The following is a 57,671-nucleotide window of genomic DNA, read 5'->3' on the forward strand; positions in this document are numbered from 1 at the left end:
TGGCTCAGCGACACGGGCCTCGACCGTCCGGTGGCCCGGGCCCTGCCCGGCGACGGCAGCCCCTTCGTGGAGGTGGGCGTGCCCACCGCCGGGGTGGCGATGCGCGTGGTCGACGCCGACGGCCAGGTCTGCCCGGAGGGTGTGGCCGGCCGGATCGAGGTGCGTGGCCACCAGATCATGGACGGCTACTACCGCAACGACAAGGCCAACGCCGAGACCTTCACCGAAGACGGCTGGCTGCGCATGGGCGACTGCGGCTTCATGGTCGACGGCAGCCTCACCGTCACCGGGCGCGAGAAGGACGTCATCATCGTCAACGGCCTGAACTACGCGGCGCGCGCCCTGGAGAACGCGGTGGAGGCCGTGCCAGGGGTCCGCTCCGGCTGCTGCGCGGCGGTGTCGGTGCGCTCCGCCGACGCGGTCACCGACGACCTGGTGCTGTTCTACAGCTCGACGGCCGGTGAGACGGCCGACCCGCAGGCGATCGAGACGGCCCTCGTCGACGAGTTCAACCTGCGCCCCGTGGCCGTGGTGGAACTCGACCCGGAGCAGTGGCCCCGCACCATCATCGGCAAGATCCGTCGTCCCCCACTGGCCCAGGCGTTTCTGGCCGGTGACCTCGCCGACCGCATCCGGCTGCGCAGCGGAACCGGTCTGGGCGAAGCGCTCTCGCTACCGGCCTGGCACTACGTGCCCCGGTGGCGGCCGACCATGGCGGCACCCGCTCCGGCCCGGCGGATCCTGTGGCTGGGCGACGGCGCCGCCGCGCCGGGGGCACTGGTCGCGGTGCCCGGTGCCAGCTTCGCCGGCTTCGACGAGGCCGGTCTCGCCCAGTACCGCCCGGACGACGACGGCGACCTGGCCGCCCTGCTGGCCGCCGCCAGCGAGCGCCACGGTGGCCTCGACCTGGTGATCGACGCACGCCGCCGGACGGCGCCGGAGGGCGCCGCCGACGCCGACACCGCGGTACGGGCGCTGACCACGGCGCACTCCGAGTGGGACGCCCTGTGTCGCGCCGTGGCCGACCTGACCGAGCCGCCGGCGATCATCTTCGCCACCGAGTCGGCGTTCGCTGTCACCGGCGCGGAGCCCAGCATCGCGCACGCCGCGCTGCCCGGCCTGGCGGAGAGCCTGCGGCAGTCGTACCCGCAACTGGCCGTGAAGCTGGTCGACGGGGGACCGGACGACGCCCTGCTCAGCGAGCACACCGCAGGGCCGGGCGACACCCAGGTCGCCTACCGCGACGGCGTACGGCTCACGCCGGTCCTGGAACCGGTCGCCTACGACGCGGTCCCGGCTCAGCCGCGCCGGGTGCTGCGGGAAGGCGGCGTGTACCTGGTGATCGGCGGTCTGGGCGGGGTGGGCGCCCACCTGTGCCAGCACCTGTTGCGCCGCTTCCGGGCCCGACTGCTGGTCGTCGGCCGCAGCAGCGGCGACGGCGGTGGCCCGCGGGCCCAGACCCTCGCCTACCTGTCGGACCAGGCCGCGGCCGAGCCCGGCGCGCAGCTGCGGTACCAGGCGCTGGACGCCGTCGACGCCGACGCGCTGCGCGCCGTGGTGGACGCCGCCGAACGGGACTGGGGCACGCTGGACGGCGTGTTCAACCTCGCCGGCGAGGGCTCGGTGGTGGAACAGGTGGACGCCCTGATGGCTGCCGAGCGGGTGGACGACTCCCACACGCGTCGTCGTGCCGCCGACCGGATCCGGCTGTGTCACGCCCTCGACTCGGTGTTCGCCGGCCGACCCACCTCCGTGGTGACGTTCAGTTCGGTCAACGGCTTCTTCGGTGGCGCCGGGTTCGCCGACTACGCGGGTGCCTGCGCCTACCAGGCCGCCCACGCCGCCTGGACGGCCCACCACACCGGTCGGGACACCGTCTGCCTCGACTGGAGCATGTGGCAGCAGACCGGCATGGCGGCGGGGGCGCCGTCGGCCCTGGTCGAACTCGCCCGACGGCGCGGGTTCGACCGGCTCACCCCGGCCCAGGGCCTGGCGTCGATGCACCTGGCGCTCGACGGCACGGCCGGCCGGATGCTGATCGGTCTGCGGGCCGAGGGCGGTGCCGTGGCGCCCCTGCTGCCGTTCGACACCTTCACGGCGGAGGTACGGGCCGACGGGGTCGAGGACGCGACCGAGGTGGCCGAGCTGCTCGGCCTGCCGCCGGCCCGGGTGACCTGCGCCCGGACGGCCGTCCGCACGCGCTCGGACATCTCGGCGCAGCACACCGAGGCGATGCTGGAGGTCTTCCGCAGCGTGCTCGGGCGGCCCGAGCTGACCGAGGACGACGGCTTCTTCGCCGTGGGAGGCGACTCGATCCGGGCCATCCAGGTGGTCACCCGGGCCGCCGACCGGGGGATCCGGTTCAGCGCCCTCGACCTGTTCGAGCACAAGACCGTGGCCGCGCTGTTGGCGCATCTCGCCGACGGCGACCAGTTGACCGACGTGCCACTGACGGACGCCGGGTCGGAGGGCACGGGTCCGGTGGCGGTGCCGCCCATCTTCGCCTGGTGGCTGGAGAAGGCCGACCAGCCCGAGGTGCGCAACCACCTCACGATGGGCATGCGCTACCAGGTGGACAGCACGATCACGTCGCAACAGCTGGAGGAGGTGCTGCTCGCCCTGGTCGAGCGGCACGACGCGCTGCGGCTCCGCCTGGTCGAACAGGCGGACGGGTGGCGGCTGACCACCGTCGACGAGGCCGCGCCGAACCTGCGTCTGGAGGTCAGGGAGCCGTCGTCCGACGGTCGGCACGTGTCGCCCACGCAGATCGAGAGCGAACTGCACCGCGGCCTCGACCCGCATGACGGGCCGCTGGTACGGGCCGCGCACCTGAGGTCGAGCGGGCCGTCGCCGGCGCAACTGGTGGTCGTGGTCCATCACGCGGCGGTCGACGGCGTCTCCTGGCGGATCATCGAGGACGACCTGCGTGCGCTGCTGGACGCGGTCGAGCGCGGGGGCGAGGCCGCGCTGCCGGCGCCGACCCTCGGCTACCTGGCGTGGGCCCGCCGGGTGCAGCAGCAGGCGGGCCAGGTGGACGGGCAGGCACTCGCGGACGCCTGGCTGGACAGGATGTCGGTGGCGTCCGGGCGGCTGCCCGGCCACGTCGAGCAGCCGCCACTCGAACGCGACACGGAGGTGCTCCACCGGGAGTTCTCCGCCAAGGCGCTCAGCCAGGCGGCGGACGCGAGCATCAACGAGGTGCTGCTGACGGCGGTCGGCTGGAGCCTGACCCGCTGGATGGGGGCCGAGGTGCTGGCGTTGGACGTGGAGGGACACGGGAGACTGCAACGCAGCCTTCCCGTCGACCTGTCACGGTCGGTGGGGTGGTTCACCGCCATCGCTCCGATGGTGCTGGACCTGCGCGGCTGCGCGGCGGCCGAGGCGGCGCTGCCGCGAGTGCGCCGTGCCGTGGCGGATCTCCGGGGCCGGGACCTGGAGTGGGGGATGTTGCGATACCTGGACGCATGTCCGGCGGACCATCCTCTGCGGGAGCTGCCGGAGCGGCAGGTCAGCTACAACTACCTGGGTGTCTTCGACGGTGAGGGCGAGACCGACCCGCTCTTCGACACGGTGCCGGGCTCGTTGACGGCCGAACAGAGCCCGGACTCGGCGCGGCACTACCTCATCGACGTCGCCGCCCAGATAAGTTGCGGAAAGCTCGAACTGGCGGTCAAGTACTCGCCGAAGATCCACTCGACGGACGAGATCGAGGGTTGGCTGGACGACTGCGAGCGGTCGTTGCGCAGCCTGCTGGCCGGGAACACGCACTCGGTCATCGGCGACGTCGACCAGGACGAGCTGCTCCTGGCACTGGGCGAGGTGGACTTCACCAGCGAATGACCAACCGGTACCGCTCGGTTCTCGCGGCCGGGGTCCCGCTTCGGCGGTGCCCCGGCCCGACCGCGAGCACACGTCGCCCGACGTCGCCCAGATCTTTCGGTAGGACCATTCAACCGCTGGAGACAACCCCATGACCACCGCAACGCAACCCGACCGCTCCCGCTGGATCGCCCTGTACGTGCTCTGCCTCGGCGAGCTGATGATCCTGCTCGACGCGACCATCGTCAATGTCGCACTGCCCTCGATCCGGCAGAGTCTGGGCTTCTCCCAGTCCGACCTGGCGTGGGTGGTGAACGGTTACCTGATCGCCTTCGGCGGGCTGTTGCTGCTGGCGGGTCGGCTCGGCGACATGGTCGGCAAACGCGGAGTGTTCCTGACCGGCCTGGCGATCTTCACCTGCGCCTCCATGCTCTGTGCGGTGGCGCAGAGCCAACTGCTGCTGGTCGCCGGCCGGTTCGCCCAGGGGGTTGGCGGTGCGCTCACCTCCGCGGTCATCCTCGGCATGATCGTGAACATGTTCCCCGAGCCGCGGGAGCAGGCCAAGGCGATCGGCGTCTACGGCTTCGTGACCGCCACCGGCGGCTCGGCCGGTCTCATCGCCGGCGGTGCGCTGACCGCCGCGCTCAACTGGCGTTGGGTGTTCATCATCAACCTGCCGATCGGGATCGTGACAGCGCTGCTCTGCCTGCGCCACGTCCGCCCGGGCGGACACATCGGCCTGCGTCAGGGAGCTGACCTTCCCGGAGCCGCAATGCTCACGGTCGGCCTCATGGGCGTCGTCTACGCGATCCTGCAGGTCGCGACCTGGGGGTGGGCGTCGGCGAACACCCTGGTGCCCGGTGTGCTGGGAGTCGTCCTGGTGGCCGCGTTCGTGCTGCGCCAGACGCGCACCGCCGTTCCGCTGATCCCGCTGCGGCTGTTCCGGTCCCGCCACGTCACCGTTGCGAACGTCCTCCAGCTGCTGATGGTGGCCGGGATGTTCGGGGTCTTCTTCTTCGGCGCGCTCTACCTGCAGCAGGTGCTGGGCTTCGGTCCCCTGCAGGTGGGCATGGCCTTCCTGCCGGCCGCGTTCACCATGGGCCTGACCGCACTGCGGTTCTCGGGTCCGTTCCTGCTGCGGTTCGGCGTGAGGGCGACGCTGCTGGTGAGTCTGTCCGTGGTGGCTCTCTGTCTGGTGGTCTTCGCCCGCACGCCCGCGGACGGCAGCTATGCCACCGACGTGCTTCCCGGCATGATCCTGTTCGGCCTGGGCGGCGGGCTGGCATTCCCGGCCCTGATGACCCTGGCCATGTCGGGTGTCGCACCGGACGAGTCGGGCGTCGCCTCCGGGCTGTTGGGCACCACGTACCAGGTGGGCGGCGCCGTGGGCCTGGCCGTACTGACCACTGTGTCGACCAGCCGTACCAACGACATGGCCGCGGCCGGTGAGCGCGAGGCGGTGGCGCTCACCTCCGGATACCACCTGGCGTACCTGGTCGCCGCCGCGCTCGTGGTGGCGGCGCTGCTGGTTGCGGCCATCGCCCTCCCGAGGTCCGACTCACCGGAGGAGCAGCCGGCCGACCCCGCGGAGGCGGGCACGCACTGAGCCGCGTCGCACGGACCGGAACCGTGCCGACATTTCGGCCCCGGGACAGAGCGCTGCTCGTGGCGGAGTGCGCCGTGACTCGTCCCTGCCGATCAGGAGGCCAGGGGTCCGAGTCCCCTCGGCCCCACAAGATCAGGAGGGGTCCGGGCTGCGGAAACGCGGTCCGGGTCCCTCCTGCTGCCCGGCTTGTCGGGTCGCCGTGGGACCGGCGTGGCGTACGGCCCGCACCGGTTGCGGGCGAGACGCCCTCGGGTAGGCGCCGGCTCCACCCGGAGCGGCACGAGCCCGTCCTGAGGGTGCGGAAGGGGCGGCCACCCAGGGACGCGGTACGTCGCGTGGCCTCCGATTCCGCCGCCAGCCGTTGACATCGAGGCTGTTCGCTGACACAGTCCGGGCCGGGTGGATAGTCCCGGGGGAGGCTGCGGTGCCGTTCCGATCCGTACCCGCGGAGCACGCCCTCGCGACAGCCTCCGCCGAGATCGACCGGCTCGGCCTCACGGCGCGGGCGGCGGTCCTCGGCCCGGCCGCGTCGCCGACCATGCGCGTCACGCTGTCGAGGGACGGTGCCCGGGTCGCCGTCGGTGCGGGGAAGGGATCGGGCCCCCAGGGCGCGGCGAGCGCGTACTTCGAGGCCCTGGAGCGATATCTCATGTCGGCCCGGGACAACCGACGGTGGACCGCGGACGCCACCAGGCTACTGTCGGCGAGCGTCGTGGCCGGGCAGCCCGCCCTGGAGTCCGACCTGGTCGTGCGGCGGTGGGCGGCGGAGTTCCCGGACTCCGTCGCGGCGTGTGCCTCCTACGGGGAGGTCCGTTATCCCACCTTCCTCACCGATCCGCGCTACTACCGGTGGCCGGTGGCGGGTGACGACGTCCGGCCGTACCGCAGTCTGCTGCGGTACTCGTCCAGTCTGGGCACCGCGGCGGGCGTCGACATGGCAGAGGCCGTCTATCACGGCCTCTGCGAGCTGATCGAACACGACGGGCTCGGGCAGGCGCTTCTGCGCTGGTACGTCGCCGGAGTCCCGGACGTCGACCTCGTGCCGGTCGGCGATCTGCCGGACGGGTTGCGTGCGCTGCACGCGCAGGCCGTACGGGCGGCCGGCGCACCCGTGCACCTGCTGGACACCACGACCGACCTGGACGTGCCGGTGTACCTGGCGGTCAGCCCGGCGGCCGGCGGCGGGCCGACCCGACTCGGGGCCGGCGCATCGCTCTGGGCCACCGACGCCGCGTCGCGTGCCCTCGGCGAGCTGATCCAGGTCTGTGCGCTCTCCTCGTCCGCCGCCGGTTCGCCCGCGATCCAGCGTCTCGCGACCTGGCCGGCACTGCGACGATGCGCGGTGATGCCACTCGACGAGCTGCTCTCCGGTCCGGTGCGGGCGGTGCCGCTACGCGCGGACGTGGCCGGTGACGGCAGCCCGGGTTGGGGGCTGGAGCACGTAGGGAGGGCGCTGGCCCGTCACGACATCGGCTACCACGTGTGCGAGGTCGCGCCAGTCGGCTCACCGATCGCGGTGGCCACCACGATCGCCCCAGGGCTGGAGCGCTTCAGCCTGGTGCGGCACGGGGTGCCCGTCATCCCGACCGGGCGGGGGTGGCACCTGTGGCCGTCGCCGGACCGGGCGACGGTCACCCGACCGGGTCCAGTTCGAACGAGATGAGGAAAAAGATGTCTGCTGACGACTGCTGCTTCCACCCCGGCGACGAGGCGACGGCCCGTGACGTCATGCCCGGCGGTGGCGGCGGTACCTGCTGCTTCCACCCCGGCGACGAGGCGACGGCCCGTGACGTCATGCCCGGCGGTGGTGGCGGCCAGATGTGCTTCCACCCGAGTGACGAGGAAGGTGCGTCGATGACCCGCCTCGCCGACGATCTGGCGGCGGACCTGCACCTCGCACTGACCAGCATCGACGATCGGCAACTCGCCGTGCTGGCCTGAAGCAGGCCGTGACGCAACGCAGGGAGGCAGCCGGCGTCGAAGGACGCCGGCTGTTCCATCGTGACTTCTCCCTCTGGTACCTCGCCCGATCGATCTCGGTCGCCGGGACCGCCGCCAGCGCCGTCGCCCTGCCGCTGCTGGTCTACCGTACGAGCGACTCTCCGGCGCTGACCGCGGCGGTGGTGGGCCTCGAAGCCCTGCCGTACCTGTTGTTCGGGCTCTTCGCCGGCGCCGCCGCGGACCGCCTCCAGCGCAAGCGCATGATGATCACCGCTGACGTGTGCTGCGCTCTCCTGCTCGCCACCGTGCCGGCCGCCGCGCTCTTCGACGCGCTGGCCTCCTGGTACCTGCTCATCGTGGCGTTCGGCGTGGGCTGCGGTTTCTGCTGGTTCGACGCCGCGGCCTGGGGCGCCTTCGTACGCATCGTCGGCAAGCCAGGGGTCACCCGGGCGAACAGCCTCGTCTGGTCCACCGAGATCGTGCTGGAGATCGCCGCGCCCGCCGCCGCCGGGCTGCTGGCCGCGATCGCCGACCCCACCCTGGTGCTGGCCGTCGACGCCGCCACCTATCTGGTGTCCGCCGCGCTGCTCGCCCGGATCCGGACCGGGTTGGACGCGGGGCCCACGGTGGCCCGCCGCCTGTGGGCCGAGATCGCCGAAGGGGTGCGCCACCTCTGGCGAACGCCGGTCCTGCGTACGCTGACCGCCGCGGGCTTCGGCCTCAACGTCGCCGCCGGCGGCGTGCTGGGTCTGCTCGTCGTCCACGCGGACCAGGTTCTCGGCCTCAGCCCCGAGGACCGGCGCCTGGGTCTGCTCTACGCCGCCGCGGCGGTCGGCTCGCTGGTCGCCGCCGTCATCCTGCCCCGGGCCAGCCGTCGGGTCGGCCAGGGAACGGTGTCCGTCACCGGGCTCGTCATCTTCGTCGCGGCCCTCGTCGGCCTGGCCGGCGCGTCGGCGTTCGCCCTGGCACTGGCCGGGTGGGCGATCTGGGCGGTGGCGCGCCTGATGGTCAACGCGAACGGCATCACCGTGCGCCAGCTGCTCACACCCGACGCGCTGCAGGGCCGCGTCAACACCACCGGGCGCATGCTGGCCTGGGGCGGCACTCCGTTCGGCGCCCTGATCGGCGGGTTGGCCGCGGACAGCTACGGGGTCCGGGTCGCGTACCTGATGCTGGCGGTGCCCGTCGTGCTCAGCCTCGCCCTGGTCGTCGCCTCACCGGTGCGTGGCCTGCGCATCGCGGTCGACTAGCCGCACAGGGCGGGCGTGCCGCCGGCAGCCTTCCGCTGAGGACGACTCCGCGCTCACCTGTTGCCGTTGAGACGGACGATGGCGCCGTTGAGCGCGGTGGCGAAGACGGTCCACGCGGCGTACGGGGCCAGAGCGACGGCCGCGACGCGATCGGCACGCGAGGCGCGGCGCAGCAGCACGAGGTTGGAGGCGTTGAGCGCGGCGATCTCGGCCAGCGCGGCGGTGGGCCTGCGGGCCTTGAAGAACAGGGCGCTCCACCCGAAGTTGAGGACCAGGTTGAGCGCGTAGGCGCGGGCGAACGCCGCGCGGTCGGCCTCGCTGGAGCGATCCAGCACGCGGGCGCCGGCCACCGCGATCAGCGCGTACAGCGGCGTCCACGCCAGGGGGAACGCCACGGGCGGGGGTTGCCAGGCCGGCTTGCGTAGCCGTCGGTACCAGCGCGAGGAAGCGTCGGTGACCGTCGCCCCGGCGGCGGCTGTCGCGGTGACCGCCGCCGCGGTCTTGACCAGGGTTGGTAGTCGCATGCTGTTCAGCTACCCCGCCTGCGACGGATCAACCGCGCCCGGTCGCCGGCCGAACGGCCGACCGGGAGCGACACACCGTGTCGGAGGGTCCGGTTAGCCTCTGCGCCATGCCGCTGGTCACAGTCGTCGATGAAGTAACCGGAGGGCCCCGCGGGCCTGAATGGACCATGGAGATCTTCGAGGAGACGGTGCGTCTCGACGAGTTGATCCGCCGGCGCGTGTTCCTGGAGGTGGCCGAGTCCGGCGCGCAGGTGGATCCGGAGGAGCGGACCCGGATGACCCTTGACGCGTTCGGCCGTAACGGTTTCGTGGTGCTGGTCGACGACCGCCAGGTGACCGGCCTGGACGAGAGGATCCGCCTGCACGGGGGGTCCCGGGTCACCTTCCTCAAGCTCGTACCGCTGGTGGGTGGCTGATGGGCACGTTCGACCCGGAGGCGGCGCTGCGGCAGGTGGTCACCCGCACCAGGGAGCGGTGCGAGCGGCGCGACTACGGCACCCTCAGCCCCGGTGGTCAGCGGGATTTCGTCAGTTACGTGGCCATGGTGTGCGGCTGGGCGCCGCCTGCCACGGCCCGGGCGCTGCTCGCCGCGCTCAACGACCCGGACGGACCGTACGATCTCGCTCCCCCGCAGGTCGAGCTCCTTGCGGAGGCCACGCGGCAGGCCGAGTCGCTCGGGGCTGCGGTGGCGGCGCTGGGCGGCGCCGAGGCGGACCACGACAGCCGGTTCGCCGCGGCGATGACGGTGATCGGATACCTGTCGGACGTCCCCTACGGTGCCAAGACCCTGTGGGATGACGCCCGCGACGAGATGTGGTCCCGCGCGGAGCCACTCCTGCGCGCGCAGCCGCTTCCGGTGCGGCAGGCGGTGTTCGACGCGTTGACGGTGCCGGAGCAGGAGAGCAGCGGGCGGAGAACGCTGATCCTCGCCCTGCTCTCGGCCGGTGGGCTCAACGGGTCCGCGTGGCTGGACCGGCTGGGCGGTCAGGCATGGTTGGGGTTCGGCAACTGGAGCCTGGATCTCGTGAGCTTCACCTGGGAGTCCATCAGGACGGAGCACCTCGCCGGACGCACGCACCCGGCGGCGCTCGCGACCTGGCGCCGGACGCGGATCGAGGGCAGAGTGCGCGACCTGGGCGACGAGGACGAGACGATGTGGCCCACCGTCAACGTCGGTGAGCCATGGGCCGACCGTGCCGTCGCGGACATCGAGGCGATGCCGGAGGAGCGCCGGTCCGCGTGGCACGCGCTGCTCGCCCACTGCCTGCTCGGCAAGGACAGGTCGAGACCCACGGCCGCCTGGCAGAAGAGCGCCCGGCTCCTGCTCGACGCGGTCGGCGGCGACGAGTTCACCGGTCGGCTCGACGACTGGCTTCCACTGGTGGGCCTGGCGCGCAGCATGCCGCTGCGGATGACCGGCACGTGTTGCTACGGCCACTACGCGGACTTTCCACCGCGCCTGGCCGACCGTCACAACGTCGGGCTGCTGTGGGGCCTGATCTGGATGCGAGCGATGTGCCCGCCGTCGGAGCAGACCCTACGTAGCCTCGGCCAGATCGCGGAACGGGCCGCCCGCAAGGTTCCAGGGCACGGTCCGGCGAGCCCCAAACTGGCGAACGTGGCGGTCGCGGCGCTCGTCGACGCCGACCATCCCGCCGCCCTCGCACAGTTGGCGCGGCTGGCGTCGCGGCTGACCTACAAGAGCACGCTGCGCATCGTCGAGAACGGACTGGCCACGCACGCCGAGGCTGCGGGCGTCGGCCGTGAGGACGTCGAGGAGATGGCCCTGCCCGGCTTCGGGCTGCCGCTCGCGGACAAGCTGGGTGACTGTTCGTACGAGCTCGAGGTGCGCGGCACCGACGCCGTCCTGGTGTGGCGCGACGCTGACGGCAAGGTGGTCAAGGCTCCTCCGGCGCAGGTACGCAGGGGCCACGGCGACGAGCTGAAGGAACTGAAGGCGACCGTCGCGGACGTCGGTGCCACGCTGATCGCCACCCGCGATCGACTGGAGCGGCTGCTGCGCCGCGACCGTACGTGGACCGTCGAGCAGTGGCGCGAACGATTCCTGGATCACCCGCTGGCTCGGGCCCTGGCCCGGCGGCTCATCTGGACCGTCGACGGCGTCGCCTGCTGCTGGGGCGGTGACGCCCTGCGGACGGTGGACGACACGGTGATCGAGCCCGTTGGCGACGCCTCGGTCCGACTGTGGCACCCGGTGGCCGACCCGACCGCGGTCCTGCCCTGGCGGGACTTCCTGGCCCGGCACAGGATCACCCAGCCGTTCAAGCAGGCACACCGCGAGCAGTACCTGCTGACCGACGCGGAACGGGCCACCGGCACGTACTCCAACCGGTTCGCCGCGCACATCGTGCGCCAGCACCGTCTCAACGCGCTGCTGTCGCGGCGTGGCTGGTCGTACGTCCAGCACCGTGCCAACGGCGCGGGCTACGGCACCCCATGGCTGGCCCTGCCGGATAGGGAACTGCGTGCCGAGCTGCACATCGCCGGGATCGAGGATCGCGGCGACGACCTGGTGTTCGACACGATGTCGACCGACCAACTGCGGATCACCAGGGAAGACCGCACCCCGGTGCCGCTGGAGCAGGTTCCGCCGGTCGTGCTGAGCGAGGTGATGCGCGACGTCGACCTGTTCGTGGCCGCGGCCGGGGTTGGCAACGACCCGAACTGGTACGACGGCGGCCCCGGGGGCCGCTACCGCGACTACTGGGCACGGAACAGCTTCGGCGACCTCACTCCGCCCGGTCACACGCGCCGGGAGGCGTTGGCCGAGCTGATCCCTCGGCTGGCGATCGCCGACCGCTGCACCCTCACCGACAGGTTCCTCGAGGTACGCGGCGATCTGCACACGTATCGCATCCACTGCGGCACCGGCAACATCCTGATCGCCGGGGAGGACCGCTACCTGTGCATCATCCCCGAGTCGGCGAAGGCGAAGGAGCCGGAGCTGTTCCTGCCCTTCGAAGGCGACAGCCGGCTCGCCGAGATCATCAGCAAGGCGCTGCTGCTGGCGGCCGACAAGAAGATCAAGGACCCGGTGATCCTGCACCAGCTGTGAGGCGCTCGGCAGCGGCGTCAGGACAGGGGCGGCGGCACACGACCTCGCCCGCACCTGCGCACCAACCATGCTCAACTGCGCCACTGCGCCACTGCGCCACTGCGCCACTGCGCCACTGCGCCACTGCGGGATCAGGCCCGCGTCCCCAGCAAGGTCGGCTACGACGCGTGCCCCGGCGCCGGACTCGAAGTGCCGGCGATCCGGGTGATGAGGAAGTCGAGTCGTTCCTCCTGTCCCTGAAGGGGGATGCGGCCGCTTTCCGACAGGACGGCGATGCCGTGCAACGCGCTCCAGAGGACTTCGGCGAATAGTTCGCGCCGCTCGTTGTCCGGGCGGAAGCAGCTGACGAACTCGTCGAAGGAAGCCCGCAGCGGGGGCGGTGTCTCGGTGCTCGCGAACTTCAGGTCGGTGGGCAGGATGAACATGGCCTGGTACAGGGCGGGTCGCTCGGTCGCGAACTCCAGGTAGGCGCGGCAGACGGCGCGCAGGCTCTGTCCGAGCTCGGGGGCGGCCTGTCGCGCGCGGCGTAGGTGGGCGGCGAGCTCGCTGAATCCGTCGAGGGCGACGGCGCTCACGATGGCGTCCTTACCGTGGAAATGGCTGTACAGAACCGGCTGGCTGTACTCGACGCGCTCCGCCAGCCGCCGTGTCGTCACCGCCTCCCAGCCTTCGGCCTCCGCGAGTTCGCGCGCGGCCGTGATGATCAGCTGATGACGGTGGGCGCGTTCGCGTTCACGGCGCTCACTGATGGCGGACATGGAGCCATCCTAGCGGCGCTAGACGCGCTGCCGGCGATAGAGTACCGTCGCTATAGTTTCTAGCGACGCTAGATTCGGCCTTTTCGTGGAGGGGACAGCGCATGCTCGTCAACGTCGCCAACGTGCTCGCCGGACTGGTCGGCCTGAGCATCATCGTCATCAGCGCGCGTGCCTTCCGGGCGCCGCAGGCCGCAGTCGGCTTCGGGATCCCCGGCACGCCGACCGAGGACCGCACCTTCCAGGCCTGGCTGTCCGTCAAGGCGGTGCGCGACATGGCCTCGGGGCTCTTCATCCTCATCCTGCTCGCGGGAGCGACACCCCACCTGCTGGGCTGGTTCATGCTGGCCGCCGCCGCCATACCCGCCGGCGACGCACTGATCGTGTGGCGCAGCAACGGGCCCAGGACGGCCGTCTACGGCATCCACGGGGCCACGGCCCTGGTGATGCTGGCGATCAGCGTGCTCCTGCTCGTCGCCTAGCCGCTTGGCACGCCGCCTCGGCCACCACCCGCGGGCGGGTGCGCCCTGGTGTGCGCCGGCCGAGCCGAGTCACACACCCGACCGGTCGATGCCCAGGAGCCTCACCGTGGACCTGGAACCGACCCCCACCCGACAGGTGTCCAGCCATGCACAGCTTCGAGATCACCCCGATAGGTACGGTCCAGAACGACCGGACGGATGTCCAGCACACGGACAACTGGGGTGCGGTCCGCAGCACGATCACCATCGACGAGCGCTTCGGCGAGGCGTGCCTCCAGGGGCTGGAGGGCTTTTCCCACGTGGAGGTCCTCTTCGTCTTCGACCAGTTCCCGGAACATGGCGACCACCGCGAACCCCGCCCCTACCGCGGCCGTGCCGACCTCCCGTCCGTGGGCGTGTTCGCCGGCCGTGGCCCCCGCAGGCCGAACCGCATCGGGGTGACGTGCTGCGCCATCGAATCCGTCCACGCCCGCGAGTTGACGGTGATCGGTCTCGACGCGGTCTCCGGCACCCCGGTCATCGACCTGAAGCCGACCATGGCGGAGTTCCTGCCGGTGAACGTCAGGCAGCCGGAATGGGTCAGCCGCCTGATGTCGGAGTACTTCCAGCCGTGAGTGGGGGCGTTCGCGGAGCTCGACCGCGTGCCGCACGGGGCTCATGCGACGCGGCATCACAGGCAGGTCGTACACCATCTCCGTGGCCGCAGACGGGCGTCGCCGCAGGACCGGTGTCGACCGCGCACGGCCACCACCGTGACCGCCGGCGGAGCCGTCGCCGATGGTCGAGGTGATGGCGTAAGGGCGGCGGCGACCCGCCAGTCGTGGGCGCGGTGCCCGCCGACCGTGGGGTCGGCGGGCACCGTGGTGGTGGCATCAGCTGCCGCAGCAGCCTCCGGCCTGACCGTCAGCGGGTGCGACGTCGAGGGAGACCAGCCGCGGCGGCGCGGCCAGCAGGCCCCCGGAGACGCCGGTGGCCAGCCCCCGTCCCGCAGGCGCGGGCCCGCAGCAGCCGTCGCTGACCGCCGAGTCGTCGGGGTTGCTGTTGCACACACCGGTTTCGGGCAGGTCGAGCTGGACGTCGCGGGCTGCCCGCCAGTCGCCGGCGAGGGCGGCGACCACGGAGCGGACCTGCTCGTAGCCGGTGGCCATGAGGAAGGTGGGGGCGCGGCCGTAGCTCTTCATGCCGACGGCGTAGTAGCCGGGCTCGGGGTGGGTGAGCTCGTCGACGCCGTGCGGGGGGACGGTGCCGCAGGAGTGCTCGTTGGGGTCGATCAGCGGGGCGAGGGCGCGGCTGGCGCCCATGACCGGGTCGAGGTCCAGGCGCAGTTCGGAGGCGATGGTGTGGTCGGGACGGAAGCCGGTGGCCGCGACGACGCGGTCCACGGTGACCGGCTCCTCGCCGCCGTCGGCGTGCCGGACGACCACGGTGACCCGGTCGGCGGTCCGGGTGAGGGCGTGCACGGAGAAGCCGGTGAGCAGCCGGATCCGGCCGGCGTCGACGTGGTCGCGCAGCCGGGAGCCGAGCGCGCCGCGGGCTGGGAGGGCGTCGGCGTCTCCGCCGCCGTAGGTGCGCGCCGGCGAGGAGGTCCGGATCGCCCAGGTCACCTCGGTGCCCGGGTGGTCGGCGGCCAGTTCGGCGAGGGAGAGCAGGGTGTTGGCGGCGGAGTGGCCGGCCCCGACGACGAGGGTGTGCCGGCCGGCGAACCGGTCCCGGTCGGCGCCGAGGACGTCCGGCAGCGCGTGCTCCAGATACCCGGCCACGTCCCGCTCACCGCGGGCGGGCAGACCGGACGCGCCGAGGACGTTCGGGGTGCCCCAGGTGCCGGAGGCGTCGACGACCGCCCGGGCCAGGATCTCCTCGCCGTCGGCGAGGCGGATGAGGAACGGGGTGGTGTCGCGGCCGGCGGTGCGCAGCCGGTCCAGGCCGAGTCGGCTGATCGCGTCGACGCGGGTGCCGTAACGCACGTGCGGTTTGAGCTGCGGTAGCTCCGCGAGGGGCTGGAGGTAGTCGGTGACGAGTGCCGCGCCGGTGGGCAGGGCCTCCAGGTCGGGAGCGACCCAACCCGCGTCGTCGAGCAGGCGGCGGGCGGCTGGGTCGATGTCGTAGCGCCATGGGGAGAACGCCCGCACGTGCCCCCACTGTCGCACCGCGGCGCCGGCGGCGTCGCCGGCTTCGAGGACGGTGAAGGCGATGCCGCGTTCGTGCAGGTGTGCGGCGGCGGCCAGACCGACCGGCCCGGCACCGATCACCACGACGGGCAGCTTGTCCACGGGGCTCATCAGACGACTCCTCTGGGTTTTTGGTTGTCGAATCAAACGGGTGGACGGCGGTCCTGCCTGGGGCTGGGCCTGGTCAGGTGATGACGGGGCTGCGGCGTTCGAGCAGGACGACGTCGCGCCATCGGCCGTGGTGACGGCCGACGCGTTCGCGGGTGCCGATGATCCGGAAGCCGGCGCGCTGGTGCAGGACGAGGCTGGCGGTGTTCTCGGGGAAGACGCCGGACTGGATGGTCCAGATGCCGGCGGCCTCGGTGGAGGCGATCACCGCGTCGAGGAGCAGCCGGCCGGCACCTCGGCCGTGGGCGGCGGGGTCGACGTAGACGGAGTGCTCCACCACGCCGGCGTAGACGGCGCGCGTCGAGGTGGGCGAGACGGCGATCCAGCCGAGGACGAGGTCGTCGCCGTCGACGGCCACGAAGCGGTGCGCGGGCAGCCTTGCGGAGTCGAACGCCGCCCAGGTGGGTGCGTCGGTCTCGAAGCTGGCGTGCCCGCCGTCGAGGCCCGCCTGGTGGATGGCGAGGACCCGCTCGGCGTCGTCGGCCGCCATGGGACGGACGGTGACGCCGGTCATCGGCGGGCTCCGTCCGGGTGGGGGGCGGCGCCCATGACGACGGCGGCGACGATCTTCCCGACCGTCCGACCGAGCATGGGGAACCCCTTCCCGCGACGCCTGTCTTGACGTCCGTCGAAGCAGATTTGCACGCTGATTAGACGTCTGTCAACCTAGGGTCATGTCACGCCGAGCGGCCCCGCATCCCGTCATCGACCTCAGCGCCGACACGCCGTGCTGCCCGCCGCTGGCGCAGCGCCGGGTGCCGGCCGAGACCGCCGCTGTCCTCGCGCCCGCGTTCAAGGCGCTCGGTGACCCGGTGCGACTGCGGTTGATGTCGATGATCGCTTCCGCCGCGGGCGGGGAGGCGTGCGTGTGTGACCTGACCCCCGCGTTCGACCTGACCGGGCCGACCATCTCGCATCACCTCAGGACGCTGCGCGAGGCAGGCCTCGTCGATGCCGAGCGGCGGGGCACCTGGGTGTACTACCGGGCCCGGCCCGCCATCCTGCGCCAACTCGCCGCACTGCTCACCGTCGAACCGGGCACGGCCGCGTAGGCCACAGCCACCGCCGCGCCGCCCGGCAACCTGCCGGTGGCCGGGATGTCCCTACCACGCCGATCATTGTCCGGCGTCGGTCCGTACCGTCGGGCGCTCCCCGGCTGGCCGTGCCTCCCGGCGGCGTTGGCGGGGGGTCGTTTCCGGGCGAGCAGCGCATCGGGAGCGGCCGCCGCGCCCGCACCTCGTATCGCTCCTTCCGGCGAACTCATCGTGATCCAGCCCTCGTTTGACCGGCCTGTAGGCGGTGTTGCTGCAACGATGCAAGACGTGGGAACTGCGAAAACTACGACGCCTGCCATCTCGCCCCTTGCCGGCGAGCCGATCAAGCGCGCCGATGCCGAGCGGCTGGCGGGGGTGCTGAAGGCATTCGCCGACCCGGCCCGGCTGCGACTGCTCAGCCTGATCCAGTCGTCCCCGGAGGGCGAAGCCTCCGTGACCGACCTCACCGCGCCGCTCGGTCTCTCCCAGCCGACCGTGAGTCACCACCTTCGGATCCTCACCGAGGCCGGCCTGCTGGAGCGTGAGAAGCGCGGCGTCTGGGCGTACTACCGCCTGGTGCCGTCCGCGATCGCCGCGGTCGCCGACCTGTTGACGCCACCTCGCAAGCGGGCGACGAAGAAGACCCGCTGACCGGCACCGGCGAGGACCGGCGCCACGGTGGGAGACGGCCGAGCCGGGACTGCCCGGCCAGCTCCGTGTGGTCCGGTCGGCCGTCGGTTCGTCGTGGCGCGGCCAGCCGCCGAAGCCGCCCACGCTCCGCAGGGCCCCGCAGCCGTGGGGTCGCGGAGGAGGCCGTACGTCAGCAGGCCTGCCGCTGCCCGGTGTGGTGCGTGCCGGCGACGCCGATCACCGTCAGGTCGTTGAGTGTGGTGTTCGCGGCACGGCGGACGTAGCAGGAGTACCGGTGCTGGTTGATCACTTCGAGATGGATGTGGGCGCCGCTGTCGCCGTTGACCTGGTAGCAGCTGGACCAGCGGAACCTGCCGGTCTCGCCAAGCTTGGTCCAGGGCCCTACGGACGCGCCCACCACGATGCCGCTGGGCTTTCTGTTCACGTGCATCACGTCTGCCCTGGCCAGGATCTGCCCGGTCGTGGTGTCACGTGCCTCCAGACCGATGCGGTAACCGCCATCCGCGAGATTGCCGGTCGCGCACCCGGGCCGGACGGTCACCACCTTCACCGCGACGGGGTGGCCGGACGTGGTCTTGCTGCCGAAGGGGGAGACCACGGTGGCGCCCGGGTTGCGATAGATGTCGACCGACCAGTCGTTGAGGTAGCCCCAGTTGCCGAACACGACGTGGTGTGAGGCGGGCGCGGACAGCCCGAAGCGGTCCCACGTGGAAGATCCCTGGATCGGCGGGTACACGTTGACCCGGTCGGCATCGGGGTGAGCGTTGGCGGCGGTCGCCGGCACGAGAGCGGCACCGGCGGCGAGCACGACGGCTGCCGCAGCCCGTACGAAACCGATGAGCATCAGTCCTCCAGGAGTTCTCCGTGTGGACGGAGCGTGACCAGCTTTCGCAGCTCGGCTGATGTCGCGGCGCCCATGATCAAGGAGAGTTATACCACTAGATCTCTCGATGTCATAAGCGCCGTGTCGTCGGCTGCGGGCAGGGCGACCGAGCCCACGGGGCGGGGCCGCCGGTGGCGTCCCTGGTCGCTCTCCTGGACCGGGCAGGTCACGCCGCCCGCGCCGGGGAACACGTCGACGTACCGCTCACCCCTCCTCGAGCATGAGTTCGCGGCCTTTCAGGAGCCGGCCGGGCGGTAGACGCGACGCCGGCCGGTGGCCGACGGAGGGTCCGCCTTGGCCCTCGGGGCACCGGTGGAGATCGGCGGCGGCGCGACGGCGGTCAAGGGCCCCGGGATGCCCAGCTCCTCTGCCACCCGGATCCGCTGCGCCGGTACCGCTTCCTGGGTCTGGAAGTTGTTCGGGTCGCCACTGTTGTCCCGGCGCCACCGGTCGTTGCCGTCGACGGCCTCTTTCGGCACGTCGAAGGTGAGGACGAGCCCGCCCTCGTCGGCGACGTCACGCAGGGCCGGCTCGTTGCGTTTCATCCCCATGGCCCACTCGGTGTGCTGCCGGGCGTAGGACAGCGCGATCTCGAAGTCGAGGGTGACGGTGTTCCAGCCCTGGTCCTTGCTCTCCCTGGCGATGTCGTGTCTCTCCCAGCGCTTGCAGCCGATGGCGCTGCCGGCCATGTCGGGTGCCAGACCCGTGATCCGGATGCCGTCGCCGTGGTAGTTGCACCGGTTGGTGCCGTGGTAGAACCGGTACACGTCCGCGGGCGGCGGGTCCTGTGGCGGGTTCGCCAGCCGCCACAGCCGTTGCTGCCGCCCGTTGTACGCCTGAAGTGCCACCGCCTCGCTCGCGTTCACGCCGAGGGATTCGAACGCCGTGGCCAACCGGTACAGGATCAGCTTGTCGGCGACGGTGGCGAGCCCGGGTGTGGCGTACTTCGAGGACAGGACGATGGTGTTGGTGGCCGGCAGGTGGTCGCTGCCGACGGGCGTGTCGAGAAGTGCCACCGTCAGCGGCGTGCCGTACGCGGTGTTCAGGGCGCTCACCACGTCGGTGACCACCTGCTCGGTGGCGGACCAGTGCGCCAGACGCGCGGTCAGTGCCTGATCCGGTTGCGGGGCCGGCGCGGGGCCGGAAGCGGTGCCCTGCGGCGGGTGGACCGGCTCGTCGCGGTGAACCGGCACGGGCGTGGGGCCGGAGGCTCGGACGGGCGTCGGCGGAGGGCTGGAGGCTTGCGCGGGGGTTGGCTCCATCGGCTGCATCCCGTGACGCTATGCAGGGCGGTCGCGATGCGTGGCTGGGTAGTCACCAATCGGACCCGCGAGGAGATGCCGGGTTGCGGACAACCGACCCCACGCCGGTGCGCCCTCCGGTCACGGGCAGCGGCGACGTCGACGGCGAGGGCCGGTAGTCGTGGATCTCGCCAGCGTCATGGACCTGGCTGCGGCTGATCACGCTGCCCTCGATCGTGGCGCTGTCGTCGGTGAGCGTGATCGACGCGGCGGTGGGGGCGTTGAACAGGATTTAGCGAGCCTGTTCGCCGCCGGTCAGGACCGGTGTTCGCCGGCTCCGGCCGCGTCGGCACTCAGCACCCGCGTCACCAGGTCGGCCACCTCGCGGCTGCCGAGCAGGTCGGCCCGGGGCACATCGACCAGCTCTGCGGCGGGGTACTCCTGCGTCAGGACGGACGGCATCGGCGTGTTCGAGCGCAGCACGAGGTCCGGCGCGCTTCGGGGCGGCGGCGCGGCCGCCGCGATCGTGAGGTACTGGAGATAGTCGGTCAGCCGGGCGACCAACTGCTCGGTGAACTCGTCGTCGATGCCGAGTTTCCGGCAGCCCTCGACCGCCAGGGCCCGGTAGGAGCCGCTGAGCCAGGTGGCGAGCTCGGTCAGGTCGGCAGCGGTCCCGACACGATCCTGCGCCTGCCTCGTGGCCAGCTCGACGACGGCCGGTTCGAGGTCGGGCGCGAGCCCGTTGACGGCCTCCTGGTATTCGTGCAGGAGCGTCTCCGGGAACACGGGCAGCGGATCGAGGAACACCACCGCGGGCGGGGTCGGGCCGGTGAGGCGGTCGGCGAACGCGGCGCTCAGCCGGCAGCCCGCGCAGTACCCGAGCACGGCCACGACCTCCGCGCCGAACTGGTCCGCGGTGGCGAGCCACTGCTCGAGTCTCGCCGCCGCCCCTGCGCCACCGTCGGTCTCGCCGGTCCAGGCGGCGCGCTGCGGTGCCCGTACCGTGTAGCGCTCCGGCAGCAGCGGGACGAGGTTGCTGAAGCCGGCGGTCATCCGGCTGGCCTCGGCGCTGAAGTCGACGAGGAGTACGACCTCGTCGCTCGAGCCGGTGCGGAGCGTGTTCCACTCCGTAATCGCCACTTGTTCGCCTCCTGACCGAATAACCGACGGTTTCCGTATCGCAGGTATTGCGCTCAGTAATGCCGGCGCGGAAGCCGTTCCGATGGTAGCAGTGCCTTCCCTGCCTCGGCGGCGGCGTCTATATTGGCCAGGATGCCGGGCAGGTCGGGATGTCAGGTGTCTGTGTGACGGCGCTCGGGGTCGGCGTCGCAGCGAAGGGATCTGAATGCCAGCCGTTGTCGAGGTCCGCGATTTGGTTCGCGTGTATCGATCAAAGCGTAAGGCGGAGGAGAAGGTCGCTCTCCGTGGCGTCACTCTAACTGTCGATGACGGCGAGATTCTCGGCCTGCTCGGCCCGAACGGAGCGGGAAAGACCACCCTGGTCAAAATTCTGTCCACCGTCCTCCTGCCCACCTCCGGCACGGCGAAGATCCTCGACAAAGACGTGGCAGCGGCACCTCGGGCGGTGCGGGAGAACGTCGGTGTCGTCTTCGGCGGGGAGCGGGGTCTCTATCCCCGCATCAGTGCGCGGCAGAATTTGGATTTCTGGGCCGCGCTGTACCGGTTGGATCGCCGGACGGCCCGGAGAAGGTGCGCAGAGTTGTTGGACCGGGTCGGGCTCGGTGATCGGGCCGACGACGCGGTAGAGACGTTCTCCCGGGGTATGAAACAGCGGCTGCACCTGGCCCGTGGCCTGATCCACGGGCCGCGAATTCTGTTCTTCGACGAACCGACGACCGGTATGGACCCCGTTGCTGCCCGCGAATTCCGGACGCTGGTGCACGAATTGCGGAAGGAAGGGCGCACGGTATTCCTCACCACCCACGACATGGCGGAGGCCGAAGCGCTCTGTGACCGGGTCACCCTGATCGACCACGGCAGTCTCGTGCTCGACGAGCCGACCGAGCACATCGGCCGTTACCTGGACACCCGGGAATGTGTCGACTTCAGTTGCGACGACCGGGCACTGCTCGACGAGGTGGCGGCGCTGCCGTTCGTGGAGGTCGTCGAAGCCCGTGCCGGTGGCCACCGCGCCCTGGTGAGGGACCCGGCGGCGGTGGCGCAGCTCCTGGTGTGGCTGATCGGGCGTGGCGTGCTGTCGGCCCGCCGGAGCGAGCCTTCGCTGGAGGACATCTACCTGCGGCTGGTCGGCACGAGGGCGATGTCGGTGTGAGCGCGCTGAACGCCCTCGCCGCGGCGTTCCGGTTGCAGGTCGCCCTCACCCGGCGCAGCCCCGGACACCTGATGATCCTTCTGACGACGCCGCTGTTCAGCGTCATCTTCCTGTCGCTCGTGACGCACGGCCAACGGCCGGGACTGCTGGTGAACGCGGTCCTCGCCCCCGGCCTGATCGGAGTCTGGCTGATGTCGCTGGACCTGGCCGCCTCGATCATCGAGGAGGATCGCCTAGGCGGCCGCACCGAACTGCTGGTCGCCTCGTTGACGCCGATGAGCCTCGTGGTGTTCGGGCGCATCAGCGTGATCGCGCTGGCCGGCGCCCTGACCTTCGTCGAGTCGTGGCTGGTGGCGGTGGTCGGGTTCGGGGCGGACATCCCGATCGACCGACCCCTGGTGTTCGTGCTGGCCGTGCTGGCCACCTGCTTCGCGATGGCCGGCACCGCCACCCTGCTCGCCGCCATCTTCATCGTCTCGCGGGCGAGGCACGTGTTCCAGAACGCCCTGACGTACCCGTTCTACATTCTCGGCGGTGTGCTCGTGCCGGTCGCGCTTCTGCCGGGCTGGTTGGAACCGCTCAGCCGGGTCGTCTTCCTCTCCTGGAGTGCCGACCTGCTTCGCGGCTCGATGAGCGGGGACCTGCCGGACCCGTGGCCGGCATGGATCGCGGCCACGGTCGGTCTGGGCGCGGCGGCACTGGCCGGCGGGGTGCTGCTGATCAACCGGATGGTCGACCGCAGCCGGGAGACGGCGAGTGTGACCAACGCATGACCAGTTCCGTTGCTCCGATGTCCGGGTGGTTGCGCCTCGGATACCAGTCGCTGCTCTTCTCGATCAGGGAGATGCGCGCGGTCCACACCTGGCGTACCTGGCTCTTCGGCTGGGTGGCGCGGCTGCTGACCCAGGTGACGTTCTTCGCCATGATCGGCCGGTTCGTCGCGGACGAGGGCACGATGCGCTTCGTTCTGGTGGGCAACCTCGTCGCCTTGTCCTGCCTGGAGTCGATGATCGTCGTGCTGACGATGGCGAACGAGCGCCGGCTGGGCACCCTGCCCCTGTTGGCGATCGCGCCGACCAGTCACGTACCGGTGTACCTGGGGCGGGGCCTGCACTGGCTGGCCAGCGGCATCGCCAGCTCGCTGATCGGGTGGTCGCTGCTGCCGCCGTTGCTGGGGGTCCCACTGCCGTGGCCGGAGGCGCTGGTGGCCGCGGCTCTGATTCCCGTCGTCGGGATCTGCTGCTACTGCTACGGCTGCTTCCTGGCGGGTCTCGCGGTGCGCTACCGCAGCCTCCAGGTGATCGCGGTGAACATCGGCTACCTGCCCATCATGGCGTTCTGCGGGGTCAACGTCCCGATCTCGTTCTGGCCCAGCTGGCTGCAGCCGCTACTGCACCTGTTCCCGTTGACCAACGGGCTGCAGGCGATCCGCGCCGTCCTCGCCGGCGGCACCTGGTCCGACGTGGTCCGGCACCTCGTGTTCGAGGTGCTCGTCGGCGTCGGATGGCTGGCCCTGGCCACGGTGTCGATCAAGCGGGTGGTCACCCGGGGGCGCGCCGACGGGACCCTGGAATTCGGGACCTGAACGGCATGGACATGGCGCGCGACGAGACGACCGGTGGAGAGCGGAGACGGGCCGGACCATCGTGGATCCGGTTCAGCCGTCCATTCCGCCGCGGATGCGAACCGCTGCATCGAGACGTCCGCACACCGTTGTTTCGAGACTCGCTGATGCGCCGGTCGAAATGCCGGTCGGTACGTTCGTCAATTACTGAGCGGGGCGCCCTCCGGCGCACCGTCCGCGCTGCCGAATGGCGTCTGCGCCGTGATTGACACTAATAGTGGCGGAGTCTAGCATCGTGCATAATGTCGCAGCCTCGTAATGCCCGTGTAACAGTTGCTCTGCCCGAGGTGGTCAGAGCCTCCGACGCTGAGGGCCCGGCGCTGCTGGGTGAAGCGGACCGGCGGGAACTCGTTCGGGCGGAACGGGCCCTCGCGGAGGCCGGTCAGTCCGCGCGGTACGTCGTCGTCGACGGCGACCGACCGGGGATCCCGATCGGACTGCTCCCCGTCTACCCGGTGGCGCGGCCGTACACGGTGGCGCCCCATCCCGGGTTGGTGCTCGACGGGTCGAAAGCCGCCCGGGGCTGGCGTACGGGCTGCTACCTCGGTTCCCTCGGGCGTGCGCCGGGGCTGGTCGCGGTGGATCCCACCGTCGAGCCCGGTCCGGTGCGGGCGGCCCTGGTGCGCGAGGCCTGGCGGCTGGTGACCGAGGAGTCCGACCGCCTCGACTTCGCGTGTTTCCCGCTCCTGGACGCCGAGCTGTTGGCCGACGTGGTGCCGCTGCTCGCCGAGCACGACCCGGTGCTGGTGGAGACGGTGGAGCCGTTCGTCCCGATCACGTTCGACTCGTTCGACGAATACCTTGGGGCGCAGTCACGCGGCCGGCGGGCGGCAATCCGCCAGGAGCAACGACGGTTCCAGGAGACCGGCCTGCGGATCGTCGAGGTGGACCTGCTGACCCGGTACGAGCAGTTGGCTCCGTTGCTGCGCAACGTCGAGCTGAAGTACGGCAAGACCGGCGACGTCGAGGACTACGCGAACTACCTGCTGAGCATCGCGAAGTCGGTGGGGGACCAGACGACCTGCCTGGCGGTGTTCGGCGAGGACGACCCGCAGGGGCACGACCCGGTCGCGTTCACCGTCGCCTGGCGGCAGGGCGAGGTGTGGCGGCTGCGCTGCTGGGGCTGTGACTACGCGCGGACCGAGGGCACCTTCACGTACTTCAACCTGGTCGTCTACGAACCGCTGCGGCGCGCCATCGCCGCTGGCGTGCGCCGGCTGGTGCTCGGCCGTGGCAGCCTCGAGGCGAAGGTCGGCCGGGGCGCCCAACTGTCCCGGCTGACCAGCGTCGCCGTGTCACTGAACCGATGAGCACGAGGTAAGGGGAAGCCCATGTCCGGTGATCTCACCGCACGTCTGGTCACCATCTGGCAGACGGCACTGAAGAACGACACGCTCGACGCGGACAGCGACTTCGTGGAGTTCGGCGGCACGTCGCTGACCGCGGTGCGGATCCGGGCCCTGATCCGTGCGGAACTGGGCAAGGACGTCGACCTGCTCGACATCCTCGACTACCCCACCCCGTCGGGGTTGGCTCCGGCGGTCGCCGAGGCCCCCGACTGGACCGGCGAGGACGAACAGTCCGCCGCCTGACCCGGCCCGCTCGACCCGGCCGCGTCCGGTGACCGGCTGAGGGGCGCCAGCGCCGGCGGGGAGATCGGCGTCGCCACGCCTGAGGAGGAATTCGCACCGTTGTGCGGGATGCCCCAATCAGGGGCCCCTACGGGCATCAACAGTGGGGCCGACGGACGCGATGTTCATGCTGTTCATGGTCATGTAACATCCTGATTGCCGGCGCCGGGAACGCTAATAATTGATTGTCAACCGATCTCGTGCGTCACGGTCTGTAGCCCGCCGACACCCGTTGGTGCGCACGAATGCGAAGAGGGGACAGCAGGTGCAGTCGCAATTCGACCCGCAGCGGCACATCCAGAATCTGTCGACCGGGCAGAGCCTCAAGCTGCTGCACTCTGACGGCAGTGTGCTCGACGGTATTTCCGGGGTGCCGGGTGCCGCGGAGTTGATCGAGTCGGGGGCCGAGGTCGGTGTCGACCGCATCATCATGGATCCGGGTGCGGAGTTCGAGCTGCACACGCATCCGGGTGCGCACATCCTGTACGTGCTCAAGGCTCGTGGGTTCATCCACGTGGATGGCGTCGACTACGACATGGTCGAGGGCGACTCGGTGTACGTTCCGGCGAATTTCGCCCACGGTGTGAAGACGAACAAGAAGGTCGACGAGCCGTTCGAGATCCTCGCCTTCGGGGTGCCGCACATGCCGATCGACTCCCGGGACCGGATGACGGTCGTACGCCGGTGAGCCAGCCTCACGGCTGGATGCCCGCGGTCGACGCGGAGGCGGTGCACGCGCTGCTGTGTGAGAGTGACGCGTACCAGGCGGCGAAGACCGGCACCCGTGCTCCGGCACGGCGGCCGGAGACGACTCGTCGGCTGGTGGAGGCGGGGGCGGTTCGGGTTCTCTCCGGCGACGCCGGTCCGATCGCCATGTTCACGCTGACCGAGACTGCTGCGTTCGACGTGGCCGCCGCCGGGTACGAGCCGTCGCCGCGTCCGTTGTACCTTCAGCGGCTGGCCGTGGGCGCCGAAGCCGCCGCGGCCGGGTCTCTGGTGGGCGTGCAGGCGTTGCGTCGGGCGATCGAGGAGGCGCAGGCGCTCGGCGCGTCCGTGCTGCGGTGCGAGGCGAATCCGGATCTCGTGGGCACGCGGCAGTTGCTGGAGCGCCTGGGGTTCCAGCAGCGGGGGCCGGTGCATGCCGACGACACCCGCCGCTGGGTCTACCTCGAGCTGCCGCTGGACCCGCCCGTCACCGCCACGGTCTGAACGGCCGTCAGCCGAGGGTCGGCAGGATCTCGCGGAGCTGCGGACGCAACACCTTGCCCGTGGGCGTCCGCGGGATGGCGTCGAGGTGCACGACCTGGGCGGGCAGGAGGCTCTCCGCGAAGTGCTCGCGCAGGGCCGCGCGAAGGTCGACCTCCTGCGCGCCGACGCCGGGGGCCCACACGACGGCTGCGATGATCTTCTCGCCGAGGTACCGGTCCGGAACCGAGACGCACGCGGCGTCGCGCACCGGCGCCATGGCACGCAGGACCCGGTCCATCTCGTCGAGGGAGACCGCCTCACCGCGGACCTTGGCGATGTTCTTCACGCGGCCGGTGATCGTCACGTACGGTCGTCCCGCCGCGTCGTGCGTCTCGAAGCCCATGTCCTGCGAGTGGAACCAGCCGCCGGCGAACGCCTCCGCGGTGGCCTCCGGATTGGCGGCGTACTCCGTCATGACGTTGTGCCCGCGCATGCAGATCTCGCCCACCTCACCCGGCCCGGCGAACGACCCGTTCTCGCGCAGGATGCGGACCTCGTTGCCGAACAGGGGCGTCCCGACGGAGGGAATCTCGCAGTCCAGCAGGAAACGCCGGTAGGTCTCGTCGTCGACGTCGGGCGGCACGGTGGTGGAGAAGTTGGTGGTCTCCGTCAGGCCGTACCCCTGCAGGACGCGGACCCCGGTGCGCTCGACGAACGTCCTCGCGGCCGAGGCGGTCAGCGGCGCGGCGGCCGTGACGACGTAGTCGAGCCCGGCGGGCGGCTCGGCCAGGCGCCACGTCTGCGCGAGCACCTCCACGATGCTCGGGACGATGCTCGCGATGCGCGGCCGGTAGGTCTGCAGCAGACCCGGGTAGCGGAACGGATCGAACTCGGCGTCGAGCACGACGTGGGCGCCGGCGACCGCGACACCGAAGACGGTGAAGTGCAGACCGTTCACGTGGTGCACCGGCAGGCAGCCGAGCAGCCGGTCGTCCGGTGTGAGCCCGTGGTGCCGGATGAGCGCGTACGCGTTGACCACGCCGTTGTAGTGGGACTGGGTGACGATCTTGGACGCGGCGGTCGACCCCGACGTGCCGAAGAAGAAGGCCGCGGCGTGCGGGTCGAGTTCGGCGTCGCCCGGCCCTTCGGGCAGCGTGGCGGGAAGGGAGGCCGGATCGGGCACGTCGACGCCGATGCCGTGGACGGTCCGGGGACCGCGCAGGAACACGTCCACGTCCAGCAGCGCGGCCTGCTGCCGCACCCGGGACTCCGGGTCGCCCGGGTTGGTCAGCAGCGTGGGACAGCCGGAGCGCAGCAGCGCGTAGAGGGTGACGACGGACGTCAGGTCGTTCGACGGGGAGAAGCAGACCTGCGTACCGCGGGTGACCCCGGCGCCGGCCAGCCACCGCGCCATCCGCCGGCTCTCCCGGTCGACGTCGCGGTAGCTCAGCGTGACCGGCTCCGGTCCCGCCAGGAAGGTGATGTACGGAGCGTCCGGCCGCACCGTGACCTGGTGCAGGAACGCCGCGAGAACCGTCGGGTGCGGGGTCAGGAGGGAAGACCTCGGCGTGCCCAGGTAGGTGTGCGCCCGATCCGCTTCGGTGGGTGCGTCCATCAGGAGCCGATCCGCTGTGCCGGGATCAGCGTGGCTTCCAGGTCCCGCTGGTCGAGGTAGCGGGTCACCCGCTGGATGCCCTCGTCCAGGCAGTCCCAGCGACGGGCCGCCGTGACGCGCACGACCGCCTTCGACATGCAGAAGGTGAGGATTCCCGGGAGCACCGAGACGCCCGTGTCGCGCAGGATGTCGCGGAAGCAGAGGTACGAGTCGTCCCAGCCGGTCAGCTCGACGGCCATGTTGATCGAGTACCGCGGCCGCGTCACCACCATGCCCGGGTGGGTGAAGCCACCGACGGCGGCATCACGCAGCAGCGTGAGGCCCTCGGCACGCTCGTGGCGCTCGTGCCGGTAACCGTCATAGGCCTTCTGCAGGCCGTGCAGGTTCATCGCGTACGTCTGCTCGAACTCACCGACGTGCGCGTCGGTGAGGACGTCGACGCCCTCGATGATCCAGCGCTCCATCCGCGCCAGGACCTCGATGAGCGTGTAGAGGAACGACGGCGGACCGCCGAAGGTGGTCGAGGCGTACTCGTAGTAGTCGGCGATGAGCCGCTCGTCCGCGACGATCCAGCCGGTCTTCAGGCCGGGGGCCGACCAGTTCTTGGACAGGCTGGAGATACGGATGACGTTGGCCGCGGCGCGTTTGGCGCTGACGCGCTCCAGCGGGCCCAGCCACTCGTGGCACTCGTCGAGCAGGATCATGGTCGAGGGGCCGGCGGCGTCGATGAGCCGCTCCAGGTCGCCCTCGACGACGACGGCGCCCGTGGGGTTGCCGACGGTCTGCAGCATCACCAGGGGCGTGTCCGGGCGCAGCGCCGCGATGAGCGGCTCCAGCGAGGTCCGACCGTCGACGCTGGCGAGCGGGACGAGCTCGATCGCACCGCGCCGGGCGATGGTCTCGACCAGCGGCGGGTAGTTGGGCACCGCGCACAGCGCCGGGGCATCCGTCTTCGCCTCGTGCAGCAGGAAGTCGGCGAGGGAACTCATCGCGAACGTGCCGCCCAGCGTCAGGGCGATGTTCCCGGCCGAGTAGGGCGCCGTCTCCATGCGGGAGTTCTCGTACCAGGCGACGGCCTCGCGGGAGGGCTCCCGGCCCCGGGAGTCCGAGTAGCCGTACCAGTCGCGGTCCAGCGCGTAGCGGATGCAGTCCTTCAGGGCCGCGGGGACCCCCCATGCCTCCTCGTCCACCGAACCGCCGGACAGGATGATCTCGGCCTGGTCGCGCAGCGTGCCGTAGAGATCGTCCCGGAAGTACCAGTTGAACAGCTCCTTGACGAAACGCACGGTGGTGCGCGATCGCAGGACGTCCTCCGCGCCGAGCTGGCGTCGCACCGCCGAGCTGCGCCACTTCTCCGCCTGCCAGGTGCGATCCCCGTGCTTGCCGAGCTCGCACTCGACCCGCCCGAGCCACAGGTCGCGAAGCTCCAGCGGATCCTCGGGGTTCTGCGCCCGCGCGTACACCTCGATCATCCGCTCGTCGACGAGCGTGTCGAAGCGGTCCGAGCCCGTGGCCGCGGCGGGGACCCCGCGCGCCGCCAGGCGAGCGGCTTCGGGCACGTCGAAGACCCGCGGAGAGGAGGGGGTGGCGAAGAGCTGCATTGGATTCCCTATTGATCGGCAGATCAGCGGCGCGACGACGTGACGATCCGCAGCCGCTTGAGGTGGCGCCTGCGTGTCACGGCATTCATCGACCGGCTCGTCCGCGCGTGGAAGTAGTGGGTGTTGTCGATGAGGACCATCATTCCGCGGCGCCAGTGCACGCCGGCTGCGGTGTCGCCCTGGTAGACGGCGGCGAGGAGGCTGCGTATGGCGTCGTTGACCTCTTCGGGCCCGGCATCCTCACACGTCGAGGTCCACTCGAGGGTGTCCGCCATGAAGTCACGGAACGAGAAGACGGTTCGGCCGCCTTCGGTGCGGCAGATGTTCGGCCCGGCAGGATTGCGCAGGTAGCGGGTCTGGCTGAGGATCTCCACCTCGCGGTCGCTCAGGCGCGCGGCGACCTCCGCCATCGAGACCAGGGCCGTCTGCGCCGACGTCGCGTCGTCCCCCGGCTCGCAGCACATCAGGACGATGTACCGGGGTTGCTCGGCAACGGGGCGCCCGCTGCCTTCGCTGTGCACCGAGAGAAAGGTCCGCGCGAAGGGCTGCAGGCTCACATCGGCCGTGTCGTCGTGTTTCGCGATGAGGTTGAGAATGACGTCCGATTCGACGTAGGAGGCCACCGTCGGGTGCGATTCCGGCATCGGTTCGCCCAGCATCCGACCGAACGACAGGAATGCTGCGTTGGACAGGATCCGGTCGAACTGGACCACGGCCACGCCGTCACGGCGCAGAGAATTGGCGACCTCGTCGCCGCCCCGGCCGGGGAAGTCCGCACATTCGAGATCGAGCGTCGGAATTTCCGGTGGCGGCAGGACCTCACCGCACAACATTGCCTCGCGCAACTTCACGTGTGCGTCTTCGGGCTTCTCGTTGAAGTATCCCTGCACCATCCTGATCCCCCGTGGTTCGTTCAGGGACACGGTCCGCATAATCCCTAGTGAGTGGGCATGTCGCGGCCCGGTGGCGGCCTGTACGGTACCCGGGACGGCGGGGTCGAGGCAAGATCGGAATATGTCTGGTTCACCCGATTTGAAGCAGCCCTAAGCGCGCCGTCACTCACGGGAATTGTCGCGTGAAGTCTGAGTGATGTCGGCGACGCCTACGAAGCGAAGCAACCTGATTACGATGGGGAACTGTGGTCACCATTCCGACCACTGGACGACACATCGCGAATCGGTTGCGTCACCGATTGTTCAACTGGCGCGGGGGCGCCACCCTGGAACGGAATCCACCCACGCGCCCTCGCGAGATGCGCGGCCAGCACCCCGCCGACGACGCCGTACACGAGCGGAGAGAACTCCTCCCGGAGGGTGGCCGGCATCGGCAGGTGCCGCCAGCCGGCCTGAACGAGCTCGGTGTTGTCCGCGGGGGTCACGGCCACGACCCGGCGTCCCAGGGTGGACGCCCGTACACCCGCCGCGTTGGCGCACCACTGAGCCCGCCCGGCCGGCGCGAACACCAGCATGGGCATGTCGCGAGGGGCGGCGAACCGCTCGACGTGGCACCACTCCTCGGCGTCCTGCCCGATGGCGAAGCAGCCGGCGGCCTCGACCAGTTTGGCCGCGGCGAACGAGGCGGAGCCGCGGCTCGGCCCGCTGCCGACCGCGACGACGACCGAGGCCGGCGCGATCTTCTCGGCGATGTCCTGGCAGGGGGCACTCAGCATCCCGGCCGTGTCCGCGATGGCGTCGGCCGACGCGGAGAGCTCCGCGCGGAGCCGGTCCGCGGCGGCGGGGTCGAGGCGTGCGCGCACCTCGCCGAGCCGGATCGCGGCCAGCAGCATGGTCGTCACGCTGACCTGGTAGGTGCGCATGCCGGGGGACCGCTCGTTGCCGGGGAGCGCGAACGCCACGTGGTCGTCGGCCACCCGTGTCACGGGCGAACCGGGTGTCGCCGTGATGGCCAGGGTGCGGGCGCCGAGCTTGCTGGCGCGCTCCAGCACCTGTACGACCCGTTCCGTGGCCCCGGAAGCCGACGCGGCGATCACCAGGGTCCGGCCGGGTCCGGCCCGTTCCACCCGCCCGGTGGCGTACTCGAGCAGTTCGAGCGCGCTGATGGCGTCGCAGGTGAGGCCCGCGAAGGTCTCGTACGCCAGGGCCGTCGCGAGCCCCGCGTGGTGGGAGTCCCCGTCGCCGGTCAGGATGACGGACTCGTAGTCGGCCGGGTCGTCGGCGGCAAGGATGCCGGCGAGGCGCTCGGAGACCGCCGGGACCATCGCGCTCAAGTCTTCCCGCAGGCAGCTGACCTGCCGCAACAACACTTCGGGTTCCATCGGGTCACTCCTGCTCGACGCTGCGCACCGTGTGGATGAATCTCTTGACGAGTTCGACGTCGACGACGCCGCTCCCGCGCTCCAGGCAGCCGCCGACGTACGCGCCGTCTGCCTCCCGGATGAGGGCGGCGACGTTGTCGTGGTTGGTGTAACCGGCCAGGAACACCCGCGCTGCGGGGTCGACGGTGCGTACGTCGGCCAGCAGCCGCAGGGTGGCGGCCGGATCCGGTGCGCCCACGGCGACCGCCGCCGCGCCTGAGAGGCGGGCGTTCTTGGCGACCTCGCCGACCGACTTGGCCTGATCGATGGCGCGGAAGTGCATCGAGTGCACATCGGCGATGATCGCCACGGACTCGGCGCCGATCTTGGCGCGGTACTCCAGGGCGGCCACCGGGTCCGGCTCGACCAGGCCGTGGACCGTCTCGGTGCGGCCGATGAAGGCGCCCGCCCGGATGAACGTCCCACCGGCGACCTGGGCGACCGCCAGCGAGGCGGTCAGATCGTTGCGAAGCATGTGGACGCCGACGTCGAACCCGTCGCGGGTGGCCTCGACGACCGCCTGCACGACGAGACTCATCGCGGCCACGCGGGCGGGGTCGCTGGCGTCCCTCGTCGTGTAGACCCGGTCCGCGGTCTGCACGAGGCAGCCGTCCGCGCCTCCCTCGTCGAGGGCCCGCGCCGCGGCGACAGCTCGGGAGACGATCTCCGGGAGGCTTCCGTTCCGGTGGAAGGGTGTGCCCGGCAGCGGCGCCAGGTGGACCATACCGATGATCGTCTTCCGACGGGATGGGTGATTCACGGCGCTCCCTGTGCGGCGAACGGGAAGGGTGCGAGGACCCGTCGAGGCTCGGACACCTGACCTCAGGAGGCGCTCTGCAGGGACTGGAGTGCCTGCGAAGCCGCCCGGGGCGTCCGGAACGTCGACGCCGCGACGAGCTCCGCCGGGAAACGGACCTTGAACCGGGTCTCCAGGTCGACCATGAACGCCACCGTGAGCAGCGAATCCATCCCGAACTCGGACAGGTCCGCGTCGGGGTCGTCGAGATCGGCCCGGTTGAGCACGTGCCGCGCCGACTCCAGGACCTCTGTCGTCAGGTTCGTCATGGCCGGGGACTTTAGCAGTCGGACCAGGGGGCTCCAACGGCTCAGTGGGCGGCCTGGACGCCACCTGAGCTGGCGCGGTACCAGGGGGTCGGGACGGCCGTCTGCCACGCATGGCCGCCGCACCGTCCGCCCGGGGGCGAACCGGTCGGGCCCACCACCGCGGGAGGATCGTCCTCATCCATTCCGGCAGCGGCCCGTCGGACCGCGCACCCGTCCCCGCGAGGTCGTGGTCAGCCCGCCATGTCGTCCGCGCCAGCCCTCGTCATCCGACCGACGCGGCGTGCAGCGAGCCGGTCAGGGCCGCCAGCGCCGCCTCCGTCTCGGCGAGCTTGGCCCGCTGCGCGGCCACCACCTCGGCCGGGGCGCGCCCGGTGAACTTCGGGTCGGCCAGCAGCGCCGTGAGCCGGTCCCGCCGCTCGACCAGCCACTGTGCGTCCCCGAGCGGCTTGGCCGCCTGCACCTGCAGCCACGCGTCCAGCCCGGGCACCGGAATGCCCTCGCCCGGGCGGTCCTGCTCGACGACCTCGACGTCGGCGAGCTGCGAGATGACCTGGACGGCCTCCTGGGGAAGCCGCCCCTGCACCACCAGGCGCCCGCCATCCCCGCCGACCGCGCCACGCAGCCGCCGGACCTCCCCCACGTACGCCTCCGCCAACGCCATGTCCCGCTCCGCGTCGGCGTGGACGTACAGGCCCCGCGCCGGCCACTGCGCCCGCAGGAGGTAGCCGCGATCGCCGGGCAGCCGTTGCCACATCTGCTCGGTGATGAACGGGGTGAACGGATGCAGCAGCCGGATCAGCACATCGAGACAGCGCAGCAGGGTCTGGTGTGCCGCCGGGTCGGCCTGCCGGAGGCGCGGTTCGGCGAGAACGCAGTACCGGTCGAACAGGTCCCCGGTGACGAACGCCTGGCAGGCCCGGATGGCGTCGTGGGGTCGCATCTGCTCCAGGCCGGTGGTCACCTGGTCGACGAGCGTCGTCAACCGGGCCAGCAGCCAGCGGTCGACCAGTCCGGCGGGCGGCTCGTCGCCGGCCCCCGCGGCAGCCTCCGGCGAGAGCTGTTCCGCCACCTTCCAGAGCCGGGACAGGAGCCGGTGGTAACCGCTGATCTTTCCCCGGTTGAACCGGGCCCGGTCACCGGCCAGCGTGACTTCCGCGAGCCACGCCCGCAGGGCGTCCGCGCCGAGCTCGTCGATGATCTCGTCAGCGTCGAGCTTGTGGCCCTTGTGGCTGGTCACCTGCCGGCCGGCAGGTGAGTGGACGGTGCCCGGCACCAGGATGTCGCGGAAAGGCACCTCTCCCGTGAACTCGAGACCGAGGATGATCATCCGGCTCAGCCCGATGCCGATGATCGACCGTCCGCCGACGGTCAGGTCCGTCGGATAGAACTGGCGGAACTCGGGGGTGTCGTCGGGCCAACCCAGCGCGACGAACGGCCAGATGGCCGCGGAGAACCAGGTGTCCAGCACGTCGGTCTCCGGGCGCAGGGTGTCGTCACCACACGTCGCACAGCGGGTGGGAGGTTCGACGGCCGCGCTGACGTGGTCCTGGGAGCAGGTGTAGACCGGGATGGGCTCGCCATGCCACAGCTGACGGCTCAGGCACCAGTCACGCATGCCGCTGAGCCACTCGTCGTAGACCGCCGCGTACCGTTCGGGATGCCAGTTGACGTCCGCCGTCCGGGCCCGCTCGACGAACTTGCCCATCTCCAGGAACCACTGGGGCCGAGCCAGTTCCTCCAGCTCGCCGCCGCAGCTGTCGCAGTGCGGAATCGGGGCCGTGACCTCCTGCGACGCCAGCAGGTGCCCGGCGGTGGCCAGTTCACGCAGGCGCAGTTCCCGGCCGCGTGCGGCGGGCAGGCCCGCCAGCGGCGAACCCGTGTCCGCGGCGATGGTGCCGTCGGGCGTCAGCCCCACCACGGTGGTCAGGCCGTGTCGGTGCCCGATCTCCCAGTCGGCCGCGGAGTGGGCCGGCAGCACCGCCCGTGCTCCCTGCTCCGGCTTCATGCCGGGGTCCGCCACGACCGGCACCGCCTTTCCGGTCACCGGCAGCACCAGCGAGGAGCCGATCAGGTCCGCGTCCGCGTGCACCGCCACCGCTGCACAGGCCTCGAGGAGTTCGGGTCGGGGCACCACGACGTCCACGCTGCTCCCGCCGACCGCCGCGCATCGCACGACGTGCGCGGCCCGCGTTCCCTGCTGGGACTGGACCTCCATGTCCGAGATCGACGCCTGGCACGCCACGCACCAGTTCACGACCCGCAGCCCACGACTGATCAGGCCCTTCTCCCACAACTGCACGAAGGCGTGCCGCATGGCCCGGCGCGCGTGGTCGTCGACGGTGAACCGGAATCGGCTGAAGTCCAGCGCGCACCCGAACTGTTCGAGTTGCGACCGCAGGACCTGGATGCCCTCGTCGTACCACTGGCGCACGCGGCGGTCGAACTCCGCCCGCCCGATCTGCTCCTTCGTGAGGCCCTCGTCCCGCAGCCGCGCCTCGAGAGCCTGTTGGGTGGCGATCGCCGCGTGATCGAAACCCGGGAGCCAGAGCACCTCGTGTCCCAGCATCCGCCGGTATCGCACTTGCGAATCCTGCAGTAGGCACCAGGCGAGGTGACCGGTGTGCAGCCGCGAATTCACGCTGGGTGCCGGCAACACGACGGAATAGGTCGGTCGCGTTGCGTCAACATCGGCCCGGAACAGCGCGTCGGCCCGCCAGCGCCCGATCCAGACAGGCTCGATCTCGCGCGGCACGTAACCATTCATCTGTTGCGATCCCCGATCGGTCTAGTCCTGGAGCGTGACAGAGAATTCTCCTTCGCCACCAGCGTGTCAAGGTCGGGCGCGCGCGCCGGCCCCGCAGGTCAGGGGTAGCCCACCGCATGGGCGTCGACTACTCTGCTGCCTGTCACGACGGGGACCCGGAAGGGCGCACACAAGTGTCGATGAACGTGCTGCTGCTTCGATACAGCGGCTACTGGTCCGCGCCGTTGTTGGCGCGCGACGCCCGGATCTACGCGGTGCTCACCCACAGCGAGGCACAGAAGCTTCCCAAGCGCGCCGAAGAACGCTTCGAGAAGATCTATCGAATTGAATCCTACGACTCGACGGAAGAGTTGAGCGCCGTCGCGGCGGATTTGATCGTCGGCGGGATCACCATCGACCGTATCGCCAGCGCCACCGAACACACACAGTACGCCGCCGGCTATCTGGCGAGCTTTCTCGGCGTCCCCGGATTCTCGCTCCAGGCGGCCGCCAACAGTCGTGACAAGCGCCTGATGAAGCTGCACGCGCAGCGCGAGGGACTGGCCACACCACGGTTCCAGTCCCTGCCCGACGCCGGCCGCGACGCCGACCTCGACGCGGTGGTGCGTGCGGTGGGCCTGCCGCTGGTGGTCAAGCCGGCGAACGGCTGGGGCGCCTCGTCCACCGTCAAGGTGGACAGCCGCGAGCAGTTGGCGGAGGTGCTCAAGGACTATCAGTTCGAGGACGACCTCACCTCGCACCACCTGGTGGCGGAGGAGTACATCGAGGGTGTCGAGCTGCACGTGGATGCGGTGTGGCGGGACAACCGTCCCTGGCTGTTCTGCGTGAGCCGCTACTTCAAGCCGTTGTTGCAGCAGTGGATGTCCGGCGGGCTCAACGGCTCGATCGTGCTTCCCGAGGAGGACTTCCAGGGGCTGCACGCCCGCCTGCTCGACTACAACGTCCGCCTCAACCAGGCCTTCGGCATCACCAGCGGGGCCACCCATCTGGAGGTCTTCCTCGAGAAGGGCACCGAACGCATCGTCCTGACGGAGATGGCGTCGCGCATCGGCGGGGGCAACATCTCCGAGATGGTCGCCGCCCACTGCGGCGTGGACGTGCGCGACGCGTGGGCCCACGAGCTGGTGGGCGGCGATCCCGGCGACCTGGCCTTCCGGCGCGGCCGCTTCCGCTACGTCGGCATGATGAACGTCGCTCCGCCGCGGTCGGGTCGCATCACGGTCCTGCCCGACCGCGACGACCTGCTGGCCCATCCGCACGTCCTCGGGGCGTCTGTCGTCCACGGCATCGGCGACGAGATCGAGGTCCATCACCCGTCCGCGTGGTGCGTCATGCTGGTCATCGGTGCCGACTCGGAGGACGAGCTGGTGTCGGTCGCGGAGGACATGGAGAGGGCGTACCGGGTCGAGGTCGAATGACCGGTCCGGTCGGGCGGGCCGCCCCGGTCAGCAGGCGGTCCCTGCGGAGCGTCTGCTGACCGGAGTTCCTTCCGCGCCGTCGTTCACACGGTCTTCGTGGCGCCGACCTCGGCGGGAACACCGCGGGCGATACGCAGGGTGAGCTTTGCCGCCGCCTGCCTGGCCAGCGCCACCGCCTCGTCCGCGCTGGAGGCGCTCGCCCGCACCTGGGCGACCCGGGAGTCCGAGCTCGCCAACAGCTCCACCGGTTCGCCGACCTCGATCAGCTCGGTGACCTGGATGGACGGGTCCAGCGCCTGGGCGGCCCTGACCCCGTCGAGCCCGGCGAAGATCCCCGCCTCCGGAGAGGCGACGAACCAGATCGCCTCGCACTTGCCGCTCGGCTTGGCGTTCGCCAGTCGATCGTGTACGGATTCCCCGAGGACGAGCTCGATCGAAGCCGCCGAGATGTCCACACCGCTCACGAGCGAGGCCATCTCCCCGATGTCGTCGCCCCCCATCCGCGTGTGGGTCTCCAGGATCCGGGGCCCGTCCGCGGTGAGGACGACCTCGGTGTGCGTGACGCTGTCGGTCACCCCGAGGGCCTGGAGCACCTTCACCACGTGCGCGTGGATGGCCTCGCTGTCGTCCTCGGAGAGCGGAGCGGGTACGACGTGGCCGAACTCGACCATGGTGTCCGGGTCCGAGTACTTCTTGGTGATCGCCAGGACCGTCGTGACGCCGTCCTGGGTGACGGCCTCCACGCTGAACTGCGGCCCGAACAGGAAGGGCTCCACGAGCACGCGCAGCTTGTGGCGGTCGGGATGGATCACCGAGTCCTGGTTCGAGGACCGCTCGAACGCGGCGGCGAGGTCGCTCTCGGCGGTCACCTGCGACACGCCGAGGCTGCCGGCGCCGGCGACCGGCTTCACGATCCACGTCGCGCCCGCCGCTCCCGCGCGAACCACGTCGGCGAGTTCCTCGGCGCTGTCGACCGTCCGACCCCGGATCTCTTCGACGCCCGCCTCGATCAGGCGTACGCGCATGGCCTCCTTGTCGACGATCAGCTCGGTGACCTCGGGCCGGGGCACGCCAGGAAGCCCGAACGCGGCGGCCATCCGGGAGGCCAGCATCGTGAGCGGCTCCCCCAGGCAGGCGACCGCGTCGAACGGGTCCACCGCGTGGATCCTGCTGACCAGGTCGACCACCAGATCCTCGGGCTCGTCACCCTGGATGACGACGACCCTCCGGTGATGGTCCAGTTTCGGGGTCCGGAACTTCGCCAGCAGCTCGCGCAACGTGACGAACGTGGTGCGGGTTTCCGGCCTGCTCCGGAAGGCGCCGTTTCCACCCCCAACCACCAGGACGTGACGCTCTGATCCGCTCATCTCTTTTCTCCGATCGATCGCAGCACGACGGCCGAGCCCAGGCCGGTCAATACTATGAAGGCGCCCCAGCCTGCGGGAGATGCGACCAGCAGCGCGGTGAGGGCGTACGGCCCGACGACGCGCTGAGCCGCGTCGCCGAGGTTGAACACGCCGAGATAACGACCCATGGCGGCGTCCGGGGCCAGCCGGTGACAGGCCTCGAACACGGCCACCTCGTGCACGTTCTCACCCAGGGTGAGCGAGAGCATCGCCAGGACCAGCAGAACGATGGCTATGAGACGGGCATCCGTGAGGCTCGCCGCCCAGAACAGGGCACCCGCGGCGACGAGCGACAACCCTGCCAGTCGGATCAACCGCGCGGCATTGCGCAGTCCGACGCCATGCTCCGACAGCAGGGGCTGGAGCAGCACGGTGGCGACAGAGTTGAGGGCGAGCAGGACACCCACCAGTTCGGTGGGCAGGTGCGGCTGTGCGGCCATCCACAACGGGAAGACGATGAACAGGACCGTGGTGTGGACCGACATCAGGGCGTCGCCGAGAGTCAGGGTGAGGTAACGCCGGTCGGTCCAGGGACTGCGAGTTGCCGGGGGCGCCTCGGCCGGCGCGCCGGACGGTGAATCCGGCCCGGGGGGCAGCACCGCGGGCAGGCGGGAGAGGGCGCCGAGAAGCAGCAGGAAGCTGAGGGCGTTGACCAGGAAGGCCGCCTGGTATGCCTGCTTGCTGCCGACGGCGATGAACACGGAGGACACCAGCAGGCCGATGGACAGGCCCGCGTTGCGGCACGAGCGCACTGCCGCCATCGTCACGTTCCGGGCATCCGGGTCGAACTTCGCGATCAGGTAGGACAACTGCGCGTTTCCCGTCGCGCGGTCCAGGGGCGTGAGGATGAGAGCCAGCAGGCCGTAGCTCCACACCGAGTCGATGAAGATGAACAGGCCGTAGCCCACCATCCGGAGCGCCACGGCCACGCGCCACACCGGCAGCGGGCCGACGCGGTCGCTGATGTGTCCGGCAAGGTACGGAGCGAGGAACGCCGCCGCGCCGGACACGCTGACGACGAGCCCCACCTGGGCCGGGGTCACGCCCGCGAACGTGACCAGGAAGAGGGGAAGAAGGCTCAGGTGCAGACCGACACCGAGCATGTCGACGAAGCCGGCGACCGCGATGGTGCGGCCGGGGCCCCGCGGACCGACATACCGGTCGGTGAGGGTGAGCTTTCCGGCAATGCTCTCGCTCATTCTTCACCAGTCGACTCTGCCCCGACGAGCCCGGCGCCGATCCGCCGTGCCGCGCCGGGGGGCGAGAGTGCGGGATCGTCAGCCAACCGACGCAGCTCGCCATCTCCATCGATTGAGAACATGGCGCGGAGCCTACAAAACCCGTGCTGACCCGTGCCGCGCAGCACAACCGCGCGACCGGCCGGCGACTGGCCTTCGGGCCGGTCCACCGTGCGTCCCCGGGCGCGCGGCTGCCGGCACGAACGGCGGTCGACCCGGGTGGCAGGTCGACCGGGTGTGCGGGCACGAGGTGCCCGCACACCCGGTGGTGTCACGCCTTGCGCAGCCAGAAGACCAGCCCGAGGTCCTCGTCGGTGAAGCCGGTCGGGTTCGGCCACTCGGGCTCGCCGGCCGCGAAGTCCGCTGCCAGGACCTCGTCCGCGATCAGCGGCGCGTGCTCGGCCAGCGCGGCAGAGGTGCCGGGGTCGTCGCTGCGGTAGCGCAGCACGATCCGGTCCGCGACCTCGAGGCCGCTCGACTTACGGGCCTCCTGGATCTGGCGGATGGCGTCGCGGGCCACACCGGCCCGACGAAGCTCCGGCGTCAGCTGCAGGTCCAGCGCCACGGTCACCCCGGCGTCGGTCGCCATCGCCCAGCCCTCGCGCGGAGTCTCGGTGATGAAGAGCTCCTCGGGGCCGAGGGTGATCTCCTCGCCGTCGACGACGAGCGAGGCCGTGCCGGACGTACGCAACGCCTCGTTCAGCGCGGCCGCGTCCGCCGCGGCGATCGCCGCGGCCACGGACTGCACCGCCTTGCCGAAGCGCTTGCCCAGGGCACGGAAGTTCGCCTTGGCGGTGGTGTCGACCAGCGAGGTGCCCACCGCGGTCAGCGGCTGAACCTGCCCGACGTTGAGCTCCTCGGCGATCTGCGCGAGCAGTTGCTCGTCCAGGTCGCCGAAGCCCTGTGCCGAGACGAGGACACGCGAGAGCGGCTGGCGGGTCTTGACGCCCGCCTCGGCCCGGGCCGAACGACCCAGCTCGACCAGGCGACGCACCAGCGTCATCTGCGTCGACAGCGCGGGGTCGACCAGCTCCGCCTGCGCCACCGGGTAGTCGGCCAGGTGCACCGACGAGGGCGCGTCCGGCGAGACCGGCACGACCAGGTCCTGCCACACCCGCTCGGTGATGAACGGGGTGATCGGCGCCAGCAGCAGCGTGACGGTGCTGACGGCCTCGTGCAGCGTGGCCAGGGCGGCGGGGTCGCCACGCCAGAAACGCTTGCGGCTTCGGCGCACGTACCAGTTCGACAGGTCGTCGACGAACGCGGACAGCAGCCGACCCGCCCGCTGGGTGTCGAACCGCTCCATCGCCGCGTCGACCTCGCCGATGAGCAGGTGCAGCTCCGACAGCAGCCACCGGTCCAGCAGCGGCCGGTCGGCCGGTCGCGGGTCGTCGGCCGACGGCGTCCAGCCGGCGAGGCGTGCGTACAGCGCCTGGAACGTGACGGTGTTCCAGTACGTCAGCAGAATCTTGCGGACGACTTCCTGGAGCACCGTGTGCCCGACGCGGCGTGCGGACCACGGCGATCCGGAGGCTGCCATGAACCACCGGACGGCGTCGGCGCCGTGCTCCTCCATGAGCGCCATCGGATCGAGGATGTTGCCGAGGTGCTTGGACATCTTGCGCCCGTCCTCGGCCAGGATGTGGCCGAGGCAGACCACGTTCTCGTACGAGGACCTGCCGAAGACCAGCGTGCCGACGGCCATCAGCGTGTAGAACCAGCCCCGGGTCTGGTCGATGGCCTCGGAGATGAACTGGGCCGGGTAGCGCTTGGCGAACAGCTCGGCGTTCTGGTACGGGTATCCGAACTGCGCGAACGGCATGGCGCCGGAGTCGTACCAGGCGTCGATGACCTCCGGCACCCGGGTGGCGGTCAGGCCGCAGTGGCAGGCGAAGGTGACCTCGTCGATGAAGGGCCGGTGCGGGTCGAGGTCGGCCAGGTCGCGGTTCGCGAGCTCGCCCAGCTCGGCCAGGGAGCTGACGCAAGTGAGGTGGCCTTCCTCGCACCGCCAGATCGGCAGGGGCGTGCCCCAGTAGCGGCTGCGGGACAACGCCCAGTCGATGTTGTTCTTCAGCCAGTCGCCGAAGCGACCGTGCTTGACGCTGTCCGGCTGCCAGTTCGTGGCCTCGTTCTCCCGCAGGAGCTGGTCCTTGATGGCGGTGGTGCGGATGTACCAGGACGGCTGGGCGTAGTAGAGCAGCGCCGTGTGGCAGCGCCAGCAGTGCGGGTAGCTGTGCTCGTAGGGCAGGTGCCGCAGCAACAGGCCGCGTTCCTGCAGGTCCGCCACGAGCACCCGATCGGCGTCCTTGAAGAACTGCCCGCCGACGAGCGGCAGCTCGTTGTCGAAGGTGCCGTCGGGCCGGACCGGGTTGACCATCGGCAGCCCGTACGCGCGGCAGGTGGCGAGGTCGTCCGCGCCGAACGCCGGCGCCTGGTGCACCAGCCCGGTGCCGTCCTCGGTCGTGACGTAGGTGGCGTTGACCACGAAGTGGGCGTCCGGGACCTCGACCAGGTCGAACGGCCTGGCGTAGCTCCAGCGCTCCATCTGGCTTCCGGTGAACGTCTCACCCGTCGGCGTGTAGCCCTCCCCGAGCACCTTCGCCAGCAGTGGCTCCGCCACCACGACCTGCTCGACGCCGTCGGTGGCCACGACGTAGGTGACGTCGGGGTGGGCCGCGACGGCGACGTTGGAGACCAGCGTCCAGGGAGTCGTCGTCCACACCAGCAGCGAGGCCCGCCCGGCCAGCGGGCCGGAGGTCAGCGGGAACCGTACGTACACCGACGGGTCGGTGACGGTCTCGTACCCCTGGGCCAGCTCGTGGTCGGACAGGCCGGTGCCGCACCGCGGGCACCACGGTGCGACGCGGAAGTCCTGGATGAGCAGGCCCTTGTCGAAGATCTGCCGCAGCGACCACCACACCGACTCGATGTAGCCGGGGTCCATGGTGCGGTAGGCGTCATCCATGTCGACCCAGTAGCCCATGCGGCGGGTGAACTCGGCGAACGCGTCGGTGTGGCGGGTGACCGACTCGCGGCAGCGGGCGTTGAACTTCTCGATCCCGTACGCCTCGATGTCCTGCTTGCCCGAGAAGCCGAGTTCCTTCTCCACCGCGAGCTCGACCGGCAGGCCGTGGCAGTCCCAGCCCGCCTTGCGGGCGACGTGGAAGCCCTTCATCGTCTTGTAACGGGGGAAGACGTCCTTGAACACGCGCGCTTCGATGTGGTGCGTGCCGGGCATGCCGTTGGCAGTCGGCGGACCTTCGTAGAACACCCATTCCGGCCTACCGGCCGACTGGCTCAGGCTGCGCTCGAAGACGCCGTGCTCCTGCCAGAAAGCCAGGATCTCGTGTTCCAACCCTGGCAGGTGCACCTGACCGGGAACAGCGTTGTACATCTCAAACCCTCCGTCGGATGTAGCTTGCACTCCGGACGGAGGGACGAGACTCGCGTCCCGCGGTACCACCCTCCTTGGCTGCGCGCAGCCCTCTCATTGGTGTCGCTGTCGGCTCTACTCGGCCCCGGGGGCCTTTCCTCCGACGGCTCCGGGGTGATCCTCGTGCCGCGCACACCCCCGGGCTTCCACCGTCCCCGGGTCGCTCTCGGCTGCGTGCGGCACTACCTGTCCCCTTCAACGCCTCGCGGTTTCGGATTGTAGCCGCCCCCGGGAGGGCCGGCCAGCAGGATCGCCGGGTCTCGTGGGCGCGCCCGGGCGGCGGGGGAGGTCCCCCACCCGGCGCGGCCGGGAGCCATCGGACCCCGACTCGGTTACCCCTGTTCGCTTGATACCGCGTGAACTGCGACGTTAGCCTCTGCGCGGTGTCCGTCGCGGTCGACCCAGTATCGCGCCCTGTCACCGATCAGGTGAGGTGAGCCGTGTTGTCCGCGAAGGAACGTGCCCTGTGGTTGCTGGAGCGGTCACTTCCCGGCAGCGGCGTGAACAACGTGCCGATCGCCTTGGTCACGACGCAACGGCTGGACGTGGCGGCGGTCCGGGCGACCCTGGACCAGCTGGCGCGGCGGCACCGGGCGCTGCGCACCCACGTCGTCGAGGTCGACGGCGAGCCCGCGCGGCTGGTGGCCAAGTCGGCAACGGTGCCGTTCGCACTCGTGGAGGCGGCGACTGACGAGATCGGCCGGGCCTGCCGGGAGGCTGCGGCACGGCCGTTCGACCTGGCCGACGAGATCCCCGTCCGGGCGGTCCTGGTGCGGTGCCCGGACCGGGACGTCGTCTGCCTCTGCCTGCACCATCTGGCGGTCGACGCGGTCTCGGGCGCGGTCCTGGCCGAGGAATTCGCCAGGCTGTACCCGGCCATGTCCACCGACGGCCGGCCACCGGCGGCGCTGGCCGGGCCGGCACCGGTGGCGGAGCCGGCCGCCCTGACGGCGGCGGGGCTGGACTTCTGGCGGCGGCACCTCGCGGACCTGCCGGGGGTGTCGGCGGCGTTGGAGTTCGGCCGCCCGGATCCGGCGGTACCGACCTTCGCCGGGGGCACCGTCACCCGACGCCTGTCCGGGGCCGCGACCGACGCCGTGCGGGACCTGCGTCGCGCCGGCCGCGCGACCGACAACATCGTGCTGCTGGCGGTGTACTACGTGCTGCTGTCCCGCCACGGCGCGGGACAGGACCTGGTGGTGGGGGTGCCGGTCGACCTGCGCGACGGCGCTGCCCGGCGGGCGGTCGGCTACCACATGAGCACCCTGCCGCTGAGGATGCGGGTGACGCCGGAGCGCACCTTCCGCGAGGTGGTGCGGGAGGCCCGCCGGCTGTTCGTCACCGCGATGGAACACGCCGACGTGTCGTACGAGGAGCTGGAGCTGTCGTACCCGCGCGACGACGCCGCCTGGTGGGTACCGCCGTTCCGGCACATGTTCAACCACCGGCCGCCCGCCGAGCCGGCGCCCGACGGCGGGGACGAACTGCCGTCCGAGCTGCTGGAGGTCGACAGCGGGCACAGCCGGCTCGACCTGGAACTCGTCGTGCTGCGTGAGGGCGACGGCATCACGCTGAAGGCGGCGTACGCCTCGGAGATCCACGACCCGGAGGACGTCGCGGCGCTGCTGGCGCGGTACGAGGCGATGCTGGAACGGCTGCCGGGACAGATGGATCTGCCGGTCGGGGAGCTCGACGTGTGGAGCGCGGCCGACCGGGCCGCCGTCGACGCCGCCAACGCCACGGCCGCCGACGTGCCGGTGCCGACCGTGGCGCAGGGGATCGCCGCCCAGGTGGCGGCCCGTCCCGAGGCGACGGCGATGGTCGATCGCCATGGCGTGGACCGGACGTACCGCGAGTTGGCGGAGCACGCGGGCGGTGTCGCCGCGCGGCTGACGCGGGTGGGGGTGGGGCCCGGCGCGATCGTCGGCCTGTACGCCGAGCGGGGCCCCGGGTGCGCGTCCGCCGCGCTGGGCATCTGGCAGTCCGGGGCGGCGTACCTGCCGCTCGATCCGGAGCAGCCGGCGTCGCGGCTGGCGTACGAACTCACCGACGCCCGCGTCGACGTGCTGCTGGTGGATCGCGAACCGCCGCCGGGCGTGGTGCCCGCCGGCTGCCGCGTGATCGACCTGGCCACGGTCGAGCCGGCCGGGCACGCCTGGCGGGCCCCGGACCCGGCCGATCCGGCGTACGTCATCTACACCTCCGGCTCCACGGGGCTGCCCAAGGGCGTCGTGCTCAGCCACGCCAACCTGGCCAACGTGGTGCGGCACTTCACCACCGAGATCGGCGTGACCCACCGGGACTCCCTGCTCTGGCTGACCACCTTCGCGTTCGACATCTCCGCGCTCGAGGTGTTCCTGCCGCTGGTCGCCGGGGCCCGGGTGGTCGTCGCCGACGACGCCGCCCGCAGCGACGGTGCGGCCCTGCTCGACCTGGTGGAGCGCCACGACGTGTCGGTGCTGCAGGCGACGCCCACGACGTGGCGGCTGGTGGTGGACGAGGCGAAGGGGCGGCTGCGGGGACGGCGGGTGCTCTGCGGCGGCGAGCCGTTGCCGGCGCACCTGGCGCGGGCGCTGGTCGAGACCGGCTGCACGCTGTGGAACGTGTACGGACCGACCGAGACGACGATCTGGTCCACCAGCGCACTGGTCGAGGACGTGGACGCGGGGGTGCCGGTGGGACGGCCGATCGCTAACACCACCGTGGTCGTCGCCGACGGGCAGGGCCGCCCCCGGCCACCGGGACTGCCGGGCGAGGTGTGGATCGGTGGCGACGGGGTCGCCGCCGGCTATCTGGGCCGCCCGGAGTTGACCGCGCAACGCTTCGGCGAGCTGGCCGGCGCGGGCCGGTTCTACCGCACCGGGGACGTTGGCCGGTGGCGGCACGACGGCACGCTCGAGCTGCGGGGACGCACCGACCGCCAGATCAAGTTGCGGGGCCACCGCATCGAGCTCGGCGAAGTGGAGGCGGTGCTGGAGCAGCACCCCCGGGTGAGCGCGGCGGCGGTGGTCCTGGTCGGTGACCCGAGCGCCGACGGCGGGCTCGTGGCCTTCGTCCGCGCCGCCGAGGCCGGGATCGCCGACGACGTGTGGCGGTTCGCGAGGGAGCAGCTCGCGTCGTACGCGGTCCCCGGCGACGTGGTCGTGCTGGAGACGATGCCGACGACCGGCAACGAGAAGGTGGACTACCCGACGTTGACGAGGCTGGCCGAGGAGCGGTCGGCCACCCGCGAGACACGGGACAGCGAGGAGACACCGGTGGCCGACGGGTTGGTCGGCGAGCTGGTGACGTTGTGGCGGAACCTGCTCCGGGCACCTGACCTGGACGAGCGGTCGCACTTCTTCCGCAGCGGGGGCCACTCCCTGCTCGCGGCGAAGCTCGCCCAGCAGGTGACCAGATCAACCGGGGTACGGGTATCTTTGGCCGCGGTCTTCTCGGCCCCGACGCCGCAGGCGCTGGCGGGGTTCGTACGGGACCAGCAATCGGGTGGAGCGTGACAATGCGACTCGGACTCAGTCTCGGCATGCTGCACGACCGGACGAGCCTCGGTGACCTGCTGCGACTCGCCCAGGAGGCGGACCGGCTGGGCTACGAGGTCCTCTGGGTGGCCGAGGCGTACGGAAGCGACGCGCCGACGGTGCTGGCCTGGCTGGCCGCCCAGACCGAGCGCATCGACCTGGGGGCGGCGGTCATGCAGATCCCGGCGCGGGCCCCCACGATGACGGCGATGACGGCAGCCACACTCGACCTGGCCAGCGACGGTCGGTTCCGCCTCGGGCTCGGCATCTCCGGCCCGGTGGTCTCCGAGGGCTGGTACGGGGTCCAGTTCGGGCAGCCGTTGACCCGCACCCGCGAGTACGTGGCCGTGGTCCGCGCCGCGCTGACCCGCCGTCCGGTCCGGTTCGCCGGCCGGCACACCACGCTGCCGCTGCCCGGGGCGCCGGGTGAGCCGCAACGGCTGACCATCCGGCCGCTCCGCCGGGACCTGCCGGTCTACCTGGCGGCGCTGGGCCCGCGGAATCTGGAACTCGCGGGGGAGATCGCCGAGGGCTCGCTGTCGCTGTTCCTGCCGCCGGAGGGCGTCGGGGAGGTCCTCGCGCACGTCGCGACCGGGCGTTCCCGCGCTCCGGGCGGCGACCGGGCGGACTTCGACCTCGTCGCCACCCTGCCGCTGGCGATCGGAGACGACCTGGACGCGTGCGCGAACCAGGTCCGGCCGTACGCGGCCCAGTTCATGGGAGTCGGGGGCAACGCCCGCAACTTCTACGTCGAACAGGCCGAGCGGCTCGGCTACGGCGAGGCGGCGCACCAGGTGCGGAAGCTGTTCCAGGCCGGCGATCCGGACGCGCTCGCGGCGCTGCCGTTCGACTTCCTCGACCGGACGTGCCTGCTCGGTGACCCGAAGCGGATCGAGGCCACCGTGCAGGCGTACGCCGCCGCCGGTCTCGGGACGCTGTCGGTCGCACCCCGGGGCGCGACGACGGACGACCGGATCGCCGTGCTGCGGGAGATGGCGGCTATCTGGCGGCGGTGCGGTCTTCCGCTGCGCCATGACGGATGAACCAGTCACGGAACTCGGCGGTCGCGAACACCTCGGTGTGCGAGGCGCTGTGCCGGATGTCGACGCCGCCTTCGAACATCGTGTCGAGGTGGGCCAGCACCTTCTCCCGGTGCTCGGCGATCGCGGTCAGGTAGGAGTCGGTGAACCAGGCGGTCGCCGTGGTGGCCACCGGCGCCAGCGTGCCCCCGGTGAGGCCGAGGAGGTCGGCCACCACACCGAGCCCCCGGTAGAACTGCCGTTCCACCGGGTCGTGGTGGGGGCGCGGGTCGTCCATGCGGGCCAGCACCTGGGCCAGCGGTGTCTCCGTGGCGGGTTTCCGCAGCAGCCGCGCGGCCGGTTCGGGACGCCGCTTGAGCTGGTGCACCCGGAACATCACCGCCTCGCGTCGCGGTGCGGAGGCGTGGCGCAGGTCGGGGTCGACGAAGAACATCCGGTCGACCGCCTCGCCCTGCTGCCGCAGCAGGTTCGCCATGGCGACGGCGACGACCGCGCCGGCGCAGTACCCGGCGAGCCGGTAGGGACCCGACGGCTGGGCGGCCCTGACCTGCTCGACGTAGGCGGCGGCGAGCTGCTCGACCGTCGCCGGGGTGGGCTCGTCGTACCACCCGGGGGCGCGCAGGCCGACCACGGGGGCCGGCAGGTCGACGTCCTCGAGGTGCTTGAGGAACCAGCTCACCTCGCCGTCGGCGCCGTGCACCAGCCAGGTCGGGGAGCTGCCGTCGCCGCCCAGGCGCACCTGCGGACCGGGCCGGTTGACCGGTTGCTCGGCGATCGCCCGACCGATCTGTTCCGCGGTGAGCCCGGCCAGGGTCGCCGCGTCGGCGCGTAGGTGGAAAATGTCGCCCAGATCGCGTCGAATGCGATTCCATTCGCTTTCGATGACGCCGAGTTCACCGAGAGTGACGTGCGGCGGGGGTAGTTGTGGCAACCCCATCGCCTCGGCGACGACGATTTGAGTACCCAGCGCGGCGTAATCGGCGAATTCACGGGTCAGCCGGTTCAGAACGTCTTGCGACACACGTCATTGTAGCGGGCGGGCCCGGCTCGGCGGCACTGCGCAGGGCCGTTGACACGGGCTCGGACCCGAGACTAGGGTCGCGGCTGGCCGACCCAACAATATCGCAAAGGAGTGTCGGTGACCGCCACTCTCGGTAATCCTGGCGACGCCATTGCTATTGTCGGAGTGGCGGCCCGGTTACCGGGAGCACGCAATGTGCGGGAATTCTGGCACAATCTCCGTAACGGCACGGAGTCGGTCGAACACCTCGACCCGGAGGTCGCGCGGAAACGGGAACTCTCCCCTGCGGCAGTGGATGCGCCGGGTTACCGTCCGGTCACCGCGACCGCTGACGACCTGGACCTGTTCGACCCCGAGTTCTTCGGTTTCACGCAACGCGAGGCCGAACTCTGCGATCCGCAGTTCCGGCTCTTCCTCGAACTGTCCTACACCGCGCTGAACGACGCCGGGTACGACCCGCGCAGGATCGGCCAGCGGGTGGGTGTCTTCGGCGGGGCGACCACCAACCGGTACCGCCAGGACTACATCGAGCGCAACCGGTCGGTCAGCCGGGCCGCCGGTCTGACGAGCATGAGCACCGGCAACAACGCCGACTACATCGCGCCGCTGGTGTCGTACCGGCTCGGCTTCATGGGGCCCAGCGTCTCGGTCTACACCGCCTGCTCGACGTCGCTGGTCGCGGTGCACCAGGCGATGCAGGCGCTCCGCCGGGGCGAGTGCGACGTCGCGGTCGCCGGCGGCGTGCAGGTCGACCTGCCGCTGGGCGGCGGCTACCCGTACCTGGAGGGCGGGATCCTGTCGCGCGACGGGCACGTACGCCCGTTCGCCGCCGACGCCACCGGCACGATCTTCGCCGACGGGGGCGCGTTGGTCGTGCTCAAGCCACTGGCGGCGGCCCAGGCGGCCGGCGACCAGGTCTACGCGGTGATCCGGGGATCCGCGGTCAACAACGACGGCAACCAGCGGGCCGGCTTCACCGCGCCCGGCGTGGAGGGTCAGTTGGCCCTCATCCGGGCGGCGCTGGACGACGCCCGGGTGGGTCCCGAGGACATCGGGATGGTCGAGGCGCACGGCACCGGGACGCGTGTCGGCGACCCGATCGAGGTGGCGGCGCTGAGCGCGGCCTACCAGGAACGCACCGACCGCCGCCAGTACTGCTGGCTCGGATCGGTGAAGGGCAACGTCGGCCACCTCGGCCCGGCCGCCGGCACGGTGGGCCTGATCAAGGCGATCCTCGCGGTCCGCGACGGCGTCATCACGCCGACGATCAACTGCACCGAGCCGAACCCGGCGATGGATCTGCCGAACACCCCGTTCGTGCTCGCCCGCGAGGTGCGGGAGTGGGCCGATCCGGAATGGCGGGACAGCGCCGCGCCCCGGATCGCCGCGGTCAGCTCGTTCGGCATCGGCGGCACCAACGCCCACGTCATCGTCGAACAGCCCCCCGCCGCCCCCGCTCCGGCCGCGTCGCCGGCACCGGGCCCGGCGGCGCCGCAGCTGTGGCCGGTCTCGGCCCGCTCCGCCGACGCCCTCGCCGCCAGTTGCGCCCAGCTGGCGGAACATCTGCGCGACACCGGGCACGACCCGGCCGACGTGGCGTTCACGCTCCAGGAGGGGCGCGCCGCGTTCGCGCACCGCAAGCTGATCACGGTCACCGACCCGGCGGCGGCGGTGGCGGAGCTCGCCGGCGAACCGACGGTGCGTACGGTCGCCGGGATCGCCGGCACGCCGCAGGTGACGTTCCTCTTCCCCGGCCAGGGCGCGCAGTTCCCCGGCTCCGGGCGCGAGTTGTACCGCACCTTCCCGGTCTACCGCGACGCCGTCGACACCTGCGCCGACCAGCTCGCCCCGCTGCTCGGCTTCGACCTGCGGGAACTGCTCGACGCCGAGCCCGGCGACGAGCGGGCCGCCGCGCGGCTCAACGAGACGGCCGTGACCCAGCCCGCGCTGTTCACCGTCGAATGGGCGCTGGCGCAGCTGCTGATCTCCTTCGGGGTCCGGCCGGCGGCGCTGCTGGGCCACAGCATCGGCGAGATCGTCGCGGCGACGGTGGCCGGCGTGTTCACGCTGCCGGACGCCCTGACCCTCGTCGCCCGGCGGGGGCAGCTCATGCAGGGGCTGCCGCCCGGCGGCATGTTGTCGCTGTCGCTGGGCGCGGACGCGGTCCGGGAGATGCTGCCGAGCGAGCTGGACATCGCCGCGAGCAACTCCCCGTCGTCCTGCGTGGTCTCCGGCGAGCTCGCCGCGGTCGAGCAGTTCGCGCAGGAGCTGGCCGACATCGGGATCACCGCTTCCCTGCTGCGCACCTCGCACGCGTTCCACTCCCGGATGATGGCGCCGATCTGCGACGAGCTGGCCGCGCTGGTGGAGAGCTTCCCCCGGCAGGCGCCCCGGCTGCGCTACCTGTCCAACGTCACCGGTGACTGGATCACCGAGGAGCAGGCGACCAGCGCGGCCTACTGGGCCACCCACGTCCGGCAGGAGGTGCGGCTGGAGAGCTGCCTGGCCCGCCTCGACGACCTCGACGACGCGGTGCACCTCCAGGTCGGGCCGGGGCAGTCGATGAGCGTCTTCGCCCGCCAGTACGCCGCCAGCCGGGGTCGGTCGACGACCGCGCTGACCACGATGGCGCTGCCCAACGACACCACGGCCACCGACGCGACCGTGCTGGCCACGACCCTGGGCCGGCTCTGGGTCGCCGGGGCCGAGCTGGACTGGTCGGCGGTGCGGGTCGGCGGCGGGCGACGGGTGAGCCTGCCCGGCTACCCGTACGAGCGGCGTCGCTGCTGGGTGGACCCGGACCCGGAACGGCCCGGATCGTCCGACGACGACGTCGAGGTGTCCAACGATCCGTTGCAGACCCCTCTCTACCTGCCCGCGTGGCGGGCCCAGCCGGTGGCGCGTCGGGACGGCAGCCTGCTCGGCGAGACCTGGCTCGTCCTCGCCGACGCCGACGACCGGGTGGGGGCGGAGATCGTCGCGGAGGCCCGGCGCCGGGACGTGTTCGTGCTGCCCGCGTACGCCGGCCCCGGTTTCGTGGCCGCACCGGACGGCTACGAGTTCGACCCGGACCGCACGCAGGACGTGGAACTGCTGGTGGAGGCCGTCCACGAGTCCGGCCTGCTGCCGGACCGGATCGTCTACGCGCTGTTCGACGCGGACGACGACCCGCAACGGGTGGCGCACCGCGCGTACCACCGGATGGCCGCGCTGGCCAAGGCGCTGCTGCGGACCTTCCGGGCCGAGGTCGAGCTGGTCGCGGTCACCGACCGGGTGTGGTCGGTCAACGGGGAGCCGGCGCGGCCCGAGGGCGCCACGGTCGCCGGCCCGTTGCGGACGCTGCCGCGCGAGCTGGGCACGGTGCGGGTGCGGCAGGTCGACGTGGCGCCGACCGCCCCGGCGGTGGCGGCCACGGTGGTCGGCGAGATCGGCGCCGGCGGTGACCGGGAACTGGTCGCGCTGCGCGGCCACCGGCGCTGGGTGCACCACCACGCGTCGATCCCGAACGAGCCCGTCCGCGCTCCCCGGCCCGCGGGCGCCGGGGGCGTCCTGCTCGTCACCGGCGGGCTCGGCGGGCTCGGCCTGGCGATCGCCGAGGACCTGGCGGCCCGGCAGCGGACCGACTTCGCGCTCGTCGGCCGGTCCGGGCTGCCGGACCGGGACCGTTGGGACGACGTGGACGCGCCGGTCGAGACGCGGGAGAGGATCGCCGCGGTCCGGCGCATCGAGGCGACCGGCTCCCGGGTGCTGGCGCTGGCCGCCGACGTGACCGACGCCGACGCGATGGCGACCGCCGTGGAGCGGACCCGGGCCGAACTGGGCCCGATCACCGGGATCGTGCACGCCGCCGGGCTGCCCGGCGGGCAGTTGCTGGCCCTGCACGACGCGGAGGCCGCCGACCGGGTGCTGGCCCCGAAGGTACGCGGCACGCTGGTGCTCGACGCGCTGGTCCAGGCCGGTCGGCTGCCCGAGCTGGACTTCGTCGCGCTCTTCTCGTCGATCGTCTCCGTCTCGGCGGACTACGGGCACAGCGACTACGCGGCGGCGAACACCTTCCTCGACGCGTACGCGGCCGCGCGCGCGGACGACTCGCCGTATGTGGTGGCGATCAACTGGTGGGGCTGGCAGGAGGTCGGCATGGTGTCGACCGACCGCGCCGGGGAGGGCTTCCGCACCCTGCAACGGCTGCGGGGCGGCTCGGCGGTCACCCCGCTCGACCACCCGTTGCTGCACCGCGCGTCCCGGGACGGGGACGGGGACGGCTGGACCTTCGAGGTCGACCTGGACGTCGACGGGCACTGGGTGCTCACCGACCACCGGATCGGCGGCGTCGGGGTGCTGCCCGGAACGAGCCTGCTGGAGATGGCCCACGCGGCGGCCCGGCACGCCCTCGGTGCGGTGCCGGTGCGGCTGACGGACGTCGTCTTCATCGACCCGGTGCGGGTCACCGGGCCGCTCACCGGGGTGCTCACGCTCGTCCCGGTCGAATCGGGCGGCTTCGAGTTCGCGATCAGTTTCGCCGCCGCCGGGCAGCCGGCCACGGTGCACTGCCGGGGCCGGGTGAGCTCCGCGGCGGACCGGGTCCCGGCCCGCGTCGACGTCGACGCGATCCGCGAGGAGCTGGTCGAGGGGGACGCGGAGCAGTCGTACTCGGGGCTGGTGGAGTTCGGCGAACGGTTCCGTGCGGTCAGCCGGTACTGGAACAAGGACGACCGGGGGCTGGTCGAGCTGGACCTGCCGGCGGTCGGCCGCGACGACGCGGACCGGTACGCCCTGCACCCGGCGCTGCTGGACCGGGCGGTGTACGGGCTGTCCGGCGCCGCGGGCCACAGCTACCTGCCGTTCCTCTACCGCTCGGTGGAGGTGCGTCAGCCGATCCCGCAGCACTGCTGGGTGGTGCAGACCTACCACGGCGACCCGACCCGCCCGGAGTTCATGGAGGTCGACGAACTCGTGGTCGACGCCGACGGCACGGTCTGCGTGGTCGTTGAGGGGTACACGCTGCGCAGCGTCGACCAGGGGATCGCCACCCCGGCCCGGCCCACGGGCGAGGCGGCGGCACGCGGCACCGGGATGCTGACCAACGCCGAGGGCGGCGAGCTGTTCCGGCGGATCATGGGGCTGCGGCCGGGACCGCAGGTCATCACCTCCGTCGGGTCGCTGCCGGAGCGGTTGGCGCGGGCCCGAACCTTCGACCAGCACACGGTCGAGGCGGCGGAGACGGTCGCCGAACCGGTCCGCACCATCGGCACCACCTTCGTGGCCCCCCAGACTCCGGTGCAGCGGGAACTGGCGCAGTTGTGGTGCGAGTCGCTCGGCCTGACCCAGGTCGGCATCGACGACGACTTCTTCCTGCTCGGCGGCTCGTCGCTGACCGTCGTGCAGCTGGCGTCACGGATCCGGGAGCGGCTGTCGGTGGAGCTGTCGGCCGCCGACATGTTCGAGTACCCCACCATCCGCAGGCTGGCCGGGCTGTTGGACACCGATGGGATGGCCGATGGGATCAGCTGATCACGCCTTCGGCGGCGGGCGCTGGCAGGTGTGGCCGACGCTGGTGACGCGGACCACCGGGATGCCGTTCGACTGGATCGACTTCGAGGCGACCGGCGACTTCGACACCGACGAGAAGGCGGCGCAGGAGGTGGTGACGGCCATCGCCGAGCAGCCGTCGGTACGCGAGGCGCTGCTCTGGCAGAACCCGGTCATCTACCGCCGCCGGTACCGGGAACGCGCCGCGCCGGCGGCGGGGAGCCGCCAGCGCCAACGGGACCGGGCCCTCTGGGCGTACGCCTCCCGGTACTGCGCGAAGAACGACATGATCGGCTTCTTCGGGCCGGTGGTGTGGGGTCGGTGGGTCGACGGCCCCACCGAGATCGGGGAGGCGGGCCGGCCGCTGCGCCGGCGGAGCACGTCCTTCGAGTACTGGGCGATCCAGACCCTCGCCAAGGCCCTGCACGACCGGCACGACCTGAGCCGGTGGACGGTGCCGAGACGCGCGCCGGTCACCCACCTGGAGGGCGAGACCCTGTTCCTCGCCGACGGCACCGAACTGCGGCTGTCGGGGATGCGGGCCCGGGTGCTGGCGCTCTGCGACGGCCGCCGGACCGTCGACGACATCGTCGCCGAGCTCGCCGACGTCGAGCGGGACACCGTGCTCGCCGAGATCGACCGGCTGCGCACGATGCGGCTGCTGACCAGCGGCTTCACCGTGCTGCGCGGAATCAACCCGGAACGGGCGCTGCGGGGGCAACTGCTGCGGGTGACCGACCCGGACCGCCGGGCCGCCGCCCTGGCGGACCTCGACCGGGTCGTGCGGGCGCGCGACCGGGTGGCCGGGGTCGACGGCGATCCGGTCGCGCTCGACGCCGCGCTGGACGAACTCGACTCCTGCTTCGTCGAGGTCACCGGCGGTGACGCCTACCACCGGGCCGGCGACTTCTACGCCGGGCGGACGGTGGTGTTCCAGGACTGCCACGGTGGTCTCGACGTGTCGTTGAGCACCGGGCTGCTCGACCGGGTCGCGCCGGCGCTGGACCTCGTGCTCGCCGGGGCCGCGTGGTACTGCCGGCGTACCGCCGCCGAGTACGAGGCGTGGCTCACCCCCCACGTCGATCCGGTGGCGGGGACGCCCCTGATGAACGTGATGGACATGGTCGCCCGGTCGGCCACGTACGGGGAGGAGTCGCCGCCCGCCGACGCGGCCGCCGCCGAGCTGCGGCAGCACTGGGAGCGGCTGCTGGTGCCCGATCCCGACGCCCGGGCGGTGCACCTGACCAGCGACGAACTGCGGGCCGGGGTCGAGGCGGCCTTCCCGGCCGGCCCGCCGCCGTGGCCCCAGGCCCGTTGGCACAGCCCCGACCTGATGATCGCGGCCGAGGACATGGCGCAGGTGCGCGACGGTCGGGCGACGGTGGTGCTGGGCGAGGTGCACCCGGCGATGCAGACCATGGACGTGGTCTCGGCGTACGAGTTCCACCCGGACCGCCCGGGGCTGCACCGGCTGATCGACGACGCGATGGGCGACGACCGGATCATCCCGATCTATCCGCTGAGCACCGGCGTGCTCAACTCCCGCACCGTGCCGCCGGACACCTACCTGTCGGCGCGGTACCGCTACCTGGGACTCGGCGCGGAGGCGCCGTACGGGCCGCCGGACCGGCTGCTGCCCGCCGCCCGGCTGCGGCTGCGCCGCAGCGACGCGGGGCTGGTGGTGACCGACGACCGGGGCGGCTTCGAGGCGCCGGCGGTCCAGGTGCTCGGTGACTTCCTCTCCCACGCGGCGGCGCAGCGGTTCGGGCTGCTGCCCGCCCGCCCGCACCAGCCCCGGGTGACGATCGACGGCCTCGTGGTGTCGCGCGAGTCGTGGACGGTCCCGACGGACAGCCTGGGCGGCCAGGGCGCGGCGCTGTACGCGGCCGCCGCCCGGCTGCGGGACGAACTCGGCCTGCCCCGGCACGTCTTCGCCACCATCGCCGGGGAACGCAAGCCGTTCCACGTCGACCTGTCGAACCCGATGTCGCTGGGGGTGCTCGGGCACCGGCTGCGCCGCCGGGACAACGCCCGGCTCCGGTTCACCGAGATGTTGCCCGCGCCGGACCAACTGTGGCTGCGGGACGCGCACGACCGGCGGTACACCGCCGAGTTCAGGTTCGTCTGTGTCGATCGGTTCGGCCGATGAGGGGCCGTGGGCCACGTCCCGGCCGGCCCCTGCGGGGCGACGACGGCACGACTGTCGGGTCAGGTCACCGGCCGGAAGGTGCGGTGATGCGGGTGTCTTGGTGGGAGGCAGTGTGAAGGCGGTCGTGGTCGAGCGGTTCGGCCCCGCGGAGTCGCTTACGGTGACCGACTTCGCCGAGCCGACGCCCGGGGAGAACGAGGTTCTCGTCCGGGTGGCGAAGGCCGGCATCAACTTCGCCGACAAGCATGTCGTCGAGGGCTCCTACAGCTACCGGCCACCGCTGCCGTACGTCCCGGGCATCGAGGCGGTCGGCACCGACCCGGACGGGCGCCGCGTCGTCGCGCTGCCCCGTACCGGTGGGGCGTGGGCGCAGTGGGTGGCCGCCCCCGCCGCGACGCTGGTCGCGGTCCCCGACGCCGTCACCGACCTGCAGGCGCTCGCGGTGGCCAACCAGGGCTTCGCCGCCTGGCACATCCTGCGCACCGCCGGCCGGATGACCCGGCAGGACACCGTCGTGGTGAGCGCCGCCGCCGGTGGCGTCGGGTCGCTGGCGGTGCAGCTCGCCCGGGCGTGGGGTGCCAGGCGGGTGATCGCGCTCGCGTCCAGCGACGCCAAGCGGGAGCTGGCGGTGCGGCTCGGCGCGGACGTCGCGCTCGACCCCACCGGGGAGGACCTCGCCGACGAGATGCTCGCCGCCAACGACGGCAAGCCGGTCGACCTGTACCTGGAGATGTCCGGCGGTGCGGCCCTCGACACGGCGCTGGCCTCGCTCGGCCGGCTCGGCCGGCTCGTCACCTACGGCGCCGCCTCCGGCAGGGGCAGCACGCCGATCCGCCCGGAGTCGCTGATGCAGGGCTCCCGCAGCGTGGTCGGCTTCTGGGCGAACGACCTGGTCACCCGATACCCGAGGATCACCGCGGAGACGATGACCGGCCTCTTCGGGATGATCGCCAAGGGCACCCTGACGCCGATCACCGAGCACGTGTATCCGCTGGCCGAGGCGGGCAAGGCGCTGACGGCGCTGGCCAACCGGGAGACGACGGGAAAGCTCGTACTCGATGTCGTCGACTGAACCGGGCCTGTTCGAGCTGATCAGTGCGGCCGGGCGGCGTGGACCCGACCTGACCGCGATCCGTTGCGCCGACGAGTCGATCAGCTACGGCCGCCTGCTCACCGTCGCGTCGTGGCTGGCCGAGCGGCTGCGGGCCGTCGGTGTCGGGCAGGGC

At 71.5% G+C, this 57,671-nt stretch carries 43 protein-coding genes (2 of these 43 cut by a window edge); 25 read left to right on the forward strand and 18 right to left on the reverse strand.

The features are described 5' to 3' along the window. The 5 genes from V6U77_RS09060 to V6U77_RS09080 all read left to right on the forward strand — a co-directional run. On the forward strand, positions 1–3,840 hold the 3' portion of the coding sequence (locus V6U77_RS09060; protein WP_334605792.1) for an SDR family NAD(P)-dependent oxidoreductase. Its footprint begins 2,481 nt before the window's first position; only the last 3,840 of its 6,321 coding nucleotides appear in the window; the start codon falls outside the window, past its left edge; it ends in the stop codon at positions 3,838–3,840. Between the two features lie 130 nt (positions 3,841–3,970). Beyond that, a complete protein-coding gene (locus V6U77_RS09065) occupies positions 3,971–5,425 on the forward strand; it encodes a DHA2 family efflux MFS transporter permease subunit (RefSeq protein ID WP_334605793.1) in 1,455 nt (484 codons plus the stop codon). 424 nt (positions 5,426–5,849) lie between these two features. Next, positions 5,850–7,088, forward strand: a complete 1,239-nt coding sequence (locus tag V6U77_RS09070) for a YcaO-like family protein (RefSeq protein ID WP_334605794.1) — start codon at positions 5,850–5,852, stop codon at positions 7,086–7,088. 8 nt (positions 7,089–7,096) lie between these two features. Then, the gene (locus V6U77_RS09075) at positions 7,097–7,366 is read left to right on the forward strand and encodes a hypothetical protein (RefSeq protein ID WP_334605795.1); all 270 of its coding nucleotides are present in this window, start codon (positions 7,097–7,099) and stop codon (positions 7,364–7,366) included. A gap of 8 nt (positions 7,367–7,374) precedes the next feature. Further along, positions 7,375–8,616, forward strand: coding sequence for an MFS transporter (locus V6U77_RS09080; RefSeq protein ID WP_334605796.1), 1,242 nt, complete (start codon positions 7,375–7,377; stop codon positions 8,614–8,616). Positions 8,617–8,669: 53 nt separating this feature from the next. Here the strand turns inward: V6U77_RS09080 and V6U77_RS09085 are convergent, their stop codons facing one another. Continuing rightward, positions 8,670–9,140 carry a TspO/MBR family protein gene (locus V6U77_RS09085; protein ID WP_334605797.1) on the reverse strand — a complete coding sequence of 157 codons (471 nt, stop codon included), beginning with the start codon at positions 9,138–9,140 and terminating at the stop codon, positions 8,670–8,672. Between the two features lie 107 nt (positions 9,141–9,247). Here V6U77_RS09085 and V6U77_RS09090 point away from each other — a divergent pair, with 107 nt between their 5' ends. Then, positions 9,248–9,556: a hypothetical protein gene (locus V6U77_RS09090; protein WP_334605798.1), complete on the forward strand. Its 309-nt coding sequence runs from the start codon at positions 9,248–9,250 to the stop codon at positions 9,554–9,556. Further along, positions 9,556–12,216, forward strand: a complete 2,661-nt coding sequence (locus tag V6U77_RS09095) for a DUF4132 domain-containing protein (RefSeq protein WP_334605799.1) — start codon at positions 9,556–9,558, stop codon at positions 12,214–12,216. The genes V6U77_RS09090 and V6U77_RS09095 overlap by 1 nt, the downstream gene beginning before the upstream one ends. Before the next feature lie 158 nt (positions 12,217–12,374). On the opposite strand, the gene V6U77_RS09100 is transcribed toward V6U77_RS09095, so the two are convergent. Continuing rightward, a complete protein-coding gene (locus V6U77_RS09100; RefSeq protein WP_334605800.1) occupies positions 12,375–12,974 on the reverse strand; it encodes a TetR/AcrR family transcriptional regulator in 600 nt (199 codons plus the stop codon). Between the two features lie 101 nt (positions 12,975–13,075). Between V6U77_RS09100 and V6U77_RS09105 the strand changes: the two genes are divergently transcribed. Next, entirely contained in the window at positions 13,076–13,453 is a 378-nt protein-coding gene (locus V6U77_RS09105; RefSeq protein ID WP_334605801.1) for a DUF4267 domain-containing protein, read from the forward strand. A 146-nt stretch (positions 13,454–13,599) separates the two neighbouring features. After that, the gene (locus tag V6U77_RS09110) at positions 13,600–14,067 is read left to right on the forward strand and encodes an SAM-dependent methyltransferase (protein ID WP_334605802.1); all 468 of its coding nucleotides are present in this window, start codon (positions 13,600–13,602) and stop codon (positions 14,065–14,067) included. 258 nt (positions 14,068–14,325) lie between these two features. On the opposite strand, the gene V6U77_RS09115 is transcribed toward V6U77_RS09110, so the two are convergent. Both V6U77_RS09115 and V6U77_RS09120 read right to left on the reverse strand, forming a co-directional pair. After that, positions 14,326–15,732, reverse strand: coding sequence for an FAD-dependent oxidoreductase (locus V6U77_RS09115; protein WP_334605803.1), 1,407 nt, complete (start codon positions 15,730–15,732; stop codon positions 14,326–14,328). 73 nt (positions 15,733–15,805) lie between these two features. After that, the gene (locus V6U77_RS09120; RefSeq protein WP_334605804.1) at positions 15,806–16,303 is read right to left on the reverse strand and encodes a GNAT family N-acetyltransferase; all 498 of its coding nucleotides are present in this window, start codon (positions 16,301–16,303) and stop codon (positions 15,806–15,808) included. 160 nt (positions 16,304–16,463) lie between these two features. Between V6U77_RS09120 and V6U77_RS09125 the strand changes: the two genes are divergently transcribed. Further along, a complete protein-coding gene (locus V6U77_RS09125; RefSeq protein ID WP_334605805.1) occupies positions 16,464–16,841 on the forward strand; it encodes an ArsR/SmtB family transcription factor in 378 nt (125 codons plus the stop codon). A 261-nt stretch (positions 16,842–17,102) separates the two neighbouring features. Then, entirely contained in the window at positions 17,103–17,474 is a 372-nt protein-coding gene (locus V6U77_RS09130; protein WP_334605806.1) for an ArsR/SmtB family transcription factor, read from the forward strand. A gap of 169 nt (positions 17,475–17,643) precedes the next feature. Here V6U77_RS09130 and V6U77_RS09135 read toward each other — a convergent pair whose 3' ends face one another. The 3 genes from V6U77_RS09135 to V6U77_RS09145 form a co-directional block, all read right to left on the reverse strand. Next, positions 17,644–18,282, reverse strand: a complete 639-nt coding sequence (locus tag V6U77_RS09135) for a hypothetical protein (protein WP_334605807.1) — start codon at positions 18,280–18,282, stop codon at positions 17,644–17,646. Between the two features lie 311 nt (positions 18,283–18,593). Beyond that, positions 18,594–19,550, reverse strand: coding sequence for a hypothetical protein (locus tag V6U77_RS09140; RefSeq protein WP_334605808.1), 957 nt, complete (start codon positions 19,548–19,550; stop codon positions 18,594–18,596). A 363-nt stretch (positions 19,551–19,913) separates the two neighbouring features. Continuing rightward, positions 19,914–20,738 carry a hypothetical protein gene (locus V6U77_RS09145; RefSeq protein WP_334605809.1) on the reverse strand — a complete coding sequence of 275 codons (825 nt, stop codon included), beginning with the start codon at positions 20,736–20,738 and terminating at the stop codon, positions 19,914–19,916. A gap of 205 nt (positions 20,739–20,943) precedes the next feature. On the opposite strand from V6U77_RS09145, the gene V6U77_RS09150 reads away from it, so the two are divergent. From V6U77_RS09150 to V6U77_RS09180, 7 genes are all read left to right on the forward strand, one after another. Further along, positions 20,944–21,891, forward strand: a complete 948-nt coding sequence (locus tag V6U77_RS09150) for an ABC transporter ATP-binding protein (RefSeq protein WP_334605810.1) — start codon at positions 20,944–20,946, stop codon at positions 21,889–21,891. Next, the gene (locus V6U77_RS09155; protein ID WP_334605811.1) at positions 21,888–22,664 is read left to right on the forward strand and encodes an ABC transporter permease; all 777 of its coding nucleotides are present in this window, start codon (positions 21,888–21,890) and stop codon (positions 22,662–22,664) included. The genes V6U77_RS09150 and V6U77_RS09155 overlap by 4 nt, the downstream gene beginning before the upstream one ends. A gap of 17 nt (positions 22,665–22,681) precedes the next feature. Continuing rightward, positions 22,682–23,476, forward strand: a complete 795-nt coding sequence (locus V6U77_RS09160) for an ABC transporter permease (RefSeq protein ID WP_334605812.1) — start codon at positions 22,682–22,684, stop codon at positions 23,474–23,476. A gap of 326 nt (positions 23,477–23,802) precedes the next feature. Then, the gene (locus V6U77_RS09165; protein WP_334605813.1) at positions 23,803–24,825 is read left to right on the forward strand and encodes a peptidogalycan biosysnthesis protein; all 1,023 of its coding nucleotides are present in this window, start codon (positions 23,803–23,805) and stop codon (positions 24,823–24,825) included. 21 nt (positions 24,826–24,846) lie between these two features. After that, positions 24,847–25,107, forward strand: coding sequence for an acyl carrier protein (locus V6U77_RS09170; RefSeq protein ID WP_334605814.1), 261 nt, complete (start codon positions 24,847–24,849; stop codon positions 25,105–25,107). A 304-nt stretch (positions 25,108–25,411) separates the two neighbouring features. Next, the gene (locus tag V6U77_RS09175; protein ID WP_334605815.1) at positions 25,412–25,834 is read left to right on the forward strand and encodes a cupin domain-containing protein; all 423 of its coding nucleotides are present in this window, start codon (positions 25,412–25,414) and stop codon (positions 25,832–25,834) included. Then, positions 25,831–26,355: a hypothetical protein gene (locus V6U77_RS09180; RefSeq protein ID WP_334605816.1), complete on the forward strand. Its 525-nt coding sequence runs from the start codon at positions 25,831–25,833 to the stop codon at positions 26,353–26,355. The genes V6U77_RS09175 and V6U77_RS09180 overlap by 4 nt, the downstream gene beginning before the upstream one ends. Positions 26,356–26,362: 7 nt before the next feature. Here the strand turns inward: V6U77_RS09180 and V6U77_RS09185 are convergent, their stop codons facing one another. The 7 genes from V6U77_RS09185 to V6U77_RS09215 form a co-directional block, all read right to left on the reverse strand. After that, positions 26,363–27,949 carry a class I adenylate-forming enzyme family protein gene (locus tag V6U77_RS09185; RefSeq protein WP_334605817.1) on the reverse strand — a complete coding sequence of 529 codons (1,587 nt, stop codon included), beginning with the start codon at positions 27,947–27,949 and terminating at the stop codon, positions 26,363–26,365. Continuing rightward, a complete protein-coding gene (locus V6U77_RS09190; RefSeq protein ID WP_334605818.1) occupies positions 27,949–29,550 on the reverse strand; it encodes a pyridoxal phosphate-dependent aminotransferase in 1,602 nt (533 codons plus the stop codon). The genes V6U77_RS09185 and V6U77_RS09190 overlap by 1 nt, the downstream gene beginning before the upstream one ends. 23 nt (positions 29,551–29,573) lie before the next feature. Further along, the gene (locus tag V6U77_RS09195) at positions 29,574–30,473 is read right to left on the reverse strand and encodes a TauD/TfdA family dioxygenase (RefSeq protein WP_334605819.1); all 900 of its coding nucleotides are present in this window, start codon (positions 30,471–30,473) and stop codon (positions 29,574–29,576) included. 200 nt (positions 30,474–30,673) lie between these two features. Then, positions 30,674–31,825 (reverse strand): SIS domain-containing protein, encoded by a 1,152-nt coding sequence (locus V6U77_RS09200; RefSeq protein ID WP_334605820.1) that lies wholly within the window; start codon positions 31,823–31,825, stop codon positions 30,674–30,676. A 4-nt stretch (positions 31,826–31,829) separates the two neighbouring features. Next, positions 31,830–32,624, reverse strand: coding sequence for a BtpA/SgcQ family protein (locus V6U77_RS09205; RefSeq protein ID WP_334605821.1), 795 nt, complete (start codon positions 32,622–32,624; stop codon positions 31,830–31,832). Between the two features lie 62 nt (positions 32,625–32,686). Further along, the gene (locus V6U77_RS09210; RefSeq protein ID WP_334605822.1) at positions 32,687–32,929 is read right to left on the reverse strand and encodes an acyl carrier protein; all 243 of its coding nucleotides are present in this window, start codon (positions 32,927–32,929) and stop codon (positions 32,687–32,689) included. A gap of 262 nt (positions 32,930–33,191) precedes the next feature. After that, the gene (locus V6U77_RS09215; RefSeq protein WP_334605823.1) at positions 33,192–35,693 is read right to left on the reverse strand and encodes a class I tRNA ligase family protein; all 2,502 of its coding nucleotides are present in this window, start codon (positions 35,691–35,693) and stop codon (positions 33,192–33,194) included. 116 nt (positions 35,694–35,809) lie between these two features. On the opposite strand from V6U77_RS09215, the gene V6U77_RS09220 reads away from it, so the two are divergent. Next, positions 35,810–37,111, forward strand: coding sequence for an ATP-grasp domain-containing protein (locus tag V6U77_RS09220; protein WP_334605824.1), 1,302 nt, complete (start codon positions 35,810–35,812; stop codon positions 37,109–37,111). 83 nt (positions 37,112–37,194) lie between these two features. On the opposite strand, the gene V6U77_RS09225 is transcribed toward V6U77_RS09220, so the two are convergent. From V6U77_RS09225 to ileS, 3 genes are all read right to left on the reverse strand, one after another. Further along, a complete protein-coding gene (locus V6U77_RS09225) occupies positions 37,195–38,388 on the reverse strand; it encodes an ATP-grasp domain-containing protein (RefSeq protein WP_334605825.1) in 1,194 nt (397 codons plus the stop codon). Positions 38,389–38,474: 86 nt separating this feature from the next. Beyond that, entirely contained in the window at positions 38,475–39,716 is a 1,242-nt protein-coding gene (locus V6U77_RS09230; RefSeq protein WP_334605826.1) for an MFS transporter, read from the reverse strand. Positions 39,717–40,026: 310 nt separating this feature from the next. Further along, positions 40,027–43,149: an isoleucine--tRNA ligase gene (ileS, locus tag V6U77_RS09235; protein WP_334605827.1), complete on the reverse strand. Its 3,123-nt coding sequence runs from the start codon at positions 43,147–43,149 to the stop codon at positions 40,027–40,029. Positions 43,150–43,631: 482 nt separating this feature from the next. On the opposite strand from ileS, the gene V6U77_RS09240 reads away from it, so the two are divergent. Together V6U77_RS09240 and V6U77_RS09245 are read left to right on the forward strand one after the other, a co-directional pair. Beyond that, positions 43,632–46,685, forward strand: a complete 3,054-nt coding sequence (locus V6U77_RS09240) for a non-ribosomal peptide synthetase (RefSeq protein WP_334605828.1) — start codon at positions 43,632–43,634, stop codon at positions 46,683–46,685. 2 nt (positions 46,686–46,687) lie between these two features. Beyond that, complete coding sequence (locus V6U77_RS09245) at positions 46,688–47,749, forward strand: LLM class flavin-dependent oxidoreductase (protein WP_334605829.1); 1,062 nt, start codon at positions 46,688–46,690, stop codon at positions 47,747–47,749. Here V6U77_RS09245 and V6U77_RS09250 read toward each other — a convergent pair. Next, the gene (locus V6U77_RS09250) at positions 47,706–48,767 is read right to left on the reverse strand and encodes a thioesterase domain-containing protein (RefSeq protein ID WP_334605830.1); all 1,062 of its coding nucleotides are present in this window, start codon (positions 48,765–48,767) and stop codon (positions 47,706–47,708) included. The two genes, V6U77_RS09245 and V6U77_RS09250, sit on opposite strands and share 44 nt — an antisense overlap. A 117-nt stretch (positions 48,768–48,884) precedes the next feature. Between V6U77_RS09250 and V6U77_RS09255 the strand changes: the two genes are divergently transcribed. The 4 genes from V6U77_RS09255 to V6U77_RS09270 all read left to right on the forward strand — a co-directional run. Then, on the forward strand, positions 48,885–54,278 hold the full coding sequence (locus tag V6U77_RS09255) for a type I polyketide synthase (protein WP_334605831.1): 5,394 nt from the start codon (positions 48,885–48,887) through the stop codon (positions 54,276–54,278). Next, entirely contained in the window at positions 54,265–56,445 is a 2,181-nt protein-coding gene (locus V6U77_RS09260) for a lantibiotic dehydratase (protein WP_334605832.1), read from the forward strand. The genes V6U77_RS09255 and V6U77_RS09260 overlap by 14 nt, the downstream gene beginning before the upstream one ends. 100 nt (positions 56,446–56,545) lie before the next feature. Further along, on the forward strand, positions 56,546–57,517 hold the full coding sequence (locus tag V6U77_RS09265; RefSeq protein WP_334605833.1) for a quinone oxidoreductase family protein: 972 nt from the start codon (positions 56,546–56,548) through the stop codon (positions 57,515–57,517). Next, positions 57,504–57,671, forward strand: partial view of an amino acid adenylation domain-containing protein gene (locus V6U77_RS09270; protein WP_334605834.1) — the 5' end (the start) only. It continues 4,647 nt past the right edge of the window; the window shows 168 of its 4,815 coding nt (coding positions 1–168); its start codon is at positions 57,504–57,506; its stop codon lies off the right edge, out of view. Before V6U77_RS09265 ends, V6U77_RS09270 begins: the two co-directional genes overlap by 14 nt.

Origin of the sequence: Micromonospora sp. CPCC 205546 (genome assembly GCF_036902715.1) — a bacterium.
In the GTDB taxonomy this organism is placed as follows: domain Bacteria; phylum Actinomycetota; class Actinomycetes; order Mycobacteriales; family Micromonosporaceae; genus Micromonospora.

Coding starts and splice junctions, on each gene's coding strand:
- V6U77_RS09065 (WP_334605793.1), top strand. CDS start 3,971: ATGACCACCGCAACGCAACCCGACCGCTCCCGCTGGATCGCCCTGTAC.
- V6U77_RS09075 (WP_334605795.1), top strand. CDS start 7,097: ATGTCTGCTGACGACTGCTGCTTCCACCCCGGCGACGAGGCGACGGCC.
- V6U77_RS09085 (WP_334605797.1), bottom strand. CDS start 9,140: ATGCGACTACCAACCCTGGTCAAGACCGCGGCGGCGGTCACCGCGACA.
- V6U77_RS09090 (WP_334605798.1), top strand. CDS start 9,248: ATGCCGCTGGTCACAGTCGTCGATGAAGTAACCGGAGGGCCCCGCGGG.
- V6U77_RS09095 (WP_334605799.1), top strand. CDS start 9,556: ATGGGCACGTTCGACCCGGAGGCGGCGCTGCGGCAGGTGGTCACCCGC.
- V6U77_RS09100 (WP_334605800.1), bottom strand. CDS start 12,974: ATGTCCGCCATCAGTGAGCGCCGTGAACGCGAACGCGCCCACCGTCAT.
- V6U77_RS09105 (WP_334605801.1), top strand. CDS start 13,076: ATGCTCGTCAACGTCGCCAACGTGCTCGCCGGACTGGTCGGCCTGAGC.
- V6U77_RS09110 (WP_334605802.1), top strand. CDS start 13,600: ATGCACAGCTTCGAGATCACCCCGATAGGTACGGTCCAGAACGACCGG.
- V6U77_RS09115 (WP_334605803.1), bottom strand. CDS start 15,732: ATGAGCCCCGTGGACAAGCTGCCCGTCGTGGTGATCGGTGCCGGGCCG.
- V6U77_RS09120 (WP_334605804.1), bottom strand. CDS start 16,303: ATGACCGGCGTCACCGTCCGTCCCATGGCGGCCGACGACGCCGAGCGG.
- V6U77_RS09125 (WP_334605805.1), top strand. CDS start 16,464: ATGTCACGCCGAGCGGCCCCGCATCCCGTCATCGACCTCAGCGCCGAC.
- V6U77_RS09130 (WP_334605806.1), top strand. CDS start 17,103: ATGCAAGACGTGGGAACTGCGAAAACTACGACGCCTGCCATCTCGCCC.
- V6U77_RS09150 (WP_334605810.1), top strand. CDS start 20,944: ATGCCAGCCGTTGTCGAGGTCCGCGATTTGGTTCGCGTGTATCGATCA.
- V6U77_RS09160 (WP_334605812.1), top strand. CDS start 22,682: ATGTCCGGGTGGTTGCGCCTCGGATACCAGTCGCTGCTCTTCTCGATC.
- V6U77_RS09170 (WP_334605814.1), top strand. CDS start 24,847: ATGTCCGGTGATCTCACCGCACGTCTGGTCACCATCTGGCAGACGGCA.
- V6U77_RS09185 (WP_334605817.1), bottom strand. CDS start 27,949: ATGGACGCACCCACCGAAGCGGATCGGGCGCACACCTACCTGGGCACG.
- V6U77_RS09190 (WP_334605818.1), bottom strand. CDS start 29,550: ATGCAGCTCTTCGCCACCCCCTCCTCTCCGCGGGTCTTCGACGTGCCC.
- V6U77_RS09200 (WP_334605820.1), bottom strand. CDS start 31,825: ATGGAACCCGAAGTGTTGTTGCGGCAGGTCAGCTGCCTGCGGGAAGAC.
- V6U77_RS09210 (WP_334605822.1), bottom strand. CDS start 32,929: ATGACGAACCTGACGACAGAGGTCCTGGAGTCGGCGCGGCACGTGCTC.
- V6U77_RS09215 (WP_334605823.1), bottom strand. CDS start 35,693: ATGAATGGTTACGTGCCGCGCGAGATCGAGCCTGTCTGGATCGGGCGC.
- V6U77_RS09220 (WP_334605824.1), top strand. CDS start 35,810: ATGGGCGTCGACTACTCTGCTGCCTGTCACGACGGGGACCCGGAAGGG.
- V6U77_RS09230 (WP_334605826.1), bottom strand. CDS start 39,716: ATGAGCGAGAGCATTGCCGGAAAGCTCACCCTCACCGACCGGTATGTC.
- ileS (WP_334605827.1), bottom strand. CDS start 43,149: ATGTACAACGCTGTTCCCGGTCAGGTGCACCTGCCAGGGTTGGAACAC.
- V6U77_RS09245 (WP_334605829.1), top strand. CDS start 46,688: ATGCGACTCGGACTCAGTCTCGGCATGCTGCACGACCGGACGAGCCTC.
- V6U77_RS09260 (WP_334605832.1), top strand. CDS start 54,265: ATGGGATCAGCTGATCACGCCTTCGGCGGCGGGCGCTGGCAGGTGTGG.